Here is a 56,613-nt window from a genome sequence, read left to right as displayed (position 1 = left end):
GTCCCGCAACCGCTTGACGTGCGTCAGGAACCGGCTGGCCTTGACCGCCCACCGGAAGTCCGGCGGCGTCCTGGTCCGCCACGCCTGGAAGGTCGTGAGCTCGGGGAGCCGGTAGAAGGCGTTGTTGCTCTCGACGGTGGCGAAGTGCTGGGCGTAGTGCTCCAGCCACGCGCGCTGGGGCATCCGCTGCGGGTAGAAGCGCCCGCGCCAGTCGCGGTACTGCCAGCCCGACGTCCCGATGAGCACCGCCACGCGGTGCGCCTACCCGGCGGGACCGTCCCTAGACGCGCGGGGCGGCCGATCGAGGCCCCTCCTCCCCGATCGAGGGACGACGGCCACGCGGCCCGTCCGCCCCGGGCCGGTGTGCTGAGGCCGGCGCGGGACCGCAGCCGCCCGCTCCGGGGACCTGTGCCTCGACGCCCGCGACCACCAGGCGATGGCCGACCGATGGTGTGCCGCCCTCGGCTACCGCGACTCTCCGCGGAAGGGCCCCGGGGCTCTTCCGCGGGAGAGCCCGGAGCCGAGGCCCGAGACGCCGACAGGGGCGGCCCCGCGATGCGGGACCGCCCCTGTCGGGCTGTGCGGGTGCTACCGATCGGCAGCGGCAGGGCTCAGAAGTCCATGCCGCCCATGCCGCCGTCGCCACCGGGCATGGCCGGAGCGGCCTTCTCCGGCTTGTCGGCGATGACGGCCTCGGTGGTGAGGAAGAGCGCCGCGATGGAGGCGGCGTTCTGCAGCGCGGAGCGGGTCACCTTGGCGGGGTCGATGATCCCGCTGGCGACCAGGTCCACGTACTCGCCGGTGGCGGCGTTGAGGCCCCAGCCGGTGTCGGAGTTGCGGACCTTCTCCGCGACGACGCCACCCTCGAGGCCGGCGTTGATCGCGATCTGCTTCAGCGGCGCCTCGAGCGCGACGCGCACGATGTTGGCGCCGGTGGCCTCGTCACCGGTGAGGTCCAGCTTGTCGAACGCGACGGCCGTGGCCTGCGCGAGAGCGACGCCACCACCGGCGACGATGCCCTCCTCGACGGCGGCCTTGGCGTTGCGCACCGCGTCCTCGATGCGGTGCTTGCGCTCCTTGAGCTCGACCTCGGTCGCGGCGCCGGCCTTGATGACGGCGACGCCACCGGCCAGCTTGGCCAGGCGCTCCTGCAGCTTCTCGCGGTCGTAGTCGGAGTCCGACTTCTCGATCTCGGCGCGGATCTGGTTGACCCGGCCGGCGATCTGGTCGCTGTCGCCGGCACCCTCGACGATCGTCGTCTCGTCCTTGGTGACGACGACCTTGCGGGCGCGACCCAGGAGCTCGACGCCGGCGGAGTCCAGCTTGAGGCCGACCTCCTCGCTGATGACCTGGCCACCGGTGAGGATGGCGATGTCGGTCAGCATGGCCTTGCGGCGGTCGCCGAAGCCCGGGGCCTTGACGGCGACGGACTTGAACGTGCCGCGGATCTTGTTGACCACCAGGGTCGCCAGGGCCTCGCCCTCGACGTCCTCGGAGATGATCATCAGGGCCTTGCCCGACTGCATGACCTTCTCGAGCAGCGGGAGCAGGTCCTTGACCGAGCTGATCTTGCTGTTGACGACGAGCACGTACGGGTCGTCGAGGACGGCCTCCATGCGCTCGGCGTCGGTGACGAAGTAGGGCGAGATGTAACCCTTGTCGAAGCGCATGCCCTCGGTGAGCTCGAGCTCGAGGCCGAAGGTGTTGCTCTCCTCGACGGTGATGACGCCTTCCTTGCCGACCTTGTCCATCGCCTCGGCGATGAGCTCGCCGATGGCCGGGTCAGCGGCGGAGATCGACGCGGTGGCGGCGATCTGCTCCTTGGTCTCGACGTCCTTGGCGGTCGAGAGGAGGTACTCGGTGACCGACTCGACGGCCTTCTCGATGCCCTTCTTGAGGGCCATCGGGTTGGCGCCGGCGGCGACGTTGCGCAGACCCTCGCGGACGAGTGCCTGGGCGAGCACGGTGGCGGTGGTGGTGCCGTCACCCGCGACGTCGTCGGTCTTCTTGGCGACCTCCTTGACCAGCTCGGCGCCGATCTTCTCCCACGGGTCCTCGAGCTCGATCTCCTTGGCGATGCTCACACCATCGTTGGTGATGGTGGGGGCACCCCACTTCTTCTCGAGGACGACGTTGCGGCCCTTCGGACCGAGGGTCACCTTGACGGCGTCGGCGAGGGTGTTCATGCCCCGCTCGAGACCGCGGCGCGCCTCTTCTTCGAAGGCGATCATCTTGGCCATGTGGTGATGTCCTCCATGCATGGATCGCTGCACGGCCGGGACCGGCGCCCGCGACGGACGACACCGGTGACGCGGGCACTCCGTCGGCCCGCGCTCCAGTGCCTCACCGTTCCGACCTGATTGGCACTCGGCACTGTCGAGTGCCAGGAACGAGTCTGGCACTCGACCCTGGCGAGTGCAAGAACGGGGGGTCGGGAGCGGCTGTTCCCGCCTGCCGCGACGACCGAGGCCCGGCCCCCTGACGGGGACCGGGCCTCGGCCGGGAAGCGCTGGGCTCAGGCGGAGCGGACGCCGTCGGCCTGCGGACCCTTCTCGCCCTGGACGACCTCGAAGGTGACCCGCTGGCCCTCCTCGAGGCTCTTGTAGCCGTCCATCTGGATGGCCGAGTAGTGGACGAAGACGTCCTGACCGCCGTCGACGGCGATGAAGCCGAAGCCCTTCTCGGCGTTGAACCACTTCACGGTGCCCTGTGCCACGTGTGCTCCCACGTTGGTGCGTGCGGACGGCCCCCGAGGACCTGGCGGCCGGGTTCTGCTCTTCCGCCCGCGAACACGAACGTGGAACCGAAACCGGCGAGACAGTAGCTCAGCAGAACGTGTCCAGCACCACATCCACGCACGTCAGACACCCGGTCGGGGGAGGACGCGGCCCCTAGGCGATGAGGCCCGACGCGCGCACCGACTTGAGCGACGGTTCCACCCGGTGCGTCGGGCCCACGACCGGCTCGAGCGGGTCGAGGGTCTTCAGCCCCTCGCCGGTGTTGAGGACGACGGTCTCCTTCGTCGGGTCCAGGCGGCCGTCCTCGACCAGCTGGCGGAGCACCGCGACGGTGACCCCGCCGGCGGTCTCGGCGAAGACACCGGTCGTGCGGGCCAGGTCGCGGATGCCCTGCACGATCTGCTCGTCGCCGACCCGGCCGACCGCGCCGCCGGTGCGCCGGATGGCGTCCAGCGCGTAGGGGCCGTCGGCGGGGTTGCCGATGTTCAGGGACTTCGCGATCCCGGTGGGCTTCACCGGCTTGACGACGTCCCAGCCGTTGTCGAAGGCCGTGGCGATCGGGTCGCAACCGGCGGACTGGGCGCCGAAGACGGTCCACTCGGTCGCCTCGACGATGCCCGCGGCCGTCAGCTCGCGGAACGCCTTGTCCACCTTGGTCAGCAGCGACCCCGACGCCATGGGGATGACGACCTGGGCCGGGATGCGCCAGCCGAGCTGCTCGGCGATCTCGTAGCCCATCGTCTTCGAGCCCTCGGCGTAGTACGGGCGCACGTTCTGGTTGACGAACGCGGTGTCCTCGAACTCGTCGGTCTCGGCGAGCTCGCTGGTCAGCCGGTTGACGTCGTCGTAGGAGCCGTCGACGGCGACCAGCGTCTGGCCGTAGACCGCCGACTGCACGACCTTGCCCGGCTCGAGGTCGCTCGGGATGAAGACGAACGACGGGATGCCCACGCGCGCGGCGTGCGCGGCGACCGAGTTGGCCAGGTTGCCGGTGGAGGCCGCGGCGATCTTGGTGTAGCCCAGACGCTTGGCGGCGGTGGCGGCCAGGCTGACCACGCGGTCCTTGAAGGAGTGGGTCGGGTTGGCCGAGTCGTCCTTCACCCACAGGCCGCCGGTCAGCCCGAGCTCCGCGGCCAGCCGGTCGGCGCGCACGAGCGGCGTGAGGCCGGGGTCGAGGCTCACCCGGTCGGCCGGGTCCTGGCCCACCGGAAGGAGCGCGACGTAGCGCCAGATGTTCTGCGGGCCGGCCTCGATCTGCTCGCGGGTGACCGCCCGCATGGCCTCGGGGTCGTAGTCCACCTCGAGCGGGCCGAAGCACTCGGCGCAGGCGTGCTCGGCGACGAGACCGAAGGTGGCGCCGCAGTTGCGGCAGACCAGCCCACGGGCCGGGCACGGGGGCACCGGGCCGCCCGCGCTGGAGTCGGCCTGGACGGAGCCGGGTGCGGTCATGGTCATGCGACGACTACCTCCTCATCTTCCCCGCACCGGGCCGTCGAGCCGCGCGGGACGGAATTGGCACCTCTCGCTGCGCGGATGCGCAGGCGGCGGTTGCCGGGGCTTCGTCGGGCCGTGTCCCTCTGCCCCTCTGGATGAGTGGAACGCCACCGACTGTACCCAGGTGACGCGCACCGCACGGGGCCGACCTGGCGGGGCGGCCCTTGACCGGCCCGGAGCGGCCGACGACGATCCCGTCGTCCCGACCCGCCGGACGAGGAGCTGGCCGTGCCCGCGACGTCCGGCGCCGCCCCGGCCCGTCGCCGACTCGCCCTGGTGGCCGCCCTCGCGATCGGCGCGGCGGCGTGCTCGGCCGGCCCGCCCGGGTCGGCGGAGACCGTCGCAGACCGCTCGGCACCCACCGGCTCCCCGGCAGGGGGCACGGGTACCGGCTCGCCCGCCCCCGGCCTGGCCGCCGTCGCGGCGGATCCGCAGGCTGGGATCGACGGCGTGCTCCGCCAGTACCGCCGCGACGTGCCGGCCCGGCGCCTCCAGGTGCGGCTGACCGCCGGCAACGCCGGGCTGGTCGTGGAAGCGGTCGAGGTGCTCGCGCCCGGGGTGCCCACCTCTCCTGCGGCGGTGCGGGACGCCGAGCTCCGTCCCGGCGCGCCGCTGGAGCTGCCGGTGGTCGCCGGGCCGGGCGACTGCGACGTGACCCCCGCCGCGCCTCGGGCCGTCGTCCGGCTGCGGGACGCCGCCGGGACGCGGCGGGAGGTCACCGTCCCGCTGGCCGACGACGGCCTGGTCCGGCGGCTGCACGAGAGCGACTGCGCCGAACAGGAACTGCGCCGCCAGGCGGCCGTGGAGGTGGCCGGCGTCCGGCCCGTGACCACCGCGGAGGGCCCCGCCCTCGACGTGGTCGTCCGCCTGCGCAGGACCGGCGGGGACGACGACGTCAGGGTGGTGGGGATCGGGTCGAACACCGTCTACGCCATCACCGCCCTGGGCCCGCTGCCCACGCTGGGGAGCGCGGCGGCGGTGGACCTGGACCTGCGTCTGGTGCCGGCGCGGTGCGACGTGCACGCCCTGGGCGAGAGCTACCGCACCGGCCTGATCGGGCTCGTGCTGGCCGTCGGGGCCGGGGATCCGCGGCCGTTCGTGCTGACCCCGGACGACGCCGTCCGTCAGCGGCTGGAGGCCTTCGCCGTCGAGACCTGCCGCGCCGCCGCCGACTGATGCCGGCAGGGGGCGGCCGGTGCCGCCGGACGCCGATGCGACCGGGGCGCCAGGATGGGCGGGTGGCTGCGCGCATCGTCTACACCGACCTCGACGGCACGATGGTCGGGCCGCGGGGCTCCTTCTGGCACACGGCGGGCCGCGCGCTCACCGCGGACCCGGCGACCGCGCTGCTCGAGCTGCACCGCGCCGGTGTCGCACTCGTCCTGGTGAGCGGTCGGACCTTCGAGCAGGTGGTCGAGGCCGGCCGCATCTTCGCCGCCGACGGCGCGATCGCCGAGCTCGGCGCGGTGGTCAGCTGGGCCGGCGGGCGGCAGACCCACCGGCTCGCCGGCGCCCTCCCGGCCGAGTACGCCGGCCGGACGCCGATGGACGTCATGACCGAGCTGGGAGTGGTCGAGCAGCTGATCGCCGAGCACCCGGGCCGGCTCGAGTGGCATGACCCCTGGCACGTCACGCACGTCACCGACGCGCTGCTCCGGGGCCGGGTCGACCCGCTCGCCGTCGACGCGGAGCTGGCCGCGCGGGGCCTGGACTGGCTGACGCTCAACGACAACGGCGCCCTCCCGCCGTCGTCCCGCATGACGCTGGACGACGACCCGCTGCCGCCGCGGGTCTACCACCTCATGCCGCGCGGCATCTCGAAGGGCACGGCGATCGCCTGGGACCTCGAGCGGCGCGGGTTGACCCCCGCCGACGCGGTGGCGGTCGGCGACAGCGTCAGCGACCTGGACATGGCGCCGGCGGTCGACCGGCTGTGGATCACCGCGAACGGGGCCACCGTCGACGGGATGGGGGACCTGCTGGCCGCCATCCCGAACGCCGCGGTGACCCGGCGGGCGATGGGCGAGGGTTGGGCCGAGGCGGTCCTCGCCAGCCTGTGACCGGACACGGCCGATGACTTCCGCCGCCCGGCGGGGTCTCCCCGCCATGGCCTCGCCCCACCCGTCGGACCACCTGGCGCCGCTCGCCCCCGTCATCGGCCGCTGGCGCAGCTCCGGCACGGTCCACGACGGGACGGGCGCGGTCACCGGCCGGCTCGCAGGCAGCGACACCTACCGCTGGCTGCCGGGCGGGGCGTGGATCGCCCACGAGGTGGACGTGGTCGTCGGCGACGAGCACGTGGTGGTGCACGAGGTGATCGGCGGGCGGGACGCCGCGACCGGTGGGTGGCAGATGCACGCCTTCGACGCCTCGGACTCCCCCGGCGTCATGAGCCTGGTCCCGCAGGAGGACGGGCTCCTCCTCCTGCGGGGCGAGGGCGTGCGCTCGTGGTTCGACGTCCGGGCGGGCGACGGGCTGATGACCACGCGCTGGGAGCGGGAGCTGTCGCCGGGCCGGTGGGTGACGTGGATGGACATGCGCTTCGAGCGGGTCCCGGACGCCGGGGACCCGTCCCTCAGCTCGTGACGTCGCGGCGGGCGAAGTGGCGGAAGCCCAGGGCGGTGAACACGGCGATGTAGACCAGCGACTGGACGACACCGCGGAACAGGTCGTCGGAGTCGACCGGCGTCTGCAGGAGGTCGGTCCACGCGAACTCCTCCGCGGTCGGGAACCAGTCCCGGATCGCGCCGAGCTGCTCGACCTGGTCGAGGATCGCGAAGACGAACATGGTGAACACCGCGCCGCCGACCGCGGCCAGGGGCGCGTCGGTGACCGTGGACAGCCAGAACGCCAGCGAGCCGACGACCAGCAGGTGGACGGCGAGGTAGCCGACCATCCCGGTCAGTCGCACCAGCCCCTCGCCCTGCGGGAGCGTCACCCCGATCGGCGTCTGGATCGCGTCGAAACCGAAGGCGATGCCGCCCGCCACGATCGCGGTGAGCACGAGGACGACCAGCGCGCCGACCGACAGGACGAGCGCCGCGAGCCACTTCTGGCGGAGCAGCCGCATGCGCGGTACGGGCGTGGCCAGCGTGTAGCGCAGCGATCCCCACTGCGCCTCGGCGGCGACCGTGTCCCCGAAGAAGAGCGCGTAGACCACGACGAGGAAGAAGCCGGTGGTCGCGAACAGCACGAACAGCGTGAAGTTCAGCCCGCTGGAGGTGGCGACGTCGACCAGGTTGAGCCGGTCGTTCTCCGCGGCCTCCTCGCTCCCCCCGAGCTGCAGCGCCCCGATGAGGATGAGCGGCAGGGCCACCATCAGCGTGAACACCCCGAGCGTGCGCCGGCGCTTGAACTGGCGGCGCAGCTCGACCGACAGCCGCAGCGTCCGCTCAGGCCGGTACCCGGCGACCGCCCCGGTCGGCTGGACGTGCTCGTCGAGTGAGCTCATGCCCGCTCCTCCCCCACCAGTGACAGGAACGCGTCCTCCAGGCGGCGGCGCGGCGTGAAGGCGTCGACCTCGAGGCCGGCCTCGATCAGCGCCTGCAGCGCCCGTGCGCGGCTGGTGCCGTCCAGTTCGGCGACCAGGCCCTCGTCGGTGCGCTCGGCCGACACCCCCGGCAGGCCCTCGAGGACGGCGATGGCGCGCTCGGTCTCCGCGTCGTCGGCCAGGCCGACCAGCACCGCACCACCGGTGCCGACGATCTCGTCCACCGTCCCCTGGGCGATCTTCTGCCCCTTCGCCATGACGACGACGTGGCTGCAGGTCTGCTCGATCTCGCTGAGCAGGTGGCTGGACACGATCACCGTGCGGCCGGTCGCGGCGTAGGAGCGCAGCACCTCCCGCATGGCGTGGATCTGCGGCGGGTCCAGCCCGTTGGTCGGCTCGTCGAGCACCAGCAGGTCGGGCAGGCCGAGCATCGCCTGGGCGATGGCCACGCGCTGCCGCATGCCCTGGCTGTAGCGGCGCACCGGCCGGTCGATCGCGGCACCGAGGCCGGCGACGGCGATCGCCTCGTCCATGTGCGCGTCGGCGGCCGGCCGGCCGGTGGCGGCCCAGTACAACCGCAGGTTGTCCCGGCCGGACAGGTGCGGCTGCAGGCCGGTGCCCTCGACGAACGAGCCCAGCCGCGACAGCACCGGCGCCCCTGCGGCCGCGGCGTGACCGAAGATGCTGATCCGCCCCTCGGTGGGCCGGATCAGGCCCATGAGCATCCGCAGGGACGTCGTCTTGCCGGCGCCGTTGGGGCCGAGCAGCCCGAGCACCTGCCCCCGGCGCACCTCGAAGGAGAGGTCGCGGACGGCGACGAAGCCGTCCTTGTAGGCCTTGGTGACACCGGTGAAGCGCAGCGGCACCTCCTCGCCGTCGGGCTCGACCACCGAGATCCGGCGGCGCTGACGCCGTCCCCAGAGGACCGCAGCCGCCCACCCGAGCAGGCCCAGCGCGACGACCGCGCCGAGCAGCAGCCACCACCGGGAGGTGCCGCCACCGGTCTCGGTCCGGCCGTCCACCTCGGGGACGGCGAGGGTCGCGCCGTCGCCGTCGGCGAGGGCCACCGAGTAGACCGCCGCCTCGGCCGGCAGGGCGAAGGCCTGGTCGGTCGAGGAGACCACCACCCGCATGGTGTGGCCGGCCTCGAAGCGGTGCACCACCGCCGGCAGGGTCACCGCCACCTCGGTCGGGGCGGTGGGGTCCGCCGGCAGACCGGTCAGCGCCAGCGGTGCCACCAGGCCGGAGGGCAGGGTCTGCTGGCCGTCCGGGCCGACGTCGTAGAGCTTGGCGAACAGCGTCGCCGAGCCGCTGGGCGAGGCGACGGCGAGGTCGACCGTCGTCGCGCCCACGACCTCGACCGCCTCCTCGAGGGGCTCGCTGTCGAAGGCGGCGAACTGGCCGGGGATCTCGAACGTGCTGCCCGACAGCGCGGCCCCGAGCGAGCCCAGGCCGGGGACGACGGTGATCGCCGCAGGTGTGCCACCGGCCGGGGTGACCACCGGCTGCACCGGACCGGCGACGGCGATCTCGGCGCGCTGGGCGGCGTCGTCCCCCGTCAGACCGGGGTACTCGGTGGCGAGGACGGTCTGGTTGCCGCCCTGGACGCTGCCGATGCCGGCGGCCAGGCCGGTGGGCGCCGGAAACTGGAAACCGGTGCCCGGGTCGGTGCCGCGGCCGGGGTCGCCGACATCGCGCAGGTACCAGTCGAACCAGCCGGCGACCTCCGTCCGCAGCGACTCGGTGGTCCGCTCCGAGGCCTGCGAGTCGTGCCCCCCGGCGTACCAGACCATCTTGACCGGGGTGCCGTTCGCGGCGATCCCGCGGGCGTTGGCGTCGGCCTGGCCCAGGCCGAACAGCGAGTCCTGGGTGCCCTGGACCAGCAGGGTCGGCGCCTGGATGCGGTCGAGCACGGTGGCCGGGCTGCTGCGGTCCAGGACGGCGGCGACCTCGGGCGTGAGCGTTCCGGTGGCGGCGGCGTCCTGGTAGGCGGCGCAGATGTCGGCGCGGAACCGGCCGCAGGTGAGCAGCTGCTCCACGAGCGCGGGGTCGACGTCGGCGGCGTCCCGCTGCGGCAGCGCCGTCACCCCTGCACCGGCTCCGCCGAGCGCGTCGAGCAGCCCGCCGGTGGGCACCGACCCGACGCCGAAGAACAACCCCGACCACAGCCGCTTGTAGACGCCGGAGTCCGCGTCCTGCGGGGTCGATGCCACGGTGTCCGCGGCGGCGTCGCCCACCTGCGACGGGAACAGCGCCGCGGTCAGCGAGTTCCAGGTGATCTGCGGGGCGATGGCGTCCACCCGGTCGTCGTAGCCCGCGCCCAGGAGCGACAGGGCACCGCCGTAGGAGGCGCCGGCGACGCCGACCCGCGGGTCACCGTCACCGTCCAGGAGGACGTCGTCCCGCTCGGCGAGGCGGTCGAGCAGCGTGGAGAGGTCGGCGACCTCGAACCGGGGGTCGTTGAGCCCGATCTGGCCGGTGCTGGCGCCGAACCCGCGGGCGGAGTACGTGAGCACGACGTAGCCGCGCTCGGCGAGGAACCGGGCGTCGTCGGCCACGGAGTCCTTGCTGCCGCCGAAGCCGTGCGCGAGGACGACCGCGGGAGCGGGTTCGCCGGCGGCCGAGCCGGGCACGTAGACGGTGGTGTCCAGCTCGGCGGCGTCGGCGCCCGTGCCCGAGGTGACCACGGCCTCCTCGGTGGCGACGTCCTCCGCAGCCGCCGCCGGGGCGGCCGGAGCGAGGACGAGGAGGGCACCGGCGAGCGGGAGGGCGAGCAGGGCGGCGAGCGTCGCACGGGCGCCGGGGCGCGGGCGGGGACGCGCGGGCCCGCGGAGGGGACGCACGGAGCGGCCAACGGACGATCGCCGTCCGGTGTTCCGGGCCCCGCCGTGTCGAGGGTCGGTCAGGGCCGCCACTCGCCGGTGGTGACCAGGACCAGTCCGGGCGCGGCCACGTCGGGGACCTCGAAGAAGCGCTCCGCCGGTCCCGAGATCTGCGGGTACTGCTCGATCAGCGCGAGAGCGGCCTGGCGCTGGGCCTCGTCGCCGGCGGTGAAGTAGACGGTGGTGAGCGCGACGTCGCCGCCCTGGTACTGCCCGACCCCGGGCGACTCCCAGCCGCCGGTACCGATCGCCGCGGCGACGTCGGCGGCGAGACCGGAGATGCCCGTGGCGTTGAGGACGGTGACCGGAGCACGCGCCGGCGCTCCGGCCGGCGCCGGCTCCTCCACGCCGGGCAGGGGGGCGACGTCCAGCGGCGGCAGGGCCGAACTGGGGGCGGCCGGCGAGGTCGCCGTCGAGGAGGTGGGCGCGGACTGCTGTGACCGGCCCGCCTCCTGCGCGTCGGAGGCGGTGAAGCCGTAGACCCCGAGGACCAGCAGCGCGACCACGGCCACGGCCAGCAGACCGGTGGCGGCCCGCCGCACGCCGGAGGCGCCCCGGCGCTGCCCGTCGTCGTCCGGGACCGCGGAGGTCGCCGCTCCGCTGCGGCGGGCCTCCTTGCGGCGCTCGGCCTCGGCGGCCTGCCGCTCGGCGCGGAACGCCGCCCGCCCGCCGACGACACCGGTGGAGGGGCCGGTCTCCGGGCCGGAGAGCGCCGGACGTCCGCGGTCCGCGGCGTCGTCCCGGTCCCCCTCGTCCTCGACCGGGTCGTCCCAGTCGTCGTCCCAGCCGTCGGCCTGCGCGGAGGAGCCCCGGTCGGGGATCAGCTCGGTCGACGGCGCGAGCGCGCGGTGGGGGGTCCCCGACCCGCTGCCGCGCGGGATCTCCCGGTCCGGGATCGCCTCGGTCGCCGGAGGAGCGACCAGCGGGGCCTCCTTGCTGCGCGACGGGCTGGTCCAGTCGCGGTAGCCGGGAGCGGCCTCGGCCGGGCGCGTCGACAGCGGCCTCCCCGGCCGGCCGGCGGGCTCGACCGGCACCGCCTCGGCCGGTGCGCCGCCAACCCGTGCGGCGTCGGTCGACCGGCGGCCCTGCGCTGCGCCGAGGTCGGGGGCGGGCCCGGACGCGGGCCGGCCGGTGGAGGGGGCGGGCTCCTCGCCGGGCTCCGGGGTCGGTACCGCTTGGAACGGCGCCACGGTCGTCCGCGGCCCGGCGGGAGAGGCGGCAGGAGCGGCGGGCGCGGCAGCGGCGGCCGCCGGTGGAACGGGCAGGCGCGGCCGCGTCTGCGCCGCCGGCTGCACCGCCCGGGAGCGGGCGGCGGCCGGCGGAGCGGGCCGGGACGGCAGGGCCGTCACCGGGGCGGCCGGAACGAGCGCGGGCGGGGCCGCGACGGCCGCCGTGGGGATGGCCGGGCGGGCCGGCGGCTGGGCGACCCAGGGCGGGGCGGCCGGGCGCGCCGGAGCCGCCGGGGCGGCCACACGAGCCGGGACGGGGTCCCCCGGGCGAGGCGGCGCCGTGCGGCGGCGACCCGGGTCGTCGCCCGCGTCCAGCAACCCGTCGCGGCGACGGTCCGCGCGACTGCGGCCCGGCGTCGTCGGGTGGTCGCTCAGGTCGGTGTCGCTCAGGACAGGGGTTCCCGGACCGGTCGGCCGGGCGGGTTCGGCACCGTCCGTGCGGCGACGACCATGGGGAACGGGAGTCGATCCCCGTTCCGATACGTCACTGCCTGACGCGAGGTGCCTGCCCACGGTGACCAAATCTAACCGTCGCGGCCCCCCTTGCCCAGGACCGCCGAGGATCGGCGCTGCCCGCGCGCGGCGCGGACGCGCCGCAACCGCCGGACCAGCAACGGATCTGCCTCGAGTGCCGCGGGCCGGTCGACGAGGGCGTTGAGGACCTGGTAGTAGCGCGTCGGGGCCAGCCCGAACCGGTCCCGGATCGCCGTCTCCTTGGCACCGGGACGGCGCCACCACTGCCGTTCGAACACGAGCATCTCGTGCTCTCGTCGGGTGAGACCCCCGGGCGGGGGCTGGGTGTCGGTCTCGTGGGTGTGCGCGGGCGGGGAGGTCACCTCGCCCCCCGGCGGGGAGACCGCGGGAGCTGGTTCGGCAGACATCGGAGGTCCTTCTCTGTGGTGCGGGGACCCGACCGTAGCGCCGCCCACCGACGATCGGGGCGGACTCGGCTGCGCTCCGGTCAGACCGGCGCCGGCGCCACCTCCGCCGTCCGCCGGCGGCCCTCGGCACGGGCCTGCCGCAGCGTGTCGGCGGTGAACACGGCCAGGGCGATCCACACGATGACGAAGCCGGCCAGCCGCGCCGGCGGCATCGGCTCCTGGTACACGAAGACCCCGATGGCCAGCTGCATGAGGGGCGTCACGTACTGCAGGAGGCCCACCGTGGACAACGGGATGCGGCGGGTGGCGGCGGCGAAGAGCAGCAGCGGGACGGCGGTGCCGACGCCCGAGCCCACGAGCAGCAGCAGGTGCCCGGCCCCCTCGCTGACCGCGGTGCCGCTCCCGCGGGTCTCCAGGACGGCCAGCACGGCGACGGCGGGGAGGAGGACGAGGGCGGTCTCCACGAACAGTCCCGGCGCCGCCTCGACCCGGACCAGCTTCTTCATCAGCCCGTAGAGGCCGAAGCTGACCGCCAGCGCCAGCGCGATCCACGGCGGGCGGCCGTAGTCGATGGTCAGCACGGCCACCGCCACGGCGGCGATCCCGACGGCCACCCACTGCAGCCTGCGGAGCCGCTCGGAGAAGACCACGACGCCGAGCAGCACGCTGACGAGGGGGTTGATGAAGTAGCCGAGCGAGGTCTCCACGACGTGCCCGGAGTTGACGCCGTAGACGAAGACCAGCCAGTTCACCGCGATCAGCACCGCGGCGCCGAGGAGCACCAGCAGGGTCCGGCGGTCGGCGACGGCCGCGCGCACGTGCGACCAGCGACGGAGGACGGTCAGCAGCAGCGCGACGAACAGCAGGGACCAGACCACGCGGTGGGCCACGATCTCGACCCCGCCGGCGGGCTCGAGCAGGGGGAAGTACAGGGGGAACAGCCCCCACATGCCGTAGGCGGCCAGCCCGGAGGCGACACCCGCACGCCGCTCGTCCACGGCCGCACCTTACGTGCGGCTGCCTCCGGGGCACCGACCCGAGCCCGGGGAGGGGCGGGCAGGGAGCCCGTCGTCAGACCGTCTGGATGTAGTCCACCAGCTGGGCGCGCTCGTTCTCCAGCTCGTCGAGCCGCGCCTTGACGACGTCGCCGATGGACACGATGCCCACGAGCACACCGCCGTCCACGACCGGGACGTGCCGGACCCGGTGGTCGGTCATCGTGCGGGCCAGCTCCTCGACGCCCGCACCGGGCTGGCAGGTGTGCACCTCGGCCGTCATCAGGTTCGAGACCGGCTCGGTCAGCAGGCCCGCGCCCCGCTCGTGCAGCGCACGGACGACGTCGCGCTCGGACACGATCCCGTCCACCGTCCGCCCGTCGGCGGACACGACGAGCGCGCCGACGCCGTGCTCGGCCAGCATCGCGAGGGCGGTCCGGACGGTCGCGGACGCCTCGACGGTGGCGACCGCGGAACCCTTGCGGCGCAGCAGCTGGCTGATGTGCACGGGGCCTCCTCGCAGGTGGGCGCGGCATGCAGTGTGCCCTGCGCCACAGCTCCCCGGCAATGGCCGGGCCGGGACGCCCCGGCGGGCGCCGGACCGGCCTACCGTCGAGGGGTGCGCACCCGGTCCGCCGTCCACCGGCCCACGCCGTGGCAGTGGCTGCGCTACGCCCTCGGCGGCGGGCTGCCCGCGGAACTGTCCCCGTGGGTGCTCGCGGACACGACCGGGCCGGGCTGGGCCCGCCGCCACCTGACCCGCGCCGTCGTCCAGCTGCTGCCGGTGCTGGTGCTGTGCCTGGTGGTCGTCCCGGTGCCGGTCGCCTATCGCCTGGCCGCTGCGTTCGGCGGACTGCTGATGGGGCTGACCTTCTCGATCGCGTTCATGACCGAGACGATCGAGCACCGGGTGGCCAAGGCCGGGTACCCGGCCGGCACCGCCGCCCGGCTGCGCGAGGAGCGCGCCGAGCGGGCCCGCGTGGAACGCCGCGCTCCCTACCGCCGCGACGGGGCGGGCAGCTTCGACTGAGGGAGGACCCCGTCCTGCTCACCCCTTCGCGAGCTCGGGGTGAGCCTCTGGACGGGGCCGGTGCGAGGCGTGGGGGGAGGCGGCCGCTCAGTCCTCGACCCGGAAGCCGATCGCCAGCCGTACCTGGAAGTAGGCGACGGCCCCGTCCACCACCTGGCCGCGGATCTCCTTGGTCTCGAACCACTCGATGTGCCGCACCGTCTCGGCGGCCTTGGCGATCGCCGTGCGGATCGCCTCGTCGACGCTGGTCTGGCTGCTGCCCACGATCTCGCTGAGCCGGTACACGTGGTCACCCACGGCTGCCTCCCTGGTCTGGCGTTGGCTGGCACGCGGGCCGGCGGACACCGACCGGGCGCGCGGGAACGCTATCGGGAGGAGCGGGGGTGCGGCAGGTCGAGCGCGCCCCGGGACGGGGACCCCTGAGCCGGCGGGGGGACTCGAACCCCCAACCGCCCGATTACAAGTCGGGTGCGCTGCCAGTTGCGCCACGCCGGCGGGACACGGGAACGAGTCCCGGGACGAGTCTAGGGACCACGCACCGGACGACTCGGCGGGCCCGTGCCGCGGGCCTGGGCGGCCGGCAACCGAGCCGTGCCTCGTGACGGTCGGCCCGCACCGGATCCCACCGTCACCTGCTCAGGGCGGCGCCGAGGTGGGTCACCGCGGCCACCTCGGCGTCGTGGATCCCGGCCAGCTGCCCGCTCATGCCGGCCAGGACCGCCGCGAGGCGTTCCTCGTCCAACGGAGGCGCGTCGGCGTGCTCGGCCCGCAGCCGCCACAGCTCCTCGGCGGCCGCCGCCCGCTCCGCCGCACCCGCGTCGCCCTCGGCGACCGCTCCGGTGACGGTGGCGGTGAGGGTCCGCAGCCGGGCGATCTCCGGGACGTCGTCCGGCAGCGCCGTCTCGGCGAGGGCGTGCCAACGGTCGGCGACCTCCCGCCACCGCGGCGCCTCGGCGGCCAGCGCCGGCTGGTCGAGCACGACGGCGGCCTCCTCGAGCCCGTCGGCGAACAGCCCGCGGAGGTGCCCGCCGTCCATCCCGGCGGACTCGACGCCCTCCCAGACGCTGGCCAGCGCGCGCAGCAACCCGCGCCGGTCGGCGAACACCGCCGGCCACCCCTTCGCGGCCCGCGGGTCGGTGAGCAGCCGGGACCACTTCCGCCAGGCGGGCAGCGCGAAGGAGGTCGACGACCCGCCGAGGTGGTCCACGCCGGCCTCCAGCCCGGCGCGCACCGCGGCGCGCAGCCGGTCGCCCGGCACGGCGGCGGCCGCGCTCCGGACGACCAGCATCGTGTTGCGGTAGCTGCCCACCCGGGCCCGCGCCCGGTCCAGGTCGGGGGCCGGGACGGTCAGCGGCGCGAGCGTGCGGTCGTCGACGTGCACCCGGGTCCCGGTGGCGGCGTAGACGACGACCGGATGGCCACCCATCCCGTCGAGGAACGGCGGCAGGTTCCAGTAGCCGAGGTGGTAGCGGTCCGGCCAGACGATCGCCGGATCGCCGGCAGCCACGGTCGAGACCAGCTCCTGGGCCGCACGCGCGGCGCCGGCGGTGCGTGACCAGGCGACGTCCAGGCCCAGCCGCTCGACGGTCGTGGCCAGCCGCCGGTCGAAGTACTGCCAGGAGTGGGTGAACCCGAGGGTGACCACGCGGCTGTCGTCGTGGGCGAACTCCCAGAGGATGTAGCCGGCGCCGAGCCCGCCGCCGACGAGGAACAGCAGGGGCTCGGTCAGCGGACCGTCGGGGCCGGTGACCCCGCGGTGGGCGAGCACGTTGGCCAGCGCCGCGGTGTCCGGGTCGGTGCCACCGCGCAGCGCCCACCCGAGGTCGACGACGGGACCGGTGTCCCTGGCGCCGACGACGTGGGCGCGGGCGACGGCGTAGCGCTCGCCGGTCCGGGCCATCCGCGCGCGCACGCGGACCTTGAGCTGCTTGGCCGTGGTCATGGTCGGACTCTCCCGGCTGCGCCCGCGGCGACGGCTCCACGCGGCCGTGCGCCGCCGCAGCCGTGGCATCCGAGCGAACAGGACGTCCGGGCCGTGCAGCGCCTCGAGGCTCTCGCAGTCCCCTTTGCCCCGCGTCGCCGGCCCGCGTGGAGGACCGGTCTGGGGTTGGGCGTGAGGCTCGCCGGGGCCACCATAGACCCTGGGGCGCCCAGGGCGGGTCTGACGGACCTCCGGCTCCGGCGACGCCGCTCAGGCGGCGGGGTCCCCGTGGCGCAGGTGGCCGGCCGGGTCACTGCCGGGTGACGGGGTGGCGGCGAGCCACCGCGCGAAGCCGGCCGGGTCGCGGCGCTCGAGCTCGTCGAGGGTCTCCTGGCGCCGGACCACGAGCGCCTGGCGGGTGCCGAGGTCCAGCCGCGTGGCCAGCGCCTCCGTCGTCCGGACCCACTCCCGGCCCAGGTCACCGGTCGACAGCGCCGACACCGGGAGCACCGGGACCGGCCGCCGCACCGTGGCGGGCGGCACCTGCGGGACGCCGGCCGCGATGCCCCGGTCCGTGCGGACCACCCACACCGCCAGCGCGGCGGTCGCCCCGGCCCCGGCCAGCAGCAGGGTCAGCAGCGCCCCGCCGAGCACCGCCGCACCGGACAGCACGAGCAGCACCGCGACCGCCGCCGCGGCCGCCCGCCAGGCCGCGTCCATCGTCGCGCGCCGGTCGGGCCGGTCGGACTCCCGCGCGATGCCGGCGGCCAGGCAACCGGACACGACCGCGGCCAGGCTCACGGCGACCAGGCCGTCGGGGGGGAGGGCCAGGCCGCCGACCACGGCCAGGGCGCCACCGGCGAGCAGGCCGATCCCCAGCAGGGGCAGAGCGAGAGGTCCGCGGTTGGGCACTGGGCAGCCTCCAGGACGCGCCGGGCACGGGATCGGACGCCGGCGGAGCGGCGACCAGGGCCCGTTCCTACCCAGGTCGCAGCCACTCTGCACGCACCGTGGTGGCGGAGGGGTCTTCCCCGCGGCCGCTCGGACGGGGACGCTCGGAGCCGCACGGGGGACGACCACTTCCCGGAGGTGTCCGTGTCCACGACGACCCCGACTCCCGCTCCGGCCACCGCTCGACCGGCGGACGACACCCCGCCCGCCGGTGCGGTCGTGGTCGGCACCGACGGCAGCGAGTGCGCGCTGCAGGCGGTCCGGTGGGCCACCGAGGAGGCCGCCCGCCGGGGAGCCCCGTTGCGCATCGTGCACGCGACCCGGCACCTCCCCCGCTCGGGGGTGGCCGGGGCCTCCCCGCCGGAGCTCCCCCGCGCCCGTGGCATCACCGCGCACGCCTACACCGTGGCCCGGCACACCGACGCCTCGGTGCCCACCTCGACCCAGGGCGTGCCCGGCGATCCCGTCACCGCACTCGTCCGCGCAGCACAGGACGCCGACCTGCTCGTCCTGGGCATCGCCACGACGGGGGCGGCCGACGAGATGGTGCTGGCCTCCGTCGCCCAGCGGGTGGCCGCCCGCTCGCCCCGCCCGGTCGTCGTCGTCCCCCGGCGCCGCCCCGGCCCGGGAGGGAGCCGCCCGCACGTGGTGGTCCTCGGCCTCGGCGACCGCGGCGACGACGAGCCGGTGGCCCGCTTCGCCGCCGAGCAGGCCAGACGTGCGGGCCGCCCGCTGCTCGTCGTGCACAGCCGGCCCGACGCCGGGTCGGACTGGACCGCGGACGCCGGCGCCTGGCGCGAGCGCCATCCCGACCTCCAGCTGTCCCACCAGACGCTGCCCGGGGTCACGGGCGGCCGCGTGCTGGCTGCGGCCTGCCCCACACCGCTGCTGACCCTGAGCGCGGGGCACGGCGGCCTGCTGTACCGGCCCCTGGACGGGTTGCACCGGTGGCTGCTGCGGCACTGCACGTCGCCGATGGCGTTCGTGCCCCCGGTGTTCCGCCGGACCGGCCTCGAGCCCCGCTCGGAGATCTACGCCGTCGGCTGACCTGCCCGCCGGACCCGGGGATGCTCGGCGCCCGGGGATGATCGGCGCCCGTGGCTTCCTCCGTCGTCGACCTGGGCCCCCGGCTGGCCGCGGTGCTGGTCGTCCTCGCGGTCCTGGCCGCGGTCGTCGGCCGGCTCTCCGGCCTGGCTCAGGACCGGCCGGTCGTCGTCGCCGTGGTGCGGGCGACCGTGCAGCTCGCCGTCGTCTCGGCGGTCCTGCTGGCCGTGGTCGGCTCGCTGTGGCTGTCGGCGGCGTTCGTGCTCCTGATGGTCGTCGTCGCCGCGGCCACCGCGGCAGGCCGGGCCACCGGCCTGCCCCTGCGGGCACCCGGCGCCCCGGGACGCGTGGCCACGGCGGCCCTGCCCGTCCTCGCCGGCGCCGCACCGGTGGTGGCCCTGGTGCTGGTCAGCGGTGCGGTGCCGCTGCGCGGGGAGGCGGTGATCCCGATCGCCGGCATCCTGATCGGCGGCGCGATGACGGCCACCTCCCTGGCCGGACGGCGGCTGCGCGAGGAGCTGACCGGCCGGCGCGGCGAGGTCGAGGCAGCCCTCGCGCTCGGCCTGCTCCGCCGGGACGCCGTCCTCGAGGTGGTGCGGCCGGCCGCGGCGGGTGCGCTCCTCCCGGCGTTGGACCAGACCCGCACCGTCGGACTGGTCACCCTGCCCGGCGCGTTCGTCGGCGTGCTGCTCGGCGGCGGCAGCCCGCTCGAGGCCGGCGCGGCCCAGCTGCTCGTGCTCGTCGGCCTGCTCGCCGCCCAGGGAACGGCCGTCTGGGCGGTCACCGAGTTGGTCGCGGGCGGCCACGTCCTGCCCGACGTGCCCCGGTGACGACGGCGTCCAGCGACCTCACAGGCGACCACCAGCGTCGCGGCAGCCCCTCGACCGACAGTGGTCTCGGGGCGGCGGACAGCCGCCCGTGAGGAGGACTGGGACAGTGAGCGACCACGGCATCCCCACCCAGGCACCCGGCTCGTGGGTGCCGCCGGCCTGGCAGCAGCCGGGCTACGGACACCCGCACCCCGGCGTCCCGGGACAGCCGGCGACCGGTCAGATGGGGCCGGGCCAGCCGGGTCCCGGCTCGACCGCGCTGTTGCAGCCGCCGCCGGTGACGTCCGCCCGCTCCGGTCGGCTGCGCATCGGCCTCGCCGGGCTGCTGGCCGGCGCGCTCATCGGTGGCGGTGCGGGAGCCGGCGTGGCCGTGCTCGCCGACGGATCCACCACCGGCGGCAGCGGCACCCTCCCAGCGCAGAACGTCACCATCACCGACCCCCAGAACGCCACCGCCGTCACCGCAGCGGCCGCCAAGGCCGCGCCCAGCGTGGTGACGGTCTACGTCAGCGGCTCCTCGGGCTCGGGCAGCGGCTCGGGCGTCGTCCTCAGCGAGGACGGCTACGTCCTCACCAACAACCACGTGGTCAGCCCGGACGGGGCGGGCTCGACGACCGTGTCGGTGCGCACGTCCGACGGCGCGCTCCACGACGCCACCGTCGTCGGCACCGACCCGGTCTACGACCTGGCGGTGCTGCGGCTCGACGGCGTCACCGGGCTCACCCCGGCCACCTTCGCCGACTCCGACGAGGTGCAGGTCGGCGATCTGGCGGTGGCGATCGGGGCACCGCTGGGCCTGTCCGACACGGTGACCGACGGCATCATCAGCGCCACCGACCGGGCCGTCGCCACCGGCTCCACCGAGGGCGACGCCACCGTCATCGACGCGCTGCAGACCGACGCCGCGATCAACCCGGGCAACTCCGGCGGCGCCCTGGTCGACGCCGCCGGTGAGGTGGTGGGCATCAACACCGCCATCGCCACGGTGGCCTCCGGCGGGCCCGGCGCGCAGGCCGAGAGCGGCAACATCGGCGTCGGCTTCGCCATCCCGGGCAACACCGCGCAGCGGATCGCGCAGGAGATCATCGACACCGGCTCGGCCCAGACCACCTACCTGGGCGTCAGCGCCCAGACGGCCGCCGCCGACGGCAACCAGGGGGTGGGCACCGGGGCGCAGGTCGTCCAGGTCCAGCCCGGCACCCCGGCCGCCGACGCGGGGCTGCGGTCCGGCGACGTCATCACCGCCGTCGGCGACCGGCTGGTGACCACCTCCACGGAGCTCACCGCCGCCGTGCGCAGCGCGACCCCCGGTGACGAGGTGGCCCTGACGGTGCGACGGGTGGACGGGACGACGCAGGTCGACGTGACCCTGGGCGCCACGACCGGCTGACCGGCGGGGTGCCTAGGCTCGGGCGGGTGCCGGCTCCCCGCCCGACCGCCCCCCTGGCCACGTCGCTCGACGACCCGGAGCGGGCGCGCGACCTCGCCCGCATGAAGCGGCTGGCCACCGGGCTCTTCCTGGCCGCCGCCGTCGTCTTCCTCGCCTGCGTGCTGGTCGGGGAGGACGCCGGGGCGTGGGTCGGCTACGTCCGGGCAGCCGCCGAGGCGTCCATGGTCGGTGCCCTGGCCGACTGGTTCGCCGTCACCGCGCTGTTCCGGCACCCGCTGCGCCTGCCGATCCCGCACACCGCGATCATCCCGCGGAAGAAGGACCAGATCGGCGCCAGCCTGGGCACGTTCGTGCAGGAGAACTTCCTGACCCGCGCGGTGGTCGAGGAGAAGCTGACCACCGTCGACGTCCCCGGCCGGCTGGGCGCCTTCCTCGCCGCCCCGGGGCGGGCCCAGCGACTGGCCGGCGACACGTCGGCGGTGCTCGTCGCCGTCGCCGGCCTGCTCCGGGACGACGACCTGCGGCCCGCCGTCGCGGCGCTGGTCGACCGGAAGCTGCACGCCACACCCGCCGCGCCGGTGGTGGCCCGCGCGCTGGAGCTGGTCGTCGACGGCGACCGGCACCAGGAGGTGCTGTCGGCGGCCCTGCGAGGGCTGGCCCGCTTCCTCGAGGACAACCGGGTGGTCTTCCGCGCCCAGCTCGGTGACGCCTCCCCCGCGTGGGTGCCCGACTGGGTCGACGACCGTGTCTTCGACCGCGTCTTCGCGGGACTGCAGACGTTCCTCAGCGAGGTCGGCGAGGACCCCCGCCACGAGCTGCGCCGGGTCTACGACGACCGGCTGCGTGGCTACGTGCACGCGCTGCGCAGCGACCCGGACACCGCCGGCCGGGTCGAGGAGCTGAAGAAGGAGCTGCTGGAGCACCCCGCCGTCCGGACGTGGTCGGGTTCGCTGTGGACCAACGCCAAGAACGCCGTCCTGTCCGCGGCCGCCGACCCGGACTCGGTGCTGCGGGCCCGGGTGGCCGGGCTGATCGCCGAGGGCGCCCAGCTGCTGCAGCACGACCCGACCGTGCGGGAGCTGGTCCAGCGGCACGCGCACACCGCCGCCGGGTACCTCGTCGAGCGGTTCTCCGGTGACCTCGCCGACCTGGTGGGCAGCACGGTCGAGCGCTGGGACACCGAGGAGACCAGCCGGCGGATCGAACTGCAGGTCGGCCGCGACCTGCAGTGGATCCGGGTGAACGGCACGGTCGTCGGCGGGCTGGCCGGCCTGCTCATCTACACCGTCGCCCAGCTGCTCGGCTGAGAGAGGACTCCCTGCCCCCCGTCCCCTGCAGGGGGCCTAACGGCGGACGACGGCGCAGCCGGGCGTCTTCGGTGGGAAGCCCAGCGTCTGGGCCACCGTCGACACACCCGCGTTGGCCGCCCCGGCCACCACCACGACGACGTCGTCCGGCGACTGGATGAGCGTCACGATCTGGTCGTCGGGGACCGCGTCGTCGTCGTTCTCCTCGACGGCGAGGATCGTCCCGGCCTGCGGGCGGGCGGCCGCCGAGCGGGCCGTCGCGCTGCCCCGCCCGGCGCGGCGCAGGTCGCCGGCCGTGCGCCCGCTGTGCTCGACCAGGAACTCCTTCACGTCCTGCTTGGAGAAGCCCTGGGCGGCCATCTGCTGGGCGTGCTCGGGGCCGATGACGACGCCGACCCGCCGGTAGCGCCGGGCCGTCATGGCACCGATGCGCGCGCAGGTGTCCGCGATGTCGGTGAGCACCTCGCGGGCGTCCCCGGTGTTGCGGTTGTCGACGTACTCGGTGCTGCGGGTGTGCAGCGCGGACACGGTGCTGACGTCGGGGGCGTGCCCCAGCTCGACGTGCAGCGGCTCCCAGGGGCTGTCCTCCTCGTTCTCCGCGATGCACAGGCTGTACTTGCCCGGCGTGCCCTGGGTCGCCTGGTCGAGCTCGTGGGGGCGGATGCCGTACGCGTTCATGATGATCAGCCGGATCGCCCGGCCGATGGTGGCGTTCGGGCGGAACCCCGGGCCGAGCACGTTGCCCTTGGCGTTGACCCCGAGCTCCTGACGCACCGGGCCGTTGACCACCAGCAGCGGGCCGCCACCGGTGGTGCTCTGCCAGCCGCCGTTGCCCGGCCAGCCCTCGTCGACCGTCGCCTCCAGCGCGGCGAGCACCACCGGGAAGTACTCGGGGCGGCAGCCGGCCATGACGGCGTTGATCGCGGCCGCCTCGACGGTGCAGCCCCGCTTCACCTGGCTCATGGACCAGACGACGTCCGACGGCGCCCGGTCGGTGTGCTCGAGGAAGCGCCGCACGAGCGAGGGCACCGGCGGGACGACGGGCAGCCCGTCTGTCCACCCGCGCTCGAAGCACTCCTCGATCGCGGCGAGCAGGTCGTCGGCGGTCAGCGCCTGTTGGAGGTCGGTCACGAGCGCTGCTCGCTGGCGCTCGTCGGCTCGTGCCCGAGCTGTGCTGTGTCCTTGCCTGACCTCGCGAGCTCGGTCACGCGCTGCCCCTTGAGGATCTCGAGGACCTGCGGAGCGGCGAGCTCAGCGTGCCGCTGCACCCCGTCGGGGGCGAGGCTGCTCACCGGGTGCGGGACGACGGCGTACCGGTAGCCCGGAGCGCCCTGGATGCGGGCCATCGCGTCGGCGGCCGGCTTGAGTGCGTCGGTGCAGATCGCCGCGGACGGGACGCCGCGCAGCTCCATGAGGATGGTGTCGGCCACACTGGCCGCGCTGCAGGAGCCCTAATCACCGACCGCTTGGATGACCAGATCGCAGTCCGCGGCGATCTCGTCGAGCAGCTCCTCCGACGCCGGCAGGGTGGTCGGGACCTTCCGCCAGACGACCTCGGACGGCGCGAGCTGCGGCTCGAGGAGGGTGAAGACCTCCTCCAGCAGCCGCCGGGCGTTGTTCTTGCCGTTGTCCATGAGCACCAGACGCCGGCCGCGCAGGTCGGCCGGCCGTGGGGCCAGCCCGACCGCGGCGACCGCCGGCTGGACGGTCGGGTCCATCATCGTGAACGCGGACACTGCGCCTCCCGGGGATCGGCGTGGACTCCCCCGACCGTACGGCGGACCGGGAGCCGCGCCAGTCGGGGTTCCACGGCACGGGAGGACCGCGGTGCGTCGGTCAGCGGCGGGCGGCGGCGGCCGCGTACAGCGCGATGCCGGCGGCGACGCTGACGTTGAGGGACTCGGTGTCGCGGGTGATCGGGATGCGGACCACGACGTCGCACCGCTCCCGGACCAGCCGCGACAGTCCCGTCCCCTCGGCACCGACGACCAGGGCCACCGGGTCGGCGAAGCCGTCGTACTCGTGCACGTCGACGTCCCCGTCGCCGGCCAGCCCGACGGTCTGCAGGCCGGCGTCCTGGTAGGAGCCCAGCGCGCGGGCCAGGTTGACCGCACGGGCGACCGGCAGCCGGGCCGCGGCCCCGGCGCTGGTCCGCCAGGCCGAGGCGGTCATGCCCACGGCGCGGCGCTGCGGGACGACGACGCCGTGCGCGTCGAAGGCCGCGGCGGACCGGACGACGGCACCGAGGTTGCGCGGGTCGGTGACCCCGTCCATGGCCACGATCAGCGGCGGCCGACCCGAGTTCCCGGCCAGGTCGAGCAGGTCGTCCGGGTGGGCGTACTGGTAGGGCGGCACCTGCAGGCCGATGCCCTGGTGCAGGGCACCGTTGGACATCCGGTCGAACTCGCCCTTGCCCACCTCGAGCAGCGGCAGACCGCGGTCGGCGGCCAGCGTGATCGCCTCGGTGATGCGCTCGTCGGTACCGCCGCGGCTGACGTCTCCGGTGACCACGTACAGCGCCGTCGCCGGGATCTGCGCGCGCAGTGCCTCGACGACCGGGTTCCGGCCGAGCAGCAGCTCCGGAGCCTCCTCGGCCCGCTGCCGACTGCGGTCCCGCTCGGTCCGGCGACGCACCTCCGCCTGGGCGCGGCGCTGGGCCGGGTGGCCGGGCCGCGCCTCGGCCGGTGGCGTGGCCCCGCGTCCGGCGAGCGCCCGGCGGCCCTTCCCACCGGTCCCGGCGGTCGCGGTCTTCTTGCCGTCGCCGCTGCGGCGGCCGCGGCGCTGGCTGTTGCCGGCCATCAGCGGCTCAGCTCCCATCGGGGTCCGTGCGGGGTGTCCTCGACCGAGACGCCGAGGGAAGTGAGCTGGTCGCGGATGGCGTCCGCCGCCGCGTAGTCCTTGCGGGCACGGGCGGCCTGGCGCTGCTCCAGGGCGAGCCCGACGAGGCCGTCGGTGACCTCGGTCAGCCGGTCGGAGCCGCCGCCGGTGGCCCACTGCGGGTCCAGCGGGTCCAGGCCGAGGACGGCGAGCATGGCCCGGACCGAGCCCAGCGCGGCGGCCACGGCGTCGTCGTCCTCCGCGGCCAGGGCGGTGTTGCCCTGCCGCACGGCCTCGTGCACGGCGGCGACCGCGGCCGGGGTGCCGAGGTCGTCGTCCAGGGCGGCGGTGAACTCCGGCGGGAGCTCGGCCTTGCCGGTGTCGGCACCGACCCGCTCCGCCGCGCGGCGGACGAAGGACTCGATCCGCCGGTAGGCCGCGCCGGCCTCGGCCAGCGCCGCGTCGGTGAACTCGATGGTCGACCGGTAGTGCGGGGCCACGAGGTAGTAGCGCAGCTCGACCGGTCGCACCCGCCGGACGACCTCGTCGACCAGGGCCGTGTTGCCCAGCGACTTGCTCATCTTCTCGCCGCCGAGGGTGACCCAGCCGTTGTGCAGCCAGTAGCGGGCGAAGGCGTCACCGGCGGCCTGGGACTGGGCGCGCTCGTTCTCGTGGTGCGGGAAACGCAGGTCCAGCCCGCCCCCGTGGACGTCGAACTCCGCGCCCAGGTAGCGCTCGGCCATCGCCGAGCACTCCAGGTGCCACCCGGGCCGGCCGCGGCCCCACGGGGTGGGCCACGCGGCGGTGTCGGGCTCGCCGGGCTTGTGCGCCTTCCACAGCGCGAAGTCCCGGGGGTCGCGCTTGCGCTCGTCGCTGTCGGTGTCGGCGGCCGGCTGCAGGTCGTCGGCCTTCTGCCCGGTGAGCTCCCCGTACCCGGGGAAGGACCGGACGTCGAAGTACACGTCCCCGTCGGCGGCGTAGGCGTGGCCGCGCTCGATCAGCCGCTCGATGAGCGCGACCATGTCGGGCACGTGACCGGTGGCGCGCGGCTCGTAGGTGGGGGGCAGCACACCGAGGACGTCGTAGGCGCGGGTGCAGGCCAGCTCGTTCTCGTAGGCCCAGGCCCACCACGGGACACCGTGGGCAGCGGCCTTGACCAGGATCTTGTCGTCGATGTCGGTCACGTTGCGGACGTAGCTGACCTCGAGCCCGCCCGCCGTCATCCAGCGACGGAGGACGTCGAAGGCGAGGGCGGCGCGCACGTGCCCGACGTGCGGCGGGCCCTGGACGGTGAGCCCGCAGACGTAGACGGAGGCCTGTCCCGCACGCAGGGGCGTGAAGTCGCGGACCGCACGGGCGGCCGTGTCGTACAGGCGGAGGCTCACCGCTCGGAGTCTACGGACGGCCCCGTGGCCGCCCGGACCACCAGCGCCGTCGCCATCGCCGCCCGGCCCTCGCCCCGCCCCGTGAGGCCGAGCCCGTCGGTCGTGGTGGCGGTGACGCTGACCGGTGCGCCCAGGGCCGCGGTGAGCACGGCCTCGGCCTCCGTCCGGCGCGGGCCGATCCTCGGGGTGTTGCCGATCAGCTGCACCGCGGCGTTGCCCACCTGCCATCCGGCGCCGCGCAGGACCTCGCGGACGTGCTCGAGCACCGCCGCACCGCGCGCCCCGGCCCACCGCGGGTCGTCGGTGCCCAGCAGGGTCCCGATGTCGCCCAGCCCCGCGGCCGACAGCACGGCGTCGGTCAGCGCGTGGGCGACGACGTCGCCGTCCGAGTGCCCGGCGCAGCCGTCCACCCCCGGCCACTCCAGGCCGGCCAGCCAGCAGTCCCGTCCGGCCTCGACCGGGTGGACGTCGATCCCCGTGCCGACGCGGGGCAGCTCGCTCACCCCGAGCCGCCCAGCTGCAGCTCGGCGACCGCGAGGTCGTGGGCGACGGTGACCTTGGCCGCGCGCTCGTCCCCGGCGACGGTCACCACCGGCACACCGGCGGCGCGGACGACGGCGGCGTCGTCGGTCAGTTCCACGCCGGCCGGCAGGAGGTCGTAGGCGTCGAGCAGCGTGGCGAGCGCGAAACCCTGGGGGGTCTGCACCCGGCGCAGGGCGGCGCGCTCCAGCGTGGCGGTCACGAGGCCGTCGTCGTCCACGGTGACGGTGGTGTCGACCACGGGCAGCACCGGTACCGCCGCCCGCGCGCCGGCGGCGAGGGCTGCGAGCACCCGGGTCACCACGTCGGACGGGGTCAGCGGGCGGGCGGCGTCGTGCACGAGGACGGTGTCCGCGGTGCCCACGACGGCCAAGGCGGCCAAGGCGGCGCGGACCGACGCGGTGCGGGTGTCCCCGCCGACGACGATCCGCACGTCCGCCGGGAGCACCGTGGCGAAGGCACGGAGCTCGGACGCCGGGACGGTCACGACCACGTCGGCGACGCCGGCGTCCCGGAGCGTGTCCACCGCCCAGCAGACCAACGGCCGCCCGCCGAGCGGGACGAGCGCCTTGGGCCGGTCCGCCCCCAGACGCAGACCACTCCCGGCCGCTGCGACGATGCCGACAGCGTGCACGGGAGTGGTCTGGGACGTTCGGTGGTGCGGTGGGTCAGCCGACCGCGGTCAGCTGGCGAGGACCTCGTCCAGGAGGATCTCCGCCTTGTCCTCGTTCGTCCCCTCGGCGAGCGCGAGCTCGCTGACCAGGATCTGACGGGCCTTGGAGAGCATCCGCTTCTCGCCGGCCGACAGCCCGCGGTCCTTGTCCCGGCGCCACAGGTCGCGCACGACCTCGGCGACCTTGTTGACGTCGCCCGAGGCGAGCTTCTCGAGGTTCGCCTTGTAGCGCCGCGACCAGTTGGTCGGCTCCTCGGTGTGCGGTGCGCGGAGCACCTCGAAGACCTTGTCCAGGCCCTCCTGACCGACGACGTCGCGGACGCCGACGATCTCTGCGTTGTCCGCCGGGACGCGCACGGTCAGATCGCCCTGGGCGACCTTGAGCACGAGGTAGGCCCTCTCGACACCCTTGATGGTCCGCTTCTCGATCGCCTCGATGAGCGCGGCACCGTGGTGCGGGTAGACAACGGTCTCGCCGACAGTGAAGCCCATGTGTGTGTGACCCCTTTCGCTGTCCCCAGGTTACCACGGCAGACTGACGAACGGGGCCGTCGGAATTCGTGAACCCGCAGGTCAGAGGCCTGGTGAAGTACTCGGGAGGGGTTGACAGCAGCGTGGTCGGTGTGCCTGCGAGACCCGTCGGACCCCGGGCGACGGTGCGCGCGGTCGCGCTCGCCACCCACCTCGGGCCGACCGTCGCGGTGACCGTCGTGGCCGCCCTGCTCGCTGTCGTCGCCGACGTCCCGGCCGGGCGGGTGACCCTCGTGACGGTGGCCGTCCTCGCAGGTCAGATCTCCATCGGGTGGAGCAACGACTGGCTCGACGCCGACCGGGACCGCGCGGTCGGCCGGGCCGACAAGCCCGTCGTCCAGGGCGCCGTCGCACCGTCGCTGCTGCGCGTCCTGGCGCTTGGGTCGGCCGCCGCGGCCGTCGTCCTGTCGCTGCTGCTCGGCTGGGTCCCGGGACTGCTGCTGCTGGTCCTGGTGGCCAGCGGGTGGGCCTACAACGCCGGCCTCAAGCGGACCGCGGCCTCCCCGCTGCCCTACGTCACCGGCTTCGGGGCGCTGCCCGCGGGCGTCGTCGCCGCGGCGCCCGGCACCCCGGCCGCGCCGTGGTGGCTGGTGGCCGCCGGTGCGGCCCTCGGGGCGGCCGCGCACCTGGCCAACGTCGCCCCCGACCTGGAGGACGACCTGGCCACCGGCGTCCGGGGCCTGCCGCACCGGCTCGGGCCGCGGGTCTCGGCCGTCACCGGTGCCGTGGTGCTGGGTGGGGCGTCCCTGGTCCTGGTGCTGGGACCGGCCGGCCCACCGACGGCGACGGCCTGGGGGTGCCTGGTGGTGGCCGTGCCCGCCGTCGTGGTGGCCGCCCTCGCCGGCACCGCCCGCTTCCGCCGGCTGGCCTTCCCGGCGGTCCTGCTCCTGGCGGTCCTCGACGTGGCGCTCCTGGTGGCCGGCGGGGCTGCGGTCACCTGACCCGTGCCCCGCCGGCCGGTGGATCACTTCCCGCGGGTGTTGCCCCCGCCGTTGCCGTTGCCGTTGCCGTTGCCGTTCCCGTTGCCGCCGCCGGCCGGCGCGGTCGCCGTCGTGGCGGGCGGCTGCTCGACCGGGGCCACCACGACCGGCTCGGGGGCCGGGGCCGGGGCCGGAGCCGGCTCGGGAGCCGGGACCGGGGCGGGAGCGGGGACCGGGGCGGGAGCCGGGGCCGGAGCGGGGTTGCGCCGCTGCGCGTTCCGCTCGTGCGCCTTCTGGCTGACCGTCCCGCCGTCGACGAAGCCCCGGCGGGCGCCCTCGCTCACCCACGAGCCGAAGGACTGGCCCGCGGCGGGACCCTCCTGCCAGGTCTCCCGGGTGGGCGCGGGCGGGGTGCCCTCCTCCCCGGTGACCGGGTCGGTGCCCGGCTCCTGGACGGGCTCGCCGGTGACCGGGTCGACCGTCGGCTCCCCGGTCACGGGCTCGCCGGTGACCGGGTCGACGACGGGAGCCGGGTCGACCGGTGCCCCGTCCTGGTCCCCGCCGTCCGGGTCGGCCCCGTCGGCGGCCGGGTCGTCCGAGGTCGCGCCGGACGGCGTGCTGCCGTCCGGAGCGGTGTCGGTGGGCGCCGTCCCCTCGTCGGAGACGACGACCGTGGCGGGATCGTCCTGGGCGGCGACGACCCCGGCGGTGGCGCCGGTGAGGCCGACGAGCACGACGGCGGTGCCGGTCACGGCCTTGGCGGCGATGCCGGCCGAGGCGAACTTGGCGACGAGAGCGGGGAGCAGCAGCATGCGGGGCCTCTTCCGTGAGGTCCGGGCGGGTCGCCCGGCCGTCCCTGGGGACGGTTCCTGGTGGGTGGTGAGCAGACCGGTCGCCAGCAGCTCGGCCAGGGCCGCGTTCGGGCGGCCCGGCATGGTGGCACCGGCCCGGACCGCGTCGGTGAACGCGACGAGGCCGGCGGCACCATCGGGCACCGGACGGCCGGCGAGGCAGGCCTCGAAGGCCTCCTCGACGGCGGTGTCGTCAGCTGGAGTGGTCATCTCGTCCCTGTCATCGCCGGGGTGCCACAAAAGGGTGCGCACCGGCGCCCACCCCTTCGGGTGGAACCGCCTCGAGCGCTGTTCGCAGGCTGCGCAGACCCCTGCGCTGCAGCGCCTTGACCGAGCCGACCGACCGGCCCATCACCTGCGCGACCTGCTCGACGGTGAGGTCGGCGAGGATGCGCAGCAGCACGACCGCCCTCTGGTCGGCAGGCAGGCCGCCGCACAGCCGGTGGACGTCGGCGGCGCCCACGCGGGCCAGCGCGTCGTCCTCGGCGTCCCCGCCCCGGCGCTCCTCGAGCAGGCCGTCGTCGTCGGAGACCTGGGGCCGGCGACCGCGCCGCCGCCAGTCGTCGACCAGCCGCCGGTGCGCGATGGTGAACACCCAGGCGCGCAGGGCGTCCTCGTCCCCGTGGAAGCCGGACAGCCCGGTGAGGACGCCGATGAAGGTCTCGCTGGCCAGGTCGTCGGGCTCCGCGGCCCCGTGCAGGCGGAGGTACCCGGTGACGGCGGGCGAGAGGTCCCGGTAGAGGGTCTCGAACGCCCAGCCGGCGCCGGCCTGCGCCGCGGCCAGCACGTCGTCGAACGGCAGTCCCGTCCGCATCCGCACTCCCGTCGTCGACCGATCCCGTCCCTGCCGTATCGGCAGGGCACGGGCGCGGCTGGACGGGGGTCACCCGGTCGGGTGCCGGCTAGGGCGGGTCGGTCCCCCGGCGGACCTCCTGGTCGACGACCGCGGGCAGGTCCTCGAGCCGGTCGAGCCCCTGCAGGGGACGGCGCATCCGCTGGTTGCCGGCCAGCTGCTCACGGGTGCGGTCGAGGAAGGCCCAGTAGCCGGCGGTGTACGGGCAGGCGTCCTCGCCCAGCCGCTTCCGCGGGTCGTAGCGGCAGCCGCCGCAGTAGTCGCTCATCCGGTCGATGTAGGCACCGCCCGCGGCGTAGGGCTTCGTGGCCAGCAACCCGCCGTCGGCGTGCTGGCTCATGCCCACCACGTTGGCGACCATCACCCAGTCGTAGCCGTCGACGAAGCTGCGGTGGAACCAGTCGGTCATGGCCGCGGGGTCGATGCCGCGCTGCAGCGCGTAGTTGCCGAGCACCATCAGCCGCGGGATGTGGTGCACCCAGCCGTCCCGGCGGAGGTCGCCCAGGACGTCGGCCAGGCAGGCGGCGTCGACCGCCGTGTCGTCGAGGTCGGCCAACCAGTCGGGCACCGGCTCGTGTGCGGCCAGGGCGTTGGCGTCCCGGAAGTCGCGCCCGAGCCACCAGTACGTGTGCCAGATGTAGTCGCGCCAGCCCATCACCTGCCGGACGAAGCCCTCCACGCTGTTGAGGGGCAGCGGGTGCGCGTCGGCGACGGAGTCCCGGTAGCGCCCTTCCGCCTGGTGCACCACCTCGAGCGGGTGGAGCAGACCCAGGTTCAGCACCGGGGAGAGCAGCGAGTGGGCCATCCACCGGTCGCCGGCGAGCATGGCGTCCTCGTGCGGGCCGAAGGCACCGAGCCGGGTGTCCAGGAAGTCCCGCAGCCGCCGCAGCGCCTCCTGCCGGGTCACCGGGAACAGCCGCGGTCCGTCGTCCCCCACGAAGGACACCTCGCCGTCGGCCTCCCAGCGGTCGAGGTCGGCGCGGACCTGCTCGTCGATCTCGTCCTCCTCCGGCCACCACGGCTCGGGGACCGGCAGCCGGCCGTCCGACGGCGGGGGCTCGCGGTTGTCCTCGTCGAGGTTCCACCTGCCGCCGACCGGCTCCGCGCCGTCCATGAGCACGTCCTGCCGGCGGCGGGCGTCCCGGTAGAAGTCCTCCATGAGCAGCCGGCGCCGCCCCCGGCCCTCGGCCCATCCGGCGAACTCCTCCTGCGTCGTGACGAACCCACGGGCGGCGAGCACCTCCACGCCGGGACGGGCGAGGACGAGGTCGCGGCTGCCCCAGGTGGTCGGCGCGCAGACCGACACCGGCTCGCGCACACGGTCCAGCGCCTCGCCGTAGGTGCCGACCTGCCAGAACGACGCCTGGTCGCCGAGCTCGGCGGCCCGGTGCCGCAGGGCGGAGAGCACCAGGTGGGCCTTCTGCCGGTGGAACCTCCGGCGGGCGAGGACCGACCGCGCCTCGATGAGCAGGACCGGCTGGTCGGGGGCGTCGAGGAAGTGCGACCCGAGCTGGTCGGCGAAGCACCAGCGCACCGTCGCCGGCGCCCGGGCCGGGAACGCGGCCAGAGCCGGGTCCGGACGCCCGGGGGACCGATCGCCGCGCAGCACCGCCTCACCTCCCGGCGGACATCCTGGGGTGGGCGTTAGGCTCGCCGCGACTCGGGCCATCGACCTGCGGTGGCCGGTACGTCCCTGGAGGTCGACGGCTGTGAACCGCGCACTGCGCGCCGCCACGATGGGTGTCCTGGTCCTGAGCCCGATCGCGTTGACCGCGTGCAGCGCCGGACAGGTCACCCAGACGGCCACCCAGAACCGCGACAAGGTGGGTGCGCTGGCCGAGGTCGGGGACATCACCCTGCGACAGGTCCTCCTGGAGTATCCGGACGAGGGTGCCTACGCCAGCGGTGACGACGCCCCGCTGATCATGGCCGTCATCAACAGCGGCGACGAGGAGGACACCCTCGTCGGCATCGAGGGCGAGGCCTTCGACGGCGTCGTCGTCACCGGGGGCACCACCCCGTCCCCGGCCGTGCCCGGCTCGCCCTCCGCCGCTCCGGGCACGGCGACCCCGGGCACGGCGACCCCGGGCACCGCGACCCCGGGCACGCCGACGACGCCGACCACCCCCACGACGCCGACCGCCGGCACGCGGGTGGACATCCCGGTCCCGCCGGGGGCGACGGTGTTCATCGGGGGCGAGGACGGCGTGTCGGTCGAGCTGGCCGACCTGAGCGAGGAACTGACGTCGGGCCAGAGCGTCGAGCTGACGCTCACCTTCCGGGAGGCCGGCGAGGTCACCGTCCGGGCCCTGGTCGCCACCCCCGACCGGGTCCTCCCCCGCGACGACGCCTTCGACTTCCACGAGGAGGAGGCCGGCTCCGAGGAGGGCTCCGAGGGCACCGCACGCGAGCAGGAGAGCGAGGCCGGGGGCGGCGACGCCGGCAACTGACCCGGCGCCCCACACCGGCTCCCCGGAACTGTCGCCCCTCCCGGTTAGCGTCGCCGGGTGCCCCCCGCAGGAGTGAAGTCCCGGCCCGCCCACCGCTGCACCGAGTGCGGCTACGCCTCGGCGAAGTGGGTCGGCCGCTGCCCCGAGTGCCAGGCGTGGGGCTCCCTGCAGGAGGTGGGCGCCCCTGCGTCTCCGCTGCGGGCGGTCGCGGCCGGGCCCGTCACCGCCCCCGCCGTCCCGATCGCCCAGGTCGAGCTCGGTGGCGCCCGCGCCGTACCGACCGGGATCGAGGAGTTCGACCGCGTCCTCGGCGGCGGGCTGGTGCCCGGCGCCGTCCTGCTGGTGGCCGGTGAGCCCGGCGTGGGCAAGTCGACACTGCTGCTCGAGGTGGCGCACCGCGTCGCCGCCGCCAACGGGCCGGCCCTGGTCGTCTCGGGCGAGGAGTCGGCGGCGCAGGTGCGCTTGCGGGCCGAGCGCATCGGCGCGCTGCACGAGCGTCTCTACCTGGCTGCGGAGACCGAGCTGTCGGCCGTGCTCGCCCACGTCGAGCAGGTCGCTCCCACGCTGCTGGTCCTCGACAGCGTCCAGACCGTCCGCTCGCCCGCCGTCGACGGCACGGACGGCGGAGCCACCCAGGTGCGCGCGGTGGCCAGCGCGCTGACCGGCATCGCGAAGAGCCGGGGCATGACGACGATCCTGGTCGGGCACGTCACCAAGGACGGCGCCATCGCCGGGCCGCGGGCGCTCGAGCACCTGGTCGACGTGGTCGTCTCCTTCGACGGCGAGCGGCACTCCACGCTGCGGCTGGTCCGGGCCACCAAGAACCGCTTCGGGCCGGCCGACGAGATCGGCTGCTTCGAGATCGGCGACCGCGGGGTCATCGGCGTCCCGGACCCCTCCCACCTGTTCGTCTCGCGGCGCACCGCTCCCGTCGCGGGCAGCTCCGTCACCGTCACCATGGAGGGCAGCCGGCCCCTGCTGGCCGAGGTGCAGGCACTGGTCGCCGGCACCGGCGGCGGGGGGTCGCCCCGGCGCGCGGTGAGCGGGCTGGACTCCCAGCGCGTGGCGATGGTCAACGCGGTCGTCGAGCGGCGCGGCGGGGTGAAGCTCGCCGACGCCGACGTCTTCGCCGCCTCGGTGGGCGGCGTGAAGATCACCGAGCCGGCGGCCGACCTGGCCCTCGCCCTCGCGATCGCCTCCGCGGCCAAGGATGTCCCCCTGCCGCAGGGCCTGGTCGCCCTCGGGGAGGTCGGACTCTCGGGGGAGATCCGTCGGGTCGGCGGCACCGGTCGCCGCCTCGCCGAGGCCGCCCGCCAGGGCTACCGGGTGGCACTCGTGCCCGAGGACCCGGGGAACGCGCCCCGCGGGATGCGACTGATCGAGGTACCCGATCTGGGGGCGGCCTTCACCCGGATCTTCTGACCCCGGAGGGGGTCACCGCCGTCCCCGGTCACCCGAGCGCGGCCACCGGCTCCGCGGGCCACGTAGACTCAGCCCCCAGTACACCGGACGTCAGGAGCGCTCGTGCCCCACGCTGTGGATCCCGAGATCGCGCTCCGCGAACTGCTCGGCCGCATCGCCCCGGGGACCGCGCTGCGCGACGGTCTCGAGCGCATCCTCGCCGGACGCACCGGGGCGCTGATCGTGCTCGGCTACGACCGCGTCGTCGAGTCGATCTGCACCGGCGGGTTCGCGCTCGACGTCGCTCTCTCGGCCACCCGGCTGCGGGAGCTGGCCAAGATGGACGGCGCGGTCATCGTGTCCTACGACGGCACCCGCATCGTCCGCGCCGGCGTGCACCTGATGCCCGACCCGACCGTCCCCACCGAGGAGTCGGGCACCCGGCACCGCACCGCCGAGCGGGTCGCCATCCAGTCCGGCTTCCCGGTGATCTCGGTCAGCCAGTCGATGCACATCATCAGCGTCTACGTGGCCGGCCGGCGCTACACCCTCGAGCACCCGACGACGATCCTGGCGCGCGCGAACCAGGCGCTGGCCGCCCTCGAGCGGTACAAGCTGCGGCTCGACGAGGTGGCCAGCACCCTCTCGGCGCTCGAGATCGAGGACCTCGTGACCGTCCGCGACGCGATGAGCGTCAGCCAGCGGCTGGAGATGGTCCGCCGGATCGCCGACGAGATCGAGGGGTTCGTCGTCGAGCTGGGCACCGACGGCCGGCTCCTCGCCCTGCAGCTCGACGAGATGCTCGCCGGCGTCGAGGAGGACCGCGGCCTCCTGGTCCGCGACTACCTGCCCGGCGGCGCCCGGCGGCCGCGCACCATCGAGCAGGTCCTCACCGACCTGCGGGCCCTCTCGGCCACCGAGCTGCTGGACCTGTCCGCGGTGGCCCGCTGCTACGGGCTGCCGACGTCGGCCGACGCGCTGGACTCGCCCGTCAGCCCGCGCGGCTACCGCCTGCTGGCCCGCGTCCCGCGACTGCCCGCCGGGATCATCGACCGCCTGGTCGACCACTTCGGCGGCCTGCAGAAGCTGCTGGCCGCCACGATCGAGGACCTGCTCGCCGTCGAGGGGGTCGGCGAGGCGCGCGCCCGCGGCATCCGCGAGGGTCTGTCCCGGCTGGCCGAGACCTCGATCCTCGACCGCTACAGCTGAGAGAGGACCCCTGGAGGACCCGCTGCCTCAGGCCCCCTTGCAGGGGCCCGCCGCGAGCGTGCGAGGGGTGGGGGGCGAGGGGGTCCTGTCTCAGGAGATGCTGAACGGGGCGTCCGGGCTGGTCTTGGTGTCCAGCCGGCCGCGCAGCACGTACTGACCGGGTGCCAGCGGGTTCCGCTCCGCCGTGCAGCCGGGCTGGCTGGTGAGCCCGCCCCAGACCAGGGGGAAGGCGACCGACTCGCCGGGGGCGAGCGTCCGGACGTCGCTGCTGGCCTCGGGGAAGCAGTCGTTGCTCCCCCAGAGGCGGTTGCCGCCCGCGTCGGAGAGCACGATCTCCTGCAGCCCCTTGTCCAGCGGGCGGACGCAGGGCACGGCCGACACGTTGCTGACCACGAGCTCGAAGGTCGGCTTCCCACCCACCGGCGCGCTTCCCGGCGACCGGACCTCCAACCCGATCATGTCGTCGGTGCACGGCCCCCCGGGCTCCGGCGCCGCCGCCTCCGGTGCGGGAGGCGGCGCCTCCGTCACGGTCGGTACCGGGGTCGGCGTCTGCACGCTGGCCAGTGAGGGGACCACCAGCTCGAGGGCCGGCGGCCGCGAGGACTCGCCGGTCGGCTCGTCGGTCGCGGCGGCGGCGGCGGCGGAACTCCCGCTCCCGCCGCTGATCGCCGCGACCGCCAGCCACCCACCGCCACCCAGCACGGCCAGGAGGAGCGTCAGGACGAGCAGGCGCCGACGCCAGTAGACCGCCGGGGACAGCGGGCCGACCGGGTGCAACACGCCGAGAACCGTAGTGCGCCCACGCCGGGGCACCCGCGGCGGCACGCCGACCAGCGCACGCGGCACACTGGGACCCCGTGGACGGCACCGCGCACCGGCTCCCCGCGGCGGACGACGACCCCGGGGAGGTCCTCGTCGACTGGTACGCCACCGCGGCCCGCGATCTGCCCTGGCGCCGGCCGGGCGTCGACCCCTGGGGGGTCCTGGTCAGCGAGGTCATGCTGCAGCAGACCCCCGTCGTCCGCGTCGAGCCCGTCTGGCGGCAGTGGATGGCGCGCTGGCCCACCCCTGCCGCGCTTGCCGCGGTCTCCCCCGCCGAGCTCATCCGCGCGTGGGGGAAGCTGGGCTACCCGCGGCGGGCACTGCGGCTCCGTGAGGCGGCGGTGGCCCTCGTCGAGCGCCACGGGGGCGTCGTGCCGCCCGACGTGACCGCCCTGGAGGCCCTGCCCGGCGTCGGCACGTACACCGCCCGCGCGGTCGCCTGCTTCGGCCACGGACAGCCGCAGCCGGTGGTCGACACCAACGTCCGCCGCGTGGTGGCGCGGCTGGTGCACGGACGGGCCGAGGCCGCGCCGGCCAGGTCGGCCGACCTGGCCGACGTCGCCGCCCTCGCGCCGACCGATCCGGCCCGCGCCGTGCGGTTCGCCATCGCCGTCATGGAGCTGGGTGCACTGGTCTGTGTCGCCCGGACGCCGCGGTGCGGGGCGTGCCCGGTGCGGAACGCCTGCGCGTGGCGGCAGGCGGGCTGCCCGGCGGCCGACGGTCCGCCGCGCAGGGTGCAGAAGTTCGCCGGAACCGACCGCCAGGTGCGGGGACGGCTGCTCGACGTCCTGCGGGCCGCTGAGGGCCCTGTGGCGGCGGTGCAGCTCGACCAGGCCTGGCCGGATGCGGTGCAGCGCTCCCGGTGCCTGGACTCGCTGCTGGTCGACGGCCTGGTCGAGCAGACCGGGGACCGGCGGTTCCGCCTGCCGGCCTGAGCGGGCCCCGCCGTCGCTGGAACACGACAGAGGGCCGCCCCTCACTCGCGATGAGTGGAGACGGCCCTCTGTAGCCCCCCTCCCCGGTCCCGCCCCGAGCCTGCGAGGGGTGGGGAGGAGGGGGGTCCTTGCTCAGTCGGCGGCCTGAGCGGTCGGCGGCTCCTCGTCGCCCACCGACAGCGCGACCGGCGGGGTGTCGGGGAGGTCGATCGGCTTGGCCTCGCCGCGGAAGGTGAACTTCTGCGCGGCACCCTCGGCGTCGTCGACGTCCACCACGATGATCTGACCCGCGGTCAGCTCGCCGTAGAGGATCTTCTCGCTCAGCGCGTCCTCGATCTCGCGCTGGATCGTCCGGCGCAGCGGCCGGGCACCCAGCACCGGGTCGAAGCCCCGGGCGGCCAGCAGCCTCTTGGCCGCCGGCGTCACCTCGAGCGACATGTCCTTGTTCGCCAGCTGGCCCTCCACGCGGGCGAGCATGAGGTCGACGATCTCGACGATCTCGTCCTCGGTCAGCTGGTGGAACACGACGATGTCGTCGATCCGGTTGAGGAACTCCGGCCGGAAGTGCTGCTTGAGCTCCTCGTTGACCTTGAGCTTCATGCGCTCGTAGTTGCTGCCGGAGTCGTTCCCGGCCTGGAAGCCGAGGCCGACGGCCTTGGAGATGTCCCGCGTCCCGAGGTTCGTGGTCAGGATCAGGATCGTGTTCTTGAAGTCCACGATCCGGCCCTGGCCGTCGGTCAGCCGGCCGTCCTCCAGCACCTGCAGCAGCGTGTTGAAGACATCGGCGTGCGCCTTCTCGATCTCGTCGAAGAGGACCACCGAGAACGGCTTGCGCCGCACCTTCTCGGTCAGCTGGCCACCCTCGTCGTAGCCGACGTAACCGGGAGGGGCACCGACGAGCCGCGACACGGTGAACCGGTCGTGGAACTCACCCATGTCGATCTGGATGAGCGCGTCGTCCTCGCCGAAGAGGAACTGCGCGAGCGCCTTGGCCAGCTCGGTCTTACCGACACCCGAGGGGCCGGCGAAGATGAACGAGCCGCCGGGACGGCGCGGGTCCTTGAGGCCCGCCCGCGTCCGCCGGATGGCCTGGCTGACGCTCTTGATGGCCTCTTCCTGGCCGATGATCCGCTTGTGGAGCTCGTCCTCCATGCGCAGGAGGCGGGTGGTCTCCTCCTCGGTCAGCTTGAAGACCGGGATGCCCGTCCAGTTGGCCAGGACCTCGGCGATCTGCTCGTCGTCGACCTCGGCGACGACGTCCATGTCGCCGGCCTTCCACTGCTTCTCGCGCTCGGCCTTCTCCGACAGGAGGGTCTTCTCCTTGTCGCGCAACGACGCGGCCTTCTCGAAGTCCTGCGCGTCGATCGCCGACTCCTTCTCGCGGCGGATGCCGGCGATCCGGTCGTCGAACTCGCGCAGGTCCGGCGGGGCGGTCATCCGCTTGATCCGCATCCGGGCACCGGCCTCGTCGATCAGGTCGATCGCCTTGTCGGGCAGGAAACGGTCGGAGATGTACCGGTCGGCCAGCGTCGCGGCGGCGACCAGGGCGCCGTCGGTGATGCTGATCCGGTGGTGCGCCTCGTAGCGGTCACGCAGGCCCTTGAGGATCTCGATCGTGTGGGTGAGCGTCGGCTCGCCCACCTGGATCGGCTGGAACCGCCGCTCGAGGGCGGCGTCCTTCTCCAGGTGCTTGCGGTACTCGTCGAGCGTCGTGGCGCCGATGGTCTGCAGCTCACCGCGGGCGAGCATCGGCTTGAGGATGCTCGCGGCGTCGATCGCGCCCTCGGCCGCACCCGCCCCGACGAGGGTGTGGATCTCGTCGATGAACAGGATGATGTCGCCGCGGGTGCGGATCTCCTTGAGGACCTTCTTGAGCCGCTCCTCGAAGTCACCGCGGTAGCGGGAACCGGCGACGAGCGCGCCGAGGTCGAGGGTGTAGAGCTGCTTGTCCTTGAGCGTCTCGGGCACCTCGCCCTTGACGATCGCCTGCGCGAGGCCCTCGACGACGGCGGTCTTGCCGACGCCGGGCTCCCCGATGAGGACGGGGTTGTTCTTGGTCCGCCGCGACAGGACCTGCATGACGCGCTCGATCTCCTTGGCCCGCCCGATGACCGGGTCGAGCTTGGAGTCGCGCGCGGCCTGGGTCAGGTTGCGGCCGAACTGGTCGAGGACCAGCGAGGTCGACGGGGTCCCCTCGGCGGGGCCGCCGGCCGCGGCCGGCTCCTTGCCCTGGTAGCCCGAGAGCAGCTGGATGACCTGCTGGCGGACGCGGTTGAGGTCGGCGCCGAGCTTCACCAGGACCTGGGCGGCGACGCCCTCACCCTCGCGGATCAGGCCGAGCAGGATGTGCTCGGTGCCGATGTAGTTGTGGCCGAGCTGCAGCGCCTCGCGCAGCGACAGCTCCAGCACCTTCTTGGCCCGCGGGGTGAAGGGGATGTGGCCGGACGGGGCCTGCTGGCCCTGGCCGATGATCTCCTCCACCTGCTGGCGGACACCCTCCAGCGAGATGCTGAGGGACTCGAGCGCCTTGGCGGCGACACCTTCGCCCTCGTGGATCAGGCCCAGGAGGATGTGCTCGGTGCCGATGTAGTTGTGGTTGAGCATCCGGGCCTCTTCCTGGGCCAGGACGACCACGCGGCGGGCTCGGTCGGTGAACCGTTCGAACATCTGCTGCTTCTCCTCTGACCGGCTGGTCCGGCACTGCCCTCCCCGTGCTGGGGAGGAGCACCCGACATCCGTCGGCGCGCGGGGCACCGGTCTTTCCACTGTAGTCGCGGACCCCGACCCTCCGGCGGCACGCGGCCGGTGACGGAGGATCGGTCTGTCCGGTCCAACTGATGCTGACCAACCGGTGTTCCGGGCCGGTTACGCCGTCAGCGGACGCCTCGGCGCAGCCGGTGCGGGGGTCAGCGCGACGCGTCCACGGCGTCGTCCGCGGCCTCTGCCTCGGCTTCTGCGTCGGCCGGCTGCCGCCCCTCGGCGAGGAATCGGGAGTAGAGGAGCGCGGCCAGGCCACCACCGATCAGGGGGCCGACCACGTAGGCCCACAGGGCGTCGAACCGGCCGGCCACGATCATCGGCCCCAGCGCCCGCGCCGGGTTGACCGCGCCGCCGGACAGCGGCCCGGCCACGAGGACGCAGACCGCGAGGGCGGTCCCGACCGCCAGCCCGGCCGAGGCCTTGGGCACCCGCGGGTCCGTGGCGACCGAGACGATGACCAGGACGAGGAAGAAGGTCACCACCGCCTCGGCGATCAGGACGACCCCGCTGCCGACCCCGTCGGCCGGCAGGGAGGCGCCGAGGACGGCCTGGTCCCGCGCCGCGTCGCCGTGCAGGACCCACACGGTGAGAGCGGCCAGCACCGCCCCGGCCAGTTGTGCGACGACGTACGCCGGCACGTACCGCCAGGGGAAGCGGCCCGTGGCGGCCAGCGCGAGGGTCACCGCCGGGTTGAGGTGGCATCCCGAGACGTGCCCCAGCGCGTTGACCAGGGCGACCAGGCCGAGCCCGAAGGCGAGGGCGACCGCCAGTGAGTCGACGCCGCCGCCCGCGATCGACCGCTCGAGGACGGCAGCGACCGCCACGGCGGTCCCGGCGAGGACCAGCAGGTAGGTGCCGACCAGCTCGGCCAGGCCGACGCGGAGGACGTTCTGCCCCGTCCGGCTCCCGTAGAGACCCTCGGTCATGACGTGTTGCTCCCCCGTGTGGCGCGGCGCTCGAGTGCCCACGCGGACGCGCCGACGGTTGCGGATGCCACCCGGGGGGCGTCGCCAAACCACGGCAGGTGCGCCGTCGGCCACACCCGTGGCCGGGACGGCGACGGCCCGGCCCCCGGGACGGGGACCGGGCCGCAGTGACCCTGCATGGGGCCCTGTCTCAGTGCGCGGCCTCGTAGGCCTCGACGACGCTGGCCGGGATCCGGCCGCGGTCGCTGACCGCGTGACCGTTCTTGCGGGCCCAGTCGCGGATGGCGCCGGCCTGCTCGCGGTCCATCCGGCCGCCACCGGTCGGGCGGGAGCGCCCGTTACCAGAGGCGCGGCCACTTCCGCGACCGACCTTCCGGGCCGCCTGCACGTAGCGGGAGAATGCGTTCCGCATCTCTTCTGCGTTCTTGTCCGACAGGTCGATCTCGTAGTTCGTACCGTCGAGCGAGAAACTCACCGTCTCATCGGCCGACACATCCTCGTCGAGGTCGTCACTGAGGATCACCTGGACCTTGCGAGCCATTTCGTCTCCTGGTTCCCACTGCGCCCCGAGAATCGGGGCGGTCCGTCGCCCGCCATCGCAGGCCGTCCCATTGCCGGCTCGACCATAGAGCATTCAGTCGACTATTCGGTACACGCCACCACCACGAAAGGATGACGGAACCCGGCGGTTCAGGACGAAAGCGGACGCACCAGCGGGAAGAGGATGGTCTCGCGGATTCCCAGTCCGGTCAGCGTCATCATGAGCCGGTCCATGCCCATGCCCATGCCGCCGGTCGGGGGCATGCCGTACTCGAGGGCCTCCAGGAAGTCCTCGTCGAAGGCCATCGCCTCGGGGTCACCGGCCGCGGCCAGGGCCGCCTGGGCCGTGAACCGCTCGCGCTGCGCGACGGGGTCCACCAGCTCGGAGTACGCGGTGGCCCGCTCGACGCCGGCGATGTAGAGATCCCACTTCTCGGCCAGCCCCGGCTGCGACCGGTGCGCACGGGTCAGCGGAGAGGTGTCCAGCGGGTAGTCGATGACGAACGTTGGAGACTGCAGGGTGGGCTGGACCAGCGCCTCGAACACCTCTTCGACGACCTTGCCGGCGATCCAGGTGGGATCCACGCCGATGTCGTGCCGCTCCGCGATCGCCCGCAATTGCGCCAGTGGCGTCGCGGGCGTCACCTCCTCGCCGACGGCCTCGGACACCGCCGAGTAGAGCGGCACCTGCGGCCACTCCCCGGAGAGGTCTATCTCGGTGCCGTCGTTGTGCCGGGCGACGTGGTCGCCGAACAACGCCGCACAGCATTCCTGGGTCAGTTCCCGGGTCATCGTCGCCATCACCTGGTAGTCGGCGTAGGCCTGATACGTCTCCAGCATCGCGAACTCCGGCGAGTGCGTGCTGTCCGCGCCCTCGTTGCGGAAGTTGCGGTTGATCTCGAACACCCGGTCCAGACCGCCGACGATGCACCTCTTGAGGAACAGCTCCGGCGCGATGCGCAGGTACAGGTCGAGGTCGAAGGCGTTCATGTGGGTGCGGAACGGCCGGGCCGCGGCACCGCCGTGCACCGTCTGCAGCATCGGCGTCTCGACCTCGAGGTAGCCGCGGGAGGCCAGCCCCGCGCGCAGCGTGGACATCACCGTCGAGCGCTGGCGCACCGTGCGCCGGGCCTCGTCGCGGACGATCAGGTCGACGTAGCGCCGGCGGACCCGCAGCTCCTCGCTCATCGGCTTGTGCGCCACCGGGAGCGGCCGCAGCGCCTTCGCCGTCAGCTGCCACGAGTCGGCGAACACCGACAGCTCGCCGCGCCGCGACGTCCCGACCTCGCCGGTGAGCAGGACGTGGTCACCCAGGTCGATGTCGGACTTCCACGCGGCGAGGAACTCCTCGCCCACCCGGTCGCGGGACAGCATCACCTGCAGCTCGGCGTCGCCTTCGCGCAGCGTCGCGAAGCAGAGCTTGCCGGTGTTGCGGGAGAAGATGACCCGGCCCGTGACGCCGACCTGGTCACCGGTCATGGTGTCCGGCGGCAGGTCGGGGTGGGCGGCGCGGACGTCGGCGAGCGTCCTGGTCCGCGCGACCGTCACCGGGTAGGGGTCGACGCCGGACTCCCGCAGCCGGTCCAGCTTGGCCCGGCGGACCCGCAGCTGCTCGGGGAGCTCGTCGCCCCCGGTGTCGTCGCCGTTGCCGGGGTCGTTCGGTCCCTCTGTCACGGGCACCGAGCCTACGGGGACCCCGGACGCGGGCTCGGCGGGGAGCGGTGAGTGCCCTGCTGGCGTTCGAAGGCCAGCCGCAGGCCGTGCACGGTCAGGTCCGGCTCCCGCTCGGCGATCGACCCGCAGCTGTCGGCCACGAGCGGCGCCAGTCCGCCGGTGGCGACGACGACGGGCGCGGACCCGAACGAGGCGACCAGCTCCCCGGCGATCCTGGCCACCAGACCGTCGACCAGCCCGGCGAAGCCGAGCACCAGGCCCGACTGCAGCGCGGCGACGGTGTTCTTCCCGATCGCGTGCGGCGGCACGGTCAGCTCGACCGACCGCAGCTGGGCCGCGCGGGTGGCCAGCGCCTCGAGGCTGACCTCGACCCCGGGGGCCAGCGCACCGCCGAGGAACTGCCCGTCGGGACCGACGGCGTCGACGTTCGTGGAGGTGCCGAAGTCGACGACGACGACCGGCCGCCCCGTCCCGTCCGGCCCGCGGCCGTAGAGCTCGTGTGCCGCCAGCGCGGTGACCACGCGATCGGCGCCCACCTCGCGCGGGTTGTCCACGTGCAGCGGGACGCCGGTCCGGACGCCGGGGCCGATGAGCACGACCGGCACGTCGAGGGAGTCCAGCAGCGAGCGCAGCGCCGGCAGCAGCGCGGGCACCGTGGAGCAGGCACACACCCCGGTGACGACGGTGTCGCGCAACAGGCCGCGCCAGAGCAGCCGCAGCTCGTCGGAGGTGGCCCGCGGCGCGGTGGTGACCCGCCAGCACCCCACCAGGCGGTCGCCGTCGAAGGTGGCGAGCACGGTCTGGCTGTTGCCGACGTCGACGGTGAGCAGCACCCCTCAGCCCGCCCGCAGGTCGAGGGCCAGGTCGAGGATCGGCGCCGAGTGGGTCAGCGCGCCCACCGACAGGTAGTCCACGCCGGTCTCCGCCACGGCGCGGGCGACGTGCAGGCTCAGCCCGCCGGTCGCCTCGAGCTCGGCGCGACCGGCGACGAGCGCGACCACCTCGCGCAGCACGGCGGGAGGCATGTTGTCGCACAGCAGGAAGTCGGCACCGGCCTCGACCGCCTCCACCGCCTGCGCGGGCACGTCCACCTCGACCTGCACCGGCACCCGGGGCGCCCGCTCGCGCACGGCGGCGACGGCGGCGGCCACCGACCCGGCGGCGGCGACGTGGTTGTCCTTGACCATCGCCACGTCGTAGAGGCCCATGCGCTTGTTCGACCCACCGCCGCACCGGACGGCGTACTTCTCCAGCGGCCGCAGCCCCGGGGTGGTCTTGCGGGTGTCCAGCACGACGGCGCCGGTGCCCTCGACCGCGTCGACCCAGCGGCGGGTCAGCGTGGCGATGCCACTGGCCCGGCTGGCGATGTTGAGCGCGCTCCGCTCCGCGGCCAGCAGGGCCCGCACCGGCCCGCGGACGGTGAGCAGCACGTCGCCCCGGGCCACGCGGTCCCCGTCGGTCGCGCCCGCGGTGAGAGTCGCACCGGGGGCCAGGCGGGTGAACACCCGCGCCGCGACGGGGAGGCCGGCGACCACGCCGTCGGCCCGCGCGACGAGGTCGGCGGTGCCCAGCTGCCCGGCGGGCACGGTGGCGGCGCTGGTCACGTCGTAGGTGACGGCCAGGTCGGGCGCGCCGGGCAGCGGCGGGCCGCCGGTGAGGTCCTCGGTCAGGGTCCGCTCGACCAGCTCCGCCACCCACGCCTCGGTCAGGCCGGTGCCGGTGAGGTCCCGCGGGTCGGCCGGCGAGCTCACCACGGTGCGACCACCGGGGTGCCGACGGGCCGCCGGGTCACGCGCAGGCTCCCGTCGTCGTCCAGTCGCACGTCCAGGTGCACCCGCCAGTCCTCCTCCGTGTCGGGGTGGTCCTCCCGCCAGTGGCACCCGCGGGTCTCCTCCCTGGCCGTCGCGGCCGCGGTCAGCGCGCTGGCGACGGTGAGCAGGTCGGTGGCCTCCCAGCTCGCCACCTCCGGGGCGACCCCGTCGCCCAGCCCGGCGGCCAGGTCCGCCAGCCGGCCGCCGGCCTCCGCCAGGCCGGTGCCGGTGCGCAGCGCGGCCACGCGGGCGGACATCGTGTCGGTGACCTGGCGACGTCCCGCCGGGTCCAGCAGTCCGGACGGCGCCGCGTCGCGGCCCCGGACCGGAGCCGGCCGCGGCAGCCGCTCGGCGAGCTCGGCACCGATGCGGGCGGCGAACACCAGGCCCTCCAGCAGCGAGTTCGACGCCAGCCGGTTCGCCCCGTGCACACCGGTGCAGGCCACCTCGCCGCAGGCGTAGAGGCCGGGCACCGTCGTCCGTCCGGCGAGGTCGGTGACCAGCCCGCCGGACGCGTAGTGCGCCGCCGGGGTCACCGGGATCAGGTCGGTGCCCGGGTCCACGCCGGCGGACCGGCAGCTCGCGGTGATCGTCGGGAACCGCTCGGCGACGCCGGGGACGTCGCGGGCGTCGAGCCACACGTGGGGGACGCCGTCGCGCAGCTGCACCCGGGTGATCGCCTTGGCGACGACGTCCCGCGGGGCCAGCTCGGCCAGCGGGTGGACGCCGACCATGAACCGCTCCCCCGCCGCGTCGCGGAGCACCGCGCCCTCGCCGCGCAGCGCCTCGCTGACCAGCGGCTGCTGCCCCCGCACGCCCTCGCCGAGGTACAGCGAGGTGGGGTGGAACTGGACGAACTCCAGGTCGGTGGCGACCGCGCCGGCGCGCAGGCCCAGGGCCACGCCGTCCCCGGTGGACACCGACGGGTTCGTCGTGGCGGCGTAGACCTGCCCCATGCCGCCGGTGGCGAGCACGACCGCGCGCGCACGGACCGCACCCACGCCGTCGGCACTGCCCTCGCCCAGCACGTGCAGGGTGACGCCGGCGGCCCGGCCGTCGGCGTCGGTCAGCAGGTCGAGCACCATCGCGTGCTCGACCAACGTGACCCCCGGGTCGGCCCGGACGGCCGCCTGCAGGGCCCGCTGCACCTCGAAGCCGGTGGCGTCCCCGCCGGCGTGCACGATCCGGTCGGCCGAGTGGCCGCCCTCGCGGGTGAGCAGCAGCCGGCCCGACGGGTCCCGGTCGAAGGCCGCGCCCCAGCCGATCAGCTGACGCAGCCGGTCCGGCCCCTCGGAGACCAGCGCCGAGACGGCCTCGGGCTCGCACAGCCCCACCCCGGCGACCTCGGTGTCGCGGGCGTGCGCCTCCGGGGTGTCGGCGGGGTCGAGGACGGCGGCGATGCCGCCCTGCGCCCAGCGGGTCGACCCGGCGTCGGCGCGCACCTTGGTGACGACGGCGACCGACAGCCCGGCGGCGCGCGCGTGCAGCGCGACGCACAGCCCGGCGACGCCGGAGCCGACGACGCAGACGTCGGCGGTGAGGTCCCAGCCCGGGGCCGGCGCCGACAGGCGCAGCGGCAGGCCGGTGACCCGGTCGGCGAGGAGGCTCACCGAGCGATCGTGTCGCCGCGGACCTGCCCCTGTACACCCGGGGCGGGCGCGGCGGGGTCGCCCCCGAGCTCGACGATGCGGTTGGCGCCGTCGACGTGCACGACCCGCGGGATGTGGCTCTTGGCCTCGGTCTCGTCCATGAGGCCGTAGCTGATCATGATGACCAGGTCGCCGGGGTGCACCAGGTGCGCGGCGGCGCCGTTGATCCCGATCACCCCGCTGCCGCGCTCGCCCGGGATGACGTAGGTCTCCAGGCGGGCGCCGTTGGTGACGTCGACGATCGCCACCTGCTCGCCGGGCAGCAGGTCGGCGGCGTCGAGGAGGTCCTCGTCGATGGTCACCGAGCCCACGTAGTGCAGGTCGGCCTGGGTGACCGTCGCCCGGTGGATCTTGGACTTGAGCATCGTGCGCATCATCGGGCTGCTCCCAGCGAGACGGGGACGTTGTCGAGGAGTCGGGTGCTGCCGGCGCGGGCGGCCACCAGCAGGCGGGCCGGGCCGGCCGTGGGCGGCGGGCCGAGGTCGGGGTCGGTCAGCTCCAGGTAGTCGGGCACCAGGTCGGGCGCGGCGGCGAGCACTTGCCGGGCGGCGGCGAGGACCGCGTCGGCGCCCTGGGGGCCGGCGTCGGCGCCGGACCGGAGCGCCTGGGACAACGCCGCGGCGCCCGCCCGCTGTGCCGGGTCGAGGTAGCGGTTGCGGGAGGACAGCGCCAGCCCGTCGTCCTCCCGGACGGTGGGGACGCCGACCACCTCGGTGCCGAGGGCCAGTTCGCGGGCCATCGCGCGGATGAGCACCAGCTGCTGGTAGTCCTTCTCGCCGAAGAGGGCCACGTCGGGCCGGACCAGGCCGAACAGCTTGGCGACGACGGTGAGCACGCCGGCGAAGTGCCCGGGCCGGACCGCGCCCTCCAGCACGCTGCCCAGCGGGCCCGGGTCGACGGTCACGCCCAGCGCGCCGGGCGGGTAGACCTCGTCGACGCCCGGGTGGAAGACGGCGTCGGCCCCCTCCTCGGCCAGCGCGGCGAGGTCGGCGTCCCAGGTACGGGGGTAGCGGTCGTAGTCCTCGCCCGGACCGAACTGCGTCGGGTTGACGAACACCGAGACCACGACGCTGCCGGCCCGCTCCCGGGCGGCGCGGACCAGCGTGCGGTGCCCCTCGTGGAGGGCGCCCATGGTCGGCACGAGGGCGACCGGCCCGGCGAGGCCCGCGCGCAGGCGCAGCAGGTCGCCGGCGGACTCGGCGACGCGCGGGCCGACGACGGGGCGGGGCGACACCCGGCTCACCGGGAGCCGGCCGGGACGAGGGCCACGGTCAGCCCTCCGCCCGCTCGCTGGCGAGGGAACCCGGACCGGAGCCGGCCTGCAGCAGTTCGAGCAGCGGCGCGCCCTCGTGCTGCCGGAGCCGGCCCGACGCGAGCGCGCGCTCGGTCGTGCGCTGGGCCATGGCGACGTAGGCGGCCACCGTGGCCGGTGCCCGCTCGGCGAGGGTCTCGAGGTGGTCGCGGACGGTGCCGACGTCCCCCCGGCTGACCGGGCCGGTGAGGCCGCGGTCGCCGCGGCGCAGGCCGTTGTCCAGGGCCGCGGTCAGCAGCGGGGCCAGCACCCGCGCCGGCTCGACGACCCCCGCCGTCCGCAACAGGTCGGCGGCCTCGGCGACCAGCGTGACCAGGTGGTTCGCGCCGGTGACGAGCGCCGCGTGGTACAGCTTCCGGTCGGCCTCGGCGACGAAGAACGGCTCGCCGCCCATCTCCAGCACCAGCGTCTCGGCCACCGGGCGGTGCTCCGGGGAGCTGGTCACGCCGAAGGGCGCGCCGACCAGCCGCTCGGCGTCCTCCGGGGCGCCGGAGAAGGTCATCGCGGGGTGCAGTGCCAGGGGCAGCACCCCGGCCTCCGCGGCCGGGGCGAGGACGGCCAGGCCGTGCGCGCCGGACGTGTGGAAGGCCAGCTGCCCCGCGCGCCAGCCGCCGGTCCCGGCCAGGCCGGCGACGAGGCCGGGCAGGGTGTCGTCGGGGACGGCGAGGACGACGAGGTCGGCCGCGGCGACCACCTGGTCGGTGTGCAGCAGCGGCACCCCGGGCAGGAGCCGCGCGGCGCGCTCGGCGGAGGCGGCGGAGAGGCCGGCGGCGGCGACCACGTCGTGGCCGGCGGCGGCGAGGGCGGCGCCGAGGACGGCGCCGACACGTCCGGCACCGACGATGCCGACGCGGAGACGGGCGGGGGCGGCGCCGGCTGGGGGCAGGCCGGCGGCACGCCTGCGGGCTGCAGGCATCGGGGCACCTCTCGTTCCAGTCCCGTTCGGGTACCGGACTCGCAGGTCGCGGTCTCCGCCGTCGGAGACCGTCGGTGTGGTGCTGGGTGGTGCGTGGTGCTGGCCGGCGCCGTCCCCGCTGCGACCGGATGTGTCACGCGGCTGGGCGCCGAAGGCGAGTGTGGAACCGCCCGGGCGCCGGTGCAACGGCTGCGCCCTGTGGGGTGACTCACGCCGGCCGGCTCACCGGTCCTCGACGGCGACGCGCTCCGGGGACGCTCAGCGGCCGAGCACACGCGAGAGGACGTCGTCGCTGTCGTCCTCGTCGCGATAGCGGCGCCGGCGACGCCCACCCGACGGTGGAGCGCTCTCGGCGAGGATCTCGGCCAGCCGGGCCGACCCCTGAGGCGCCGGGGGGTCGTCGTGGCTCGGCACCGGCGGGCGGTCGCGCTGGGCGACGGGTCGCTCGACGGTGAACTGCTCGGGCGAGGGCACGGCGGGCCGGAGCAGGTCGTCGGTGCGCCGGCGGCGCGTGTCCGGGTCGGCGGCCGGGGCGGGCTCCGGGGCTGGCTCCGGCGCGTCGATCAGTGACCGCTCGGCCAGCCAGTCCCACGGCTGCGGCGGTGGCACAGGGGTGGCGAACGCCGCGGTGCGCTCCTGCTCCGCCGGCCGCTGCACGCGGACCTCGTCCCACTGTCGGGTCTCGCCGCCGGACCCGGTGTCGGAGTGGGGCGACCGGTGACCGGTCAGGTCGTGCGCCGGTGCGGCCCAGCCGGAGGCGTCGATCGTCCTGGTCGCGGGCGTCTCGACCGTCGGCGACCCGGACCGGATCGACTGCGTCCTGAGCATGATCCGCTCGATGAGCATCTCGCCGGAGAGCTGTTCGGTCAGCTCCGTCCGCAACCGGCCCATGTCGGCACGCAGCTCGGTCAGCTGGGTGAGGTCCGCACGCAGCTCGGTCAGCTGGGCGAGGTCACCGCGCAGCTCGGTCAGCCGGGCCATCTCACGGCGCAGCTCCCCCACCTCGGCGAGGTCCCCGCGCAGGCCGGCGATCTCGGCCACCTCGTGCCGCAGCTCGGCGACGCGGGCCAGTTCTCCCCGGAGGGCTGTCAGCTCGGTCCGCATCGACTGCTCGGCCTCGCGCCGCAGGTCGTTCTCCAGGCGCAGCCCGTCCGCCCGCCGCTCGGCGGCCTCGCGCTCCAGCTCCAGCTCGTAGGCCAGCCGCAGCTCCGCCTCCCGATCGGCTGCCGCCCGCTCGACGGCCTGCACGTCGGGACGACCCTCCGCGGGCTCGGGGCCACGACGGGTGCCGGCCAGCGCGGCGAGGACGAACGCCCACGCCGCCCCGACCACCGCCAGGCGCAGCAGCTGGGGGTTCTCGGTGACGAAGACGACCACCGTCGCGCCGACCGCGAGCAGGAAGCCGACGAGCAGACCGGCCGTGCGCAGGACCGACGAGGAACCCGCGGGCTGCGCACCCGGGCGCGACCGACCGGTGGTCGGGTCGTCCCGGTCCATCCGCATGACGCTCAGGGTAACGGTGCGAGAGCCCGCGATCACGTCTCGACAGAGGGTGGTGGCCGGTTCCGCCGCGGGCCCCGACGACCCGCGGCGGACGGCGACCGTCAGCCCTGGGCCAGGGCCCCGTCGGAGCTGAAGACCAGGCCGATCGAGATCTCGCCCTGCTGCAGCGCCGCCTTGGTCAGCGGCCCGCCGGCGTCCAGTTCGCGGAACTCGCCGAAGGTCAGCCCGTAGGTGTCCTCGAGGCCCGGCTGGCAGAACGGCCGGTCCGGGCACTCGGCGGGCCCGCCGAGGACCAGCGACCCGTCGCCGCACGCGTCGGCGAGCTCGGACAGGGTGCTGACCCCCAGCCCGTCGGCGAACTCCTGGGTGACCGCGAAGGCGTTCTGGTCGGCCGCCTCCGACGGCTCGCCGAACAGCAGGCCGTTCTGCTCCGCGAGCGGCTGCAGGGCGGTGGCCGTCGCCTGGGCGTCGCCGCTGGCCACCGGCTCGGCATCGGCGCCGTTGACCTGGCGGTTGAGGAACTCGGTCGCCGTCGACAGGTACTCGGGGAAGACCTGGATCTCCGAGCCGGAGATCAGCGCCGGCAGGTAGAGCTCCCGGTTGCCGACCTCGCGCACCGAGGCGTCGAACCCCGCCGCGGTGAGCACGTTCGCGTAGATGTTGGCGAGCACGGTGGACTCGGTGAAGTTCGCGCCGCCGACGGCGATGGCGCCGCTGCCCTGCTCGAGCCCGTCGGTCACCCCGCTCTCCTCGACCCAGGCAGTGGCGACCTCCTCGGCGCTCTGCCGGTCCACGTCCACCGCGGCGTTGAGCTCGATGAGGTCCTCGGTGGTCAGCGCCGCCGACACCGCGTCGAGGGCCGGCAGCAGCGCCGGGCTGGCCTGCGCCGTCGCCGCGTTCACCGCCGGGACGATGTTGTCGGCGTTCTGCAGCTGCTGGTCGTCCTCGAGCACCACCAGCTGGTCGCCGGCAACCGGGACGCACGCCTCGCCGGACGCGCTGCCGCCACCCCCGGACCCGCCGCCGGTCCCGGAGGAGCCGGACTCACCGCACGCCGTGGCCGTGAGCAGCACCCCGGCGAGGGCCAGGGGAACGAGGATGCGTGGACGCCTGTGCATGAGGCCCGCCTTCTGTGTCCCGTGCGGCCGACCGGCCGCGACGCGTGTCTGGCGGGAGGTGTCCCGCGGCGCCCATGGAACTCCGCGCCTCCCCCTTCGGCCAGCCCCCCGGGGAGCCGTTGCCGGGTTGTTACGGACGGCCCCTGTGCAGGGTCATGGCGCGAGCTCACGAGTGGTGAGGCCAGAGGGGTCCTCCGTCAGAGGGGTACCCCGGACGACGTCGGCTCCGGTTCCCCCACCCGGGACGGGTGGGCGGCGCGGAAGGGCAGCCGGCGCGGGCCGGGCGTGACCGCCCACGAGACGAGCACCAGGACCAGCTCGGTGAGCAGCGCGAGCGTGGCGACGACGAGCGCGCCGGCGAGGATCTGGCCCAGGTCCTGCTGGCCGAAGCCCAGGTTGATGATCCGGCCGAGCCCGCCCCCGCCGACGAGCGCGGCCAGGGTCGCGGTGGCGACCACCTGCACCGCCGCCGTCCGGATGCCGGTCATGACCAGCGGCAGGGCCAGGGGGAACTCGACCCGGGTGACCATCTGGCCGCGGCTCATCCCCATCGCCCGGGCCGCCTCGCGGACGTCCCGGTCGACCTCCCGGAAGCCGACGTAGGTGTTGGTGAGCATCGGCGGGAACGCGAACACCGCCAGCGCGACGACGGTCGCGGTGTCGCTGAAGCCGATCGGGGTCACCGCGAAGACGGTGAGCAGGGCCAGGGTCGGCACCGCCCGGCTGACGTTGGAGAGCACGACGATGCCCCCGCGCCCGCGGCCACTGCGCCCGAGCAGCACGCCCAGCGGGACGGCCAGCACGGCGGCGGCCAGGACGGCCGCCCCGGACACCGTGAGGTGCTGGACCAGCAGGTCGAGGATGCCGCCGGACCGGTTCCAGTTGAGCGGGTCGTTGAGATAGCGCAGCGCGTCGGCCAAGGCGCTCATGCCAGGGCCGCCCTGGTCCACGGGGTCAGCAGCCGCTCGACACCGGCGAGCAGCACGTCCGCGACCAGGGCCAGCAGCACGCAGCCCAGCGCCCCGGTGACGATCTCGGCCCGGTAGAAGTTCGCGTTGAAGCCGCCGACGATCAGCTGGCCGAGCCCGCCGTTGCCGGTGATCACCCCGACGGTGACGAGGGCGACGGTCGAGACGGTGGCGATCCGCAGGCCGGCCATGACCGCCGGCAGTGCCAACGGCAGGTCGACCTGGAGGAACAGCCGCCCCGGGCCGTAGCCCATGCCGCGGGCGGCCTCCCGGACGTCGGCGGGCACGGCCTGGAAGCCGGCCAGGAAGTTCCGCACGAGGATGACCAGCGTGTACAGCGTCAGGCCGATGAGCACGGTCGTCGCCGACAGCGGCCCGGTGAAGGGCGCCAGGAACGAGAACATGGCCAGCGACGGGATCGTGTAGACCACCGACGACAGGCCCAGCACCGGCCCGGACAGCACCCGGGTGCGCCGGGCCAGCAGCGCCAGGGGCAGGGCGATCAGCGCCCCGAGCAGGACCGCCCCGACCGTGAGCCTGACGTGCTGCCCGAGGTACCCCACAATGGTGTCCCAGTTGTCGGTCACGTACGACGGGTCGAACCACGGGTTCGGCGCCTCGTCCGCCGCGAGCACCGGTGCGCCGTCGCTCGCCGCGCCCAGCACAGGGCGCGCACCCAGGGAGGCCACGTCGTGGACGCTACTGCGGACGCCCCGTCGCTGCGCACACCCGCGCGGGCGCCCGGGTCGGGCGCGGAGGGCGCGGAGGGCGCGGCCCAGGAGATCCGGCTGGACGGGGTCAGCAAGGTCTACGCCGACGGCACCGTGGGCGTGGCTGAGCTCGACCTCACGTTCGCCGCGGGTGAGCTGTCGGTGCTCGTCGGCCCGTCGGGCTGCGGGAAGACCACGACGATGAAGATGATCAACCGGATCATCGAGCCGACGACGGGCCGCATCCTGCTGGGCGGGGAGGACGTCACCCGCGTCGACGCCGACCAGCTGCGCCGCCGGATCGGGTACGTCATCCAGAGCGTGGGGCTCTTCCCGCACCAGACGGTGCGGGTCAACGTCGGGACCGTGCCGCGGCTGCTCGGGTGGGACCGTGCCCGCATCCGGGCGCGCGTGGACGAGCTGCTGGCCACGGTCGGCCTCGACCCCGCCGTCCACGGCGACCGCTATCCGGCGCAGCTCTCCGGGGGCCAGCGGCAGCGGGCCGGGGTGGCGCGGGCACTGGCCGCCGACCCCGCCGTCCTGCTCATGGACGAGCCGTTCTCCGCCGTCGACCCGGTGGTCCGGGAGCGGCTGCAGTCGGAGTTCCTGCGCCTCCAGGAGACGGTGCGCAAGACCATCGTGTTCGTCACCCACGACATCGAGGAGGCGGTCCGGCTCGGCGACCGCATCGCCGTGATGAGCACCGGTGGCCACGTCGAGCAGTTCGCGCCCCCGGCCGAGCTGCTGGGGCGGCCGGCCAACGACGTCGTGGCGGACTTCGTGGGTGCCGACCGGGCCCTCAAGCGCCTGGCGGTCACGGCCATCGACCCCGCCGACCTGGAGCAGCCGCCGGTCGTCCGCGCGACCGACGGGCTCGCCGACGCCGGCGCGGCCCTGGACCGGGCCGGCGCGGGCTGGGCGGTCGTGCTCGACGAGGCCGGCCGCCCGACGGGGTGGCTGCCGGCCGGCCGGGCCGCAGGCCCCGGGACCGTCGACTCGGCCACCGTCCGCGGCGCCGACACCGTGTCGGTGCGCAGCTCCCTGCGGGGGGCGCTGGCCACGATGCTGCAGGCCGACGCGGGTTGGGTGGCGGTCCTCGACGGGGACCGCCACCTCGGCGTCCTCACCCCGACGTCGCTGCACGCCGCGCTGCGCCGGTCGGTCGACGGCCGGCCACCCGCCTGACCGCACCGCCGCGTCCCCCGTCCGGTCGTTGACCCGCTGCCCTCGGCGCCGCAGAGTGGTCCGGTGAAGCGGGCACTCCTCGTCCTGACCTGCGGGGCGTTCCTCACGCTCGCCGCGGAGGCCACCGTCCTCCGGCAACCGCTGCCCCCGATCGCGGTCGCGCTGGTCTTCGCGCTGCTCGCGACGGTCGGCTTCGGCTGGGTCGACCGGCACGAGCCCCGCACCCGTCGCCGGCTCGCGGTCGGCTACGTGCTCGTGCAGCTCCCGCTCGGCTGGGTGGTCTTCGCGGCCGGCGGGGAGGGCGTCGGGTCCACGCTGCTGCTGCTGGTCCTGGTCAGCCAGTCGGTGCTGCTGCTGCCGCTGGCCGCCGCGGTGCTGGTCGCGGCCCTGGTCCCGCTCGTGCACCTGGGCATGCCGATGGCCGACGGGCTGCGCATCATGCTGGGGACCTACGTGGCCGTCGCGTTCACCGCGGCGGTCACCGAGCTGCTGCTGCGGGAGCAGCGGGCCCGCGCCGAGCTGGCCGACGCGCACGAACGGCTGCGGCACTCCGCGGCCCAGGCGGAGGAGCTGGCCACCACGCAGGAACGCAACCGGCTGGCCCGCGACATCCACGACGGCCTGGGTCACCACCTCACCGTGGTCCAGATGCAGGTCCAGGCCGCCCGGGCGGTCCTGCGCGCCGATCCCGCCAGGGCCGACGCCGTGCTCGCCCAGGCACAGCAGCAGTCCACCGAGGCGCTCGCCGAGGTGCGCCGGTCGGTGGCCGTGCTCCGGGAGGCACGGGTCGTCCCGCCGCTGGGCGACGCCCTCGAGCTGCTCGCCGCGGACACCTCCGCCGCCGGCGTGCCGACCGAGCTGGAGGTCACCGGCACGGTGCGCGAGCTGCCCGCCGACACCCGGGAGTCGCTGTTCCGCGCCGCCCAGGAGGGGCTGACCAACGTCCGCAAGCACGCCGCGGCCGGACGGGCCCGCCTGCTGCTGGCCTACGGCGACGACGGCACGGTGCGCCTGGAGGTGCGCGACGACGGCCGCGGGACGGCGGTGGTGACCGAGGGCGCCGGCTTCGGGCTGCTGGGGGTGCGGGAGCGGGCGTCCCGGCTCGGCGGCTCCGTCGACGTCGTGTCCGAGCCCGGCGTCGGGACGACGGTGCGCGTGGCGGTGCCCGGGTGAGCGCACTGGTGCGGGTGCTGCTGGTCGACGACCAGGCGCTGTTCCGGGAGGCGCTGGCCACCCTGCTCGAGGTGCGCCCGGAGATCGAGGTCGTGGGCGAGGCCGGGGACGGCGACGCCGCGCTGCGGCGGGCCGCCGAGCTCCGCCCCGACGTCGTCCTGATGGACCTCCACATGCCCGTGCTCGACGGCATCGCCGCCACCCGCCGGCTGCGCGTCGAGCAGCCGGCGGTGCAGGTGCTGGCCCTCACCACCTTCGACGACGACGAGGACGTGTTCGCGGCCCTGCGCGCGGGCGCGGTGGGCTACCTGCTCAAGGACGTCCCCTCCGACCGGCTGGTCGAGGCACTGCTCGCGGCCGCGCGCGGGGAATCGGTCCTGCAGCCGTCGGTGGCCGCCCGGGTGATCGCCCGCCTCGCCCAGCTGCCCGACGACGGCCCGCGGCGCCCCCAGCCGCTGGTCGTCCCGCTGTCCGAGCGCGAGCTCGAGGTGCTGCGGCTGCTCGCCGACGGAGGGAGCAACCGCGAGATCGCCGCGGCGCTGTTCCTCGCCGAGGGAACCGTCAAGAACCACGTCACGAACGTGCTGGCCAAGCTCGGCGCCCGCGACCGCACCCAGGCGGCCCTCCGCGCCCGGGCGCTGGACCTGATCTGACGACCGGGGTCATGCCCCGGTCATGACCCCGGTCGTGACGTCCGGCACGTGGCGACGGCGCCGAGCCCGTTTTTTCCGCCGACCGGCCCGCACCCGCCTCCGGCTCCCGGGCACGGCACTTCGTCCGGCACTACCTCGAGATGGTC

At 75.1% G+C, this 56,613-nt stretch carries 53 protein-coding genes, 1 tRNA gene, 1 pseudogene and 1 riboswitch (1 of these 56 only partly in view); of the genes and pseudogenes, 16 read left to right on the top strand and 39 right to left on the bottom strand.

Translation table 11 applies throughout. The features are described 5' to 3' along the window. From GCU56_RS07110 to thrC, 4 genes are all read right to left on the bottom strand, one after another. On the bottom strand, positions 1-252 hold the 5' end (the start) of the coding sequence (locus GCU56_RS07110) for a DUF72 domain-containing protein (protein WP_163480830.1). The gene continues 549 nt to the left of window position 1, outside the view; the window shows 252 of its 801 coding nt (coding positions 1-252); it begins with the start codon at positions 250-252; the stop codon falls past the left edge of the window. A 359-nt stretch (positions 253-611) separates the two neighbouring features. Continuing rightward, positions 612-2,240 carry a chaperonin GroEL gene (gene groL, locus GCU56_RS07105; protein ID WP_163480829.1) on the bottom strand — a complete coding sequence of 543 codons (1,629 nt, stop codon included), beginning with the start codon at positions 2,238-2,240 and terminating at the stop codon, positions 612-614. Between the two features lie 275 nt (positions 2,241-2,515). Next, positions 2,516-2,716, bottom strand: coding sequence for a cold shock domain-containing protein (locus GCU56_RS07100; RefSeq protein WP_163480828.1), 201 nt, complete (start codon positions 2,714-2,716; stop codon positions 2,516-2,518). A 175-nt stretch (positions 2,717-2,891) separates the two neighbouring features. Next, a complete protein-coding gene (gene thrC / locus GCU56_RS07095) occupies positions 2,892-4,193 on the bottom strand; it encodes a threonine synthase (RefSeq protein WP_204331638.1) in 1,302 nt (433 codons plus the stop codon). 12 nt (positions 4,194-4,205) lie between these two features. Continuing rightward, a riboswitch (SAM riboswitch) is annotated at positions 4,206-4,334 on the bottom strand. Positions 4,335-4,460: 126 nt separating this feature from the next. Here thrC and GCU56_RS07090 point away from each other — a divergent pair. The 3 genes from GCU56_RS07090 to GCU56_RS07080 all read left to right on the top strand — a co-directional run bounded on the left by GCU56_RS07090 (position 4,461) and on the right by GCU56_RS07080 (position 6,818). Further along, on the top strand, positions 4,461-5,408 hold the full coding sequence (locus GCU56_RS07090; RefSeq protein WP_163480827.1) for a hypothetical protein: 948 nt from the start codon (positions 4,461-4,463) through the stop codon (positions 5,406-5,408). A gap of 62 nt (positions 5,409-5,470) precedes the next feature. Next, entirely contained in the window at positions 5,471-6,292 is an 822-nt protein-coding gene (locus GCU56_RS07085; RefSeq protein WP_163480826.1) for an HAD family phosphatase, read from the top strand. A 46-nt stretch (positions 6,293-6,338) separates the two neighbouring features. After that, positions 6,339-6,818, top strand: coding sequence for a hypothetical protein (locus GCU56_RS07080; RefSeq protein ID WP_163480825.1), 480 nt, complete (start codon positions 6,339-6,341; stop codon positions 6,816-6,818). On the opposite strand, the gene GCU56_RS07075 is transcribed toward GCU56_RS07080, so the two are convergent. From GCU56_RS07075 to GCU56_RS07050, 6 genes are all read right to left on the bottom strand, one after another. Next, the gene (locus GCU56_RS07075) at positions 6,808-7,683 is read right to left on the bottom strand and encodes an ABC transporter permease (RefSeq protein ID WP_163480824.1); all 876 of its coding nucleotides are present in this window, start codon (positions 7,681-7,683) and stop codon (positions 6,808-6,810) included. The two genes, GCU56_RS07080 and GCU56_RS07075, sit on opposite strands and share 11 nt — an antisense overlap. Next, positions 7,680-10,565 carry an alpha/beta fold hydrolase gene (locus tag GCU56_RS07070; protein ID WP_163480823.1) on the bottom strand — a complete coding sequence of 962 codons (2,886 nt, stop codon included), beginning with the start codon at positions 10,563-10,565 and terminating at the stop codon, positions 7,680-7,682. The genes GCU56_RS07075 and GCU56_RS07070 overlap by 4 nt, the downstream gene beginning before the upstream one ends. A 59-nt stretch (positions 10,566-10,624) precedes the next feature. Beyond that, entirely contained in the window at positions 10,625-11,638 is a 1,014-nt protein-coding gene (locus GCU56_RS07065) for a LytR C-terminal domain-containing protein (RefSeq protein ID WP_163480822.1), read from the bottom strand. 719 nt (positions 11,639-12,357) lie between these two features. Beyond that, positions 12,358-12,714, bottom strand: a complete 357-nt coding sequence (locus tag GCU56_RS07060; RefSeq protein ID WP_163480821.1) for a DUF3263 domain-containing protein — start codon at positions 12,712-12,714, stop codon at positions 12,358-12,360. Between the two features lie 80 nt (positions 12,715-12,794). Then, a complete protein-coding gene (gene rarD, locus GCU56_RS07055) occupies positions 12,795-13,712 on the bottom strand; it encodes an EamA family transporter RarD (RefSeq protein ID WP_163480820.1) in 918 nt (305 codons plus the stop codon). A 73-nt stretch (positions 13,713-13,785) separates the two neighbouring features. Further along, a complete protein-coding gene (locus tag GCU56_RS07050) occupies positions 13,786-14,217 on the bottom strand; it encodes a CBS domain-containing protein (protein WP_163480819.1) in 432 nt (143 codons plus the stop codon). Positions 14,218-14,328: 111 nt separating this feature from the next. On the opposite strand from GCU56_RS07050, the gene GCU56_RS07045 reads away from it, so the two are divergent. Beyond that, complete coding sequence (locus GCU56_RS07045; RefSeq protein WP_163480818.1) at positions 14,329-14,739, top strand: DUF5313 family protein; 411 nt, start codon at positions 14,329-14,331, stop codon at positions 14,737-14,739. Between the two features lie 87 nt (positions 14,740-14,826). Here the strand turns inward: GCU56_RS07045 and GCU56_RS07040 are convergent, their stop codons facing one another. The 4 genes from GCU56_RS07040 to GCU56_RS07025 form a co-directional block, all read right to left on the bottom strand. After that, entirely contained in the window at positions 14,827-15,036 is a 210-nt protein-coding gene (locus GCU56_RS07040) for a dodecin (protein WP_163480817.1), read from the bottom strand. Between the two features lie 125 nt (positions 15,037-15,161). After that, positions 15,162-15,234: transfer RNA gene (locus GCU56_RS07035), tRNA-Thr, on the bottom strand. Between the two features lie 133 nt (positions 15,235-15,367). After that, a complete protein-coding gene (locus GCU56_RS07030; protein WP_163480816.1) occupies positions 15,368-16,681 on the bottom strand; it encodes a BtrH N-terminal domain-containing protein in 1,314 nt (437 codons plus the stop codon). A gap of 249 nt (positions 16,682-16,930) precedes the next feature. Then, a complete protein-coding gene (locus tag GCU56_RS07025; protein WP_163480815.1) occupies positions 16,931-17,572 on the bottom strand; it encodes a hypothetical protein in 642 nt (213 codons plus the stop codon). A 183-nt stretch (positions 17,573-17,755) separates the two neighbouring features. Between GCU56_RS07025 and GCU56_RS07020 the strand changes: the two genes are divergently transcribed. The 4 genes from GCU56_RS07020 (at position 17,756) to GCU56_RS07005 (ending at position 22,182) form a co-directional block, all read left to right on the top strand. Further along, positions 17,756-18,658 (top strand): universal stress protein, encoded by a 903-nt coding sequence (locus GCU56_RS07020; protein WP_345771699.1) that lies wholly within the window; start codon positions 17,756-17,758, stop codon positions 18,656-18,658. A 50-nt stretch (positions 18,659-18,708) separates the two neighbouring features. Further along, positions 18,709-19,485, top strand: coding sequence for an ABC transporter permease (locus GCU56_RS07015; RefSeq protein ID WP_345771698.1), 777 nt, complete (start codon positions 18,709-18,711; stop codon positions 19,483-19,485). Positions 19,486-19,591: 106 nt separating this feature from the next. Next, positions 19,592-20,875 carry a trypsin-like peptidase domain-containing protein gene (locus tag GCU56_RS07010; RefSeq protein ID WP_163480813.1) on the top strand — a complete coding sequence of 428 codons (1,284 nt, stop codon included), beginning with the start codon at positions 19,592-19,594 and terminating at the stop codon, positions 20,873-20,875. 26 nt (positions 20,876-20,901) lie between these two features. After that, on the top strand, positions 20,902-22,182 hold the full coding sequence (locus GCU56_RS07005; protein WP_163480812.1) for a DUF445 family protein: 1,281 nt from the start codon (positions 20,902-20,904) through the stop codon (positions 22,180-22,182). A 36-nt stretch (positions 22,183-22,218) separates the two neighbouring features. Here the strand turns inward: GCU56_RS07005 and GCU56_RS07000 are convergent, their stop codons facing one another. The 7 genes and pseudogenes from GCU56_RS07000 to GCU56_RS06965 all read right to left on the bottom strand — a co-directional run bounded on the left by GCU56_RS07000 (position 22,219) and on the right by GCU56_RS06965 (position 28,089). Next, positions 22,219-23,313 (bottom strand): hypothetical protein, encoded by a 1,095-nt coding sequence (locus tag GCU56_RS07000; protein WP_204331636.1) that lies wholly within the window; start codon positions 23,311-23,313, stop codon positions 22,219-22,221. Next, positions 23,310-23,900, bottom strand: a pseudogene (locus GCU56_RS25845) (UGSC family (seleno)protein). The gene GCU56_RS07000 and the pseudogene GCU56_RS25845 overlap by 4 nt, the downstream one beginning before the upstream one ends. 118 nt (positions 23,901-24,018) lie before the next feature. Next, the gene (gene rlmB, locus GCU56_RS06985; protein ID WP_239521908.1) at positions 24,019-24,999 is read right to left on the bottom strand and encodes a 23S rRNA (guanosine(2251)-2'-O)-methyltransferase RlmB; all 981 of its coding nucleotides are present in this window, start codon (positions 24,997-24,999) and stop codon (positions 24,019-24,021) included. After that, the gene (gene cysS, locus GCU56_RS06980) at positions 24,981-26,384 is read right to left on the bottom strand and encodes a cysteine--tRNA ligase (RefSeq protein ID WP_163480809.1); all 1,404 of its coding nucleotides are present in this window, start codon (positions 26,382-26,384) and stop codon (positions 24,981-24,983) included. The genes rlmB and cysS overlap by 19 nt, the downstream gene beginning before the upstream one ends. Further along, complete coding sequence (gene ispF / locus GCU56_RS06975; protein WP_163480808.1) at positions 26,381-26,887, bottom strand: 2-C-methyl-D-erythritol 2,4-cyclodiphosphate synthase; 507 nt, start codon at positions 26,885-26,887, stop codon at positions 26,381-26,383. The genes cysS and ispF overlap by 4 nt, the downstream gene beginning before the upstream one ends. After that, on the bottom strand, positions 26,884-27,558 hold the full coding sequence (gene ispD / locus GCU56_RS06970; protein ID WP_163480807.1) for a 2-C-methyl-D-erythritol 4-phosphate cytidylyltransferase: 675 nt from the start codon (positions 27,556-27,558) through the stop codon (positions 26,884-26,886). The genes ispF and ispD overlap by 4 nt, the downstream gene beginning before the upstream one ends. Before the next feature lie 48 nt (positions 27,559-27,606). Continuing rightward, the gene (locus GCU56_RS06965) at positions 27,607-28,089 is read right to left on the bottom strand and encodes a CarD family transcriptional regulator (RefSeq protein ID WP_163480806.1); all 483 of its coding nucleotides are present in this window, start codon (positions 28,087-28,089) and stop codon (positions 27,607-27,609) included. 131 nt (positions 28,090-28,220) lie between these two features. On the opposite strand from GCU56_RS06965, the gene GCU56_RS06960 reads away from it, so the two are divergent. Further along, positions 28,221-29,069, top strand: coding sequence for a UbiA family prenyltransferase (locus GCU56_RS06960; RefSeq protein ID WP_163480805.1), 849 nt, complete (start codon positions 28,221-28,223; stop codon positions 29,067-29,069). Between the two features lie 23 nt (positions 29,070-29,092). On the opposite strand, the gene GCU56_RS23385 is transcribed toward GCU56_RS06960, so the two are convergent. The 3 genes from GCU56_RS23385 to GCU56_RS06945 form a co-directional block, all read right to left on the bottom strand. Continuing rightward, complete coding sequence (locus tag GCU56_RS23385; protein ID WP_204331635.1) at positions 29,093-30,109, bottom strand: hypothetical protein; 1,017 nt, start codon at positions 30,107-30,109, stop codon at positions 29,093-29,095. A 10-nt stretch (positions 30,110-30,119) separates the two neighbouring features. Further along, the gene (locus tag GCU56_RS06950) at positions 30,120-30,713 is read right to left on the bottom strand and encodes an RNA polymerase sigma factor (protein ID WP_163480804.1); all 594 of its coding nucleotides are present in this window, start codon (positions 30,711-30,713) and stop codon (positions 30,120-30,122) included. Between the two features lie 88 nt (positions 30,714-30,801). Beyond that, the gene (locus GCU56_RS06945; RefSeq protein WP_345771697.1) at positions 30,802-32,361 is read right to left on the bottom strand and encodes a cryptochrome/photolyase family protein; all 1,560 of its coding nucleotides are present in this window, start codon (positions 32,359-32,361) and stop codon (positions 30,802-30,804) included. Between the two features lie 100 nt (positions 32,362-32,461). Between GCU56_RS06945 and GCU56_RS23380 the strand changes: the two genes are divergently transcribed. The 3 genes from GCU56_RS23380 to disA all read left to right on the top strand — a co-directional run bounded on the left by GCU56_RS23380 (position 32,462) and on the right by disA (position 35,812). Beyond that, positions 32,462-33,202, top strand: coding sequence for a copper chaperone PCu(A)C (locus tag GCU56_RS23380; RefSeq protein WP_204331634.1), 741 nt, complete (start codon positions 32,462-32,464; stop codon positions 33,200-33,202). A gap of 57 nt (positions 33,203-33,259) precedes the next feature. Next, positions 33,260-34,624: a DNA repair protein RadA gene (gene radA / locus GCU56_RS06935; protein WP_345771696.1), complete on the top strand. Its 1,365-nt coding sequence runs from the start codon at positions 33,260-33,262 to the stop codon at positions 34,622-34,624. Between the two features lie 102 nt (positions 34,625-34,726). Next, positions 34,727-35,812 carry a DNA integrity scanning diadenylate cyclase DisA gene (gene disA / locus GCU56_RS06930; protein ID WP_163480802.1) on the top strand — a complete coding sequence of 362 codons (1,086 nt, stop codon included), beginning with the start codon at positions 34,727-34,729 and terminating at the stop codon, positions 35,810-35,812. A 90-nt stretch (positions 35,813-35,902) separates the two neighbouring features. Here the strand turns inward: disA and GCU56_RS06925 are convergent, their stop codons facing one another. After that, a complete protein-coding gene (locus GCU56_RS06925; protein WP_163480801.1) occupies positions 35,903-36,592 on the bottom strand; it encodes a MucR family transcriptional regulator in 690 nt (229 codons plus the stop codon). 77 nt (positions 36,593-36,669) lie between these two features. Between GCU56_RS06925 and GCU56_RS06920 the strand changes: the two genes are divergently transcribed. Further along, entirely contained in the window at positions 36,670-37,569 is a 900-nt protein-coding gene (locus GCU56_RS06920; protein ID WP_163480800.1) for an A/G-specific adenine glycosylase, read from the top strand. 132 nt (positions 37,570-37,701) lie between these two features. On the opposite strand, the gene GCU56_RS06915 is transcribed toward GCU56_RS06920, so the two are convergent. The 14 genes from GCU56_RS06915 to GCU56_RS06850 form a co-directional block, all read right to left on the bottom strand. Then, on the bottom strand, positions 37,702-40,236 hold the full coding sequence (locus tag GCU56_RS06915) for an ATP-dependent Clp protease ATP-binding subunit (RefSeq protein WP_163480799.1): 2,535 nt from the start codon (positions 40,234-40,236) through the stop codon (positions 37,702-37,704). Positions 40,237-40,475: 239 nt separating this feature from the next. Continuing rightward, a complete protein-coding gene (locus tag GCU56_RS06910; protein WP_163480798.1) occupies positions 40,476-41,255 on the bottom strand; it encodes an MIP/aquaporin family protein in 780 nt (259 codons plus the stop codon). A gap of 190 nt (positions 41,256-41,445) precedes the next feature. Beyond that, complete coding sequence (locus tag GCU56_RS06905) at positions 41,446-41,796, bottom strand: histone-like nucleoid-structuring protein Lsr2 (protein WP_163480797.1); 351 nt, start codon at positions 41,794-41,796, stop codon at positions 41,446-41,448. Between the two features lie 149 nt (positions 41,797-41,945). Then, positions 41,946-43,469 (bottom strand): lysine--tRNA ligase, encoded by a 1,524-nt coding sequence (lysS, locus tag GCU56_RS06900; protein ID WP_163480796.1) that lies wholly within the window; start codon positions 43,467-43,469, stop codon positions 41,946-41,948. An 11-nt stretch (positions 43,470-43,480) separates the two neighbouring features. Then, a complete protein-coding gene (locus tag GCU56_RS06895) occupies positions 43,481-44,302 on the bottom strand; it encodes a type III pantothenate kinase (protein ID WP_163480795.1) in 822 nt (273 codons plus the stop codon). Between the two features lie 3 nt (positions 44,303-44,305). Beyond that, positions 44,306-45,223: a carboxylating nicotinate-nucleotide diphosphorylase gene (gene nadC / locus GCU56_RS06890; RefSeq protein WP_345771695.1), complete on the bottom strand. Its 918-nt coding sequence runs from the start codon at positions 45,221-45,223 to the stop codon at positions 44,306-44,308. Further along, a complete protein-coding gene (locus tag GCU56_RS06885) occupies positions 45,217-46,890 on the bottom strand; it encodes an L-aspartate oxidase (protein ID WP_163480794.1) in 1,674 nt (557 codons plus the stop codon). Before GCU56_RS06885 ends, nadC begins: the two co-directional genes overlap by 7 nt. Beyond that, the gene (gene panD / locus GCU56_RS06880; protein ID WP_275585760.1) at positions 46,887-47,294 is read right to left on the bottom strand and encodes an aspartate 1-decarboxylase; all 408 of its coding nucleotides are present in this window, start codon (positions 47,292-47,294) and stop codon (positions 46,887-46,889) included. The genes GCU56_RS06885 and panD overlap by 4 nt, the downstream gene beginning before the upstream one ends. An 8-nt stretch (positions 47,295-47,302) precedes the next feature. Beyond that, the gene (panC, locus tag GCU56_RS06875; protein ID WP_163480792.1) at positions 47,303-48,163 is read right to left on the bottom strand and encodes a pantoate--beta-alanine ligase; all 861 of its coding nucleotides are present in this window, start codon (positions 48,161-48,163) and stop codon (positions 47,303-47,305) included. Between the two features lie 37 nt (positions 48,164-48,200). Then, a complete protein-coding gene (locus GCU56_RS06870) occupies positions 48,201-49,157 on the bottom strand; it encodes a Rossmann-like and DUF2520 domain-containing protein (protein ID WP_163480791.1) in 957 nt (318 codons plus the stop codon). A gap of 258 nt (positions 49,158-49,415) precedes the next feature. Beyond that, entirely contained in the window at positions 49,416-50,660 is a 1,245-nt protein-coding gene (locus GCU56_RS06865; protein ID WP_163480790.1) for a DUF6779 domain-containing protein, read from the bottom strand. A gap of 101 nt (positions 50,661-50,761) precedes the next feature. Then, positions 50,762-51,778: a glycine betaine ABC transporter substrate-binding protein gene (locus GCU56_RS06860; RefSeq protein ID WP_163480789.1), complete on the bottom strand. Its 1,017-nt coding sequence runs from the start codon at positions 51,776-51,778 to the stop codon at positions 50,762-50,764. A 197-nt stretch (positions 51,779-51,975) separates the two neighbouring features. Then, a complete protein-coding gene (locus GCU56_RS06855) occupies positions 51,976-52,707 on the bottom strand; it encodes an ABC transporter permease (RefSeq protein ID WP_163480788.1) in 732 nt (243 codons plus the stop codon). After that, on the bottom strand, positions 52,704-53,435 hold the full coding sequence (locus tag GCU56_RS06850) for an ABC transporter permease (protein ID WP_345771694.1): 732 nt from the start codon (positions 53,433-53,435) through the stop codon (positions 52,704-52,706). The genes GCU56_RS06855 and GCU56_RS06850 overlap by 4 nt, the downstream gene beginning before the upstream one ends. Before the next feature lie 3 nt (positions 53,436-53,438). Between GCU56_RS06850 and GCU56_RS06845 the strand changes: the two genes are divergently transcribed. The 3 genes from GCU56_RS06845 (at position 53,439) to GCU56_RS06835 (ending at position 56,467) form a co-directional block, all read left to right on the top strand. Beyond that, positions 53,439-54,641 (top strand): ATP-binding cassette domain-containing protein, encoded by a 1,203-nt coding sequence (locus tag GCU56_RS06845; RefSeq protein WP_163480787.1) that lies wholly within the window; start codon positions 53,439-53,441, stop codon positions 54,639-54,641. 63 nt (positions 54,642-54,704) lie between these two features. Beyond that, the gene (locus GCU56_RS06840; RefSeq protein ID WP_163480786.1) at positions 54,705-55,814 is read left to right on the top strand and encodes a histidine kinase; all 1,110 of its coding nucleotides are present in this window, start codon (positions 54,705-54,707) and stop codon (positions 55,812-55,814) included. Next, positions 55,811-56,467: a response regulator transcription factor gene (locus GCU56_RS06835; protein ID WP_345771693.1), complete on the top strand. Its 657-nt coding sequence runs from the start codon at positions 55,811-55,813 to the stop codon at positions 56,465-56,467. The genes GCU56_RS06840 and GCU56_RS06835 overlap by 4 nt, the downstream gene beginning before the upstream one ends. Positions 56,468-56,613 lie beyond the last annotated feature (146 nt).

The sequence above is a fragment of the Geodermatophilus sabuli genome (assembly GCF_010686765.1).
Taxonomy (GTDB): Bacteria; Actinomycetota; Actinomycetes; order Mycobacteriales; family Geodermatophilaceae; genus Geodermatophilus; species Geodermatophilus sabuli_A.
Note: the sequence above shows the minus strand (reverse complement) of the source record. Positions and strands in the feature narration are given on the sequence as shown.

Coding starts and splice junctions, on each gene's coding strand:
- groL (WP_163480829.1), bottom strand. CDS start 2,240: ATGGCCAAGATGATCGCCTTCGAAGAAGAGGCGCGCCGCGGTCTCGAG.
- thrC (WP_204331638.1), bottom strand. CDS start 4,193: ATGACCATGACCGCACCCGGCTCCGTCCAGGCCGACTCCAGCGCGGGC.
- GCU56_RS07080 (WP_163480825.1), top strand. CDS start 6,339: ATGGCCTCGCCCCACCCGTCGGACCACCTGGCGCCGCTCGCCCCCGTC.
- GCU56_RS07075 (WP_163480824.1), bottom strand. CDS start 7,683: ATGAGCTCACTCGACGAGCACGTCCAGCCGACCGGGGCGGTCGCCGGG.
- GCU56_RS07060 (WP_163480821.1), bottom strand. CDS start 12,714: ATGTCTGCCGAACCAGCTCCCGCGGTCTCCCCGCCGGGGGGCGAGGTG.
- GCU56_RS07030 (WP_163480816.1), bottom strand. CDS start 16,681: ATGACCACGGCCAAGCAGCTCAAGGTCCGCGTGCGCGCGCGGATGGCC.
- rlmB (WP_239521908.1), bottom strand. CDS start 24,999: ATGGGAGCTGAGCCGCTGATGGCCGGCAACAGCCAGCGCCGCGGCCGC.
- GCU56_RS06965 (WP_163480806.1), bottom strand. CDS start 28,089: ATGGGCTTCACTGTCGGCGAGACCGTTGTCTACCCGCACCACGGTGCC.
- GCU56_RS23385 (WP_204331635.1), bottom strand. CDS start 30,109: ATGACCACTCCAGCTGACGACACCGCCGTCGAGGAGGCCTTCGAGGCC.
- GCU56_RS06950 (WP_163480804.1), bottom strand. CDS start 30,713: ATGCGGACGGGACTGCCGTTCGACGACGTGCTGGCCGCGGCGCAGGCC.
- GCU56_RS06915 (WP_163480799.1), bottom strand. CDS start 40,236: ATGTTCGAACGGTTCACCGACCGAGCCCGCCGCGTGGTCGTCCTGGCC.
- GCU56_RS06910 (WP_163480798.1), bottom strand. CDS start 41,255: ATGACCGAGGGTCTCTACGGGAGCCGGACGGGGCAGAACGTCCTCCGC.
- GCU56_RS06905 (WP_163480797.1), bottom strand. CDS start 41,796: ATGGCTCGCAAGGTCCAGGTGATCCTCAGTGACGACCTCGACGAGGAT.
- panD (WP_275585760.1), bottom strand. CDS start 47,294: ATGCTCAAGTCCAAGATCCACCGGGCGACGGTCACCCAGGCCGACCTG.
- GCU56_RS06870 (WP_163480791.1), bottom strand. CDS start 49,157: ATGCCTGCAGCCCGCAGGCGTGCCGCCGGCCTGCCCCCAGCCGGCGCC.
- GCU56_RS06865 (WP_163480790.1), bottom strand. CDS start 50,660: ATGCGGATGGACCGGGACGACCCGACCACCGGTCGGTCGCGCCCGGGT.
- GCU56_RS06860 (WP_163480789.1), bottom strand. CDS start 51,778: ATGCACAGGCGTCCACGCATCCTCGTTCCCCTGGCCCTCGCCGGGGTG.
- GCU56_RS06855 (WP_163480788.1), bottom strand. CDS start 52,707: ATGAGCGCCTTGGCCGACGCGCTGCGCTATCTCAACGACCCGCTCAAC.